General features: G+C 74.4%; 30 protein-coding genes and 1 tRNA gene (2 of these 31 running past the window's edge). 17 read left to right on the top strand and 14 right to left on the bottom strand.

Annotation, left to right across the window (positions count from 1 at the left end; genetic code table 11):
• From Aeryth_RS16000 to Aeryth_RS15975, 6 genes are all read left to right on the top strand, one after another.
• On the top strand, positions 1 to 1,394 hold the 3' portion of the coding sequence (locus Aeryth_RS16000; RefSeq protein WP_067861945.1) for a cryptochrome/photolyase family protein. 67 nt of this gene lie to the left of the window's left edge; 1,394 of the gene's 1,461 nt are visible here — the last part of the coding sequence; the start codon falls outside the window, past its left edge; it ends in the stop codon at positions 1,392 to 1,394.
• A 90-nt stretch (positions 1,395 to 1,484) separates the two neighbouring features.
• The gene (locus Aeryth_RS15995; RefSeq protein WP_067860709.1) at positions 1,485 to 2,279 is read left to right on the top strand and encodes a carbon-nitrogen hydrolase family protein; all 795 of its coding nucleotides are present in this window, start codon (positions 1,485 to 1,487) and stop codon (positions 2,277 to 2,279) included.
• On the top strand, positions 2,276 to 3,340 hold the full coding sequence (locus tag Aeryth_RS18020; protein WP_067860707.1) for a hypothetical protein: 1,065 nt from the start codon (positions 2,276 to 2,278) through the stop codon (positions 3,338 to 3,340). Before Aeryth_RS15995 ends, Aeryth_RS18020 begins: the two co-directional genes overlap by 4 nt.
• A gap of 50 nt (positions 3,341 to 3,390) precedes the next feature.
• Positions 3,391 to 3,478, top strand: a tRNA-Ser gene (locus Aeryth_RS15985).
• 506 nt (positions 3,479 to 3,984) lie between these two features.
• Positions 3,985 to 4,389 carry a hypothetical protein gene (locus Aeryth_RS15980; RefSeq protein ID WP_067860705.1) on the top strand — a complete coding sequence of 135 codons (405 nt, stop codon included), beginning with the start codon at positions 3,985 to 3,987 and terminating at the stop codon, positions 4,387 to 4,389.
• 38 nt (positions 4,390 to 4,427) lie between these two features.
• Entirely contained in the window at positions 4,428 to 5,039 is a 612-nt protein-coding gene (locus Aeryth_RS15975) for a TetR/AcrR family transcriptional regulator (RefSeq protein ID WP_067860703.1), read from the top strand.
• A gap of 4 nt (positions 5,040 to 5,043) precedes the next feature.
• On the opposite strand, the gene trhA is transcribed toward Aeryth_RS15975, so the two are convergent.
• Both trhA and Aeryth_RS15965 read right to left on the bottom strand, forming a co-directional pair.
• On the bottom strand, positions 5,044 to 5,697 hold the full coding sequence (trhA, locus tag Aeryth_RS15970) for a PAQR family membrane homeostasis protein TrhA (protein ID WP_067860701.1): 654 nt from the start codon (positions 5,695 to 5,697) through the stop codon (positions 5,044 to 5,046).
• 37 nt (positions 5,698 to 5,734) lie between these two features.
• Positions 5,735 to 6,667: an alpha/beta hydrolase gene (locus Aeryth_RS15965; RefSeq protein ID WP_067860699.1), complete on the bottom strand. Its 933-nt coding sequence runs from the start codon at positions 6,665 to 6,667 to the stop codon at positions 5,735 to 5,737.
• Positions 6,668 to 6,721: 54 nt separating this feature from the next.
• Between Aeryth_RS15965 and Aeryth_RS15960 the strand changes: the two genes are divergently transcribed.
• Positions 6,722 to 7,417 carry a TetR/AcrR family transcriptional regulator gene (locus tag Aeryth_RS15960; RefSeq protein ID WP_067860697.1) on the top strand — a complete coding sequence of 232 codons (696 nt, stop codon included), beginning with the start codon at positions 6,722 to 6,724 and terminating at the stop codon, positions 7,415 to 7,417.
• On the opposite strand, the gene Aeryth_RS15955 is transcribed toward Aeryth_RS15960, so the two are convergent.
• From Aeryth_RS15955 to Aeryth_RS18140, 5 genes are read right to left on the bottom strand one after another with little or no spacing between them, the layout of a single operon-like run.
• Positions 7,366 to 8,310, bottom strand: a complete 945-nt coding sequence (locus tag Aeryth_RS15955; RefSeq protein ID WP_067860695.1) for a carbohydrate kinase family protein — start codon at positions 8,308 to 8,310, stop codon at positions 7,366 to 7,368. The genes Aeryth_RS15960 and Aeryth_RS15955 overlap by 52 nt on opposite strands.
• Positions 8,307 to 8,978, bottom strand: a complete 672-nt coding sequence (locus Aeryth_RS15950; protein WP_067860693.1) for a class II aldolase/adducin family protein — start codon at positions 8,976 to 8,978, stop codon at positions 8,307 to 8,309. Before Aeryth_RS15950 ends, Aeryth_RS15955 begins: the two co-directional genes overlap by 4 nt.
• Complete coding sequence (locus tag Aeryth_RS15945; protein WP_067860691.1) at positions 8,975 to 9,457, bottom strand: SRPBCC family protein; 483 nt, start codon at positions 9,455 to 9,457, stop codon at positions 8,975 to 8,977. The genes Aeryth_RS15950 and Aeryth_RS15945 overlap by 4 nt, the downstream gene beginning before the upstream one ends.
• A complete protein-coding gene (locus Aeryth_RS15940; RefSeq protein WP_067860689.1) occupies positions 9,454 to 10,854 on the bottom strand; it encodes a flavin monoamine oxidase family protein in 1,401 nt (466 codons plus the stop codon). The genes Aeryth_RS15945 and Aeryth_RS15940 overlap by 4 nt, the downstream gene beginning before the upstream one ends.
• Positions 10,851 to 11,954: an alpha/beta hydrolase gene (locus tag Aeryth_RS18140; protein WP_067860687.1), complete on the bottom strand. Its 1,104-nt coding sequence runs from the start codon at positions 11,952 to 11,954 to the stop codon at positions 10,851 to 10,853. The genes Aeryth_RS15940 and Aeryth_RS18140 overlap by 4 nt, the downstream gene beginning before the upstream one ends.
• A 144-nt stretch (positions 11,955 to 12,098) precedes the next feature.
• Here Aeryth_RS18140 and Aeryth_RS15930 point away from each other — a divergent pair, with 144 nt between their 5' ends.
• Together Aeryth_RS15930 and Aeryth_RS15925 are read left to right on the top strand one after the other, a co-directional pair.
• Positions 12,099 to 13,340 (top strand): FAD-dependent monooxygenase, encoded by a 1,242-nt coding sequence (locus Aeryth_RS15930; protein WP_067860685.1) that lies wholly within the window; start codon positions 12,099 to 12,101, stop codon positions 13,338 to 13,340.
• A 27-nt stretch (positions 13,341 to 13,367) separates the two neighbouring features.
• A complete protein-coding gene (locus tag Aeryth_RS15925) occupies positions 13,368 to 13,811 on the top strand; it encodes a MarR family winged helix-turn-helix transcriptional regulator (protein WP_083516504.1) in 444 nt (147 codons plus the stop codon).
• A 41-nt stretch (positions 13,812 to 13,852) separates the two neighbouring features.
• Here Aeryth_RS15925 and Aeryth_RS15920 read toward each other — a convergent pair whose 3' ends face one another.
• From Aeryth_RS15920 to Aeryth_RS18015, 4 genes are all read right to left on the bottom strand, one after another.
• Positions 13,853 to 14,569 carry a class I SAM-dependent methyltransferase gene (locus tag Aeryth_RS15920; protein WP_067860683.1) on the bottom strand — a complete coding sequence of 239 codons (717 nt, stop codon included), beginning with the start codon at positions 14,567 to 14,569 and terminating at the stop codon, positions 13,853 to 13,855.
• A gap of 40 nt (positions 14,570 to 14,609) precedes the next feature.
• The gene (locus Aeryth_RS15915) at positions 14,610 to 15,848 is read right to left on the bottom strand and encodes an activator-dependent family glycosyltransferase (protein WP_067860681.1); all 1,239 of its coding nucleotides are present in this window, start codon (positions 15,846 to 15,848) and stop codon (positions 14,610 to 14,612) included.
• Between the two features lies 1 nt (position 15,849).
• The gene (locus tag Aeryth_RS15910) at positions 15,850 to 16,794 is read right to left on the bottom strand and encodes an NAD-dependent epimerase/dehydratase family protein (protein WP_067860679.1); all 945 of its coding nucleotides are present in this window, start codon (positions 16,792 to 16,794) and stop codon (positions 15,850 to 15,852) included.
• 184 nt (positions 16,795 to 16,978) lie between these two features.
• Entirely contained in the window at positions 16,979 to 17,275 is a 297-nt protein-coding gene (locus tag Aeryth_RS18015; RefSeq protein WP_158509222.1) for a hypothetical protein, read from the bottom strand.
• Positions 17,276 to 17,314: 39 nt separating this feature from the next.
• Between Aeryth_RS18015 and Aeryth_RS17725 the strand changes: the two genes are divergently transcribed.
• The 7 genes from Aeryth_RS17725 to Aeryth_RS15875 all read left to right on the top strand — a co-directional run bounded on the left by Aeryth_RS17725 (position 17,315) and on the right by Aeryth_RS15875 (position 52,441).
• Positions 17,315 to 27,709, top strand: a complete 10,395-nt coding sequence (locus Aeryth_RS17725; protein WP_158509221.1) for a type I polyketide synthase — start codon at positions 17,315 to 17,317, stop codon at positions 27,707 to 27,709.
• A 49-nt stretch (positions 27,710 to 27,758) separates the two neighbouring features.
• Positions 27,759 to 38,483, top strand: coding sequence for a type I polyketide synthase (locus Aeryth_RS15900; RefSeq protein ID WP_144433826.1), 10,725 nt, complete (start codon positions 27,759 to 27,761; stop codon positions 38,481 to 38,483).
• Entirely contained in the window at positions 38,480 to 48,118 is a 9,639-nt protein-coding gene (locus Aeryth_RS18490) for a type I polyketide synthase (protein WP_083516503.1), read from the top strand. The genes Aeryth_RS15900 and Aeryth_RS18490 overlap by 4 nt, the downstream gene beginning before the upstream one ends.
• A 304-nt stretch (positions 48,119 to 48,422) precedes the next feature.
• A complete protein-coding gene (locus Aeryth_RS15890) occupies positions 48,423 to 49,199 on the top strand; it encodes a cytochrome P450 (RefSeq protein ID WP_067860671.1) in 777 nt (258 codons plus the stop codon).
• 1 nt (position 49,200) lies between these two features.
• Complete coding sequence (locus tag Aeryth_RS15885) at positions 49,201 to 50,472, top strand: activator-dependent family glycosyltransferase (protein ID WP_067860669.1); 1,272 nt, start codon at positions 49,201 to 49,203, stop codon at positions 50,470 to 50,472.
• Positions 50,469 to 51,464 carry an aldo/keto reductase gene (locus tag Aeryth_RS15880; RefSeq protein WP_067860667.1) on the top strand — a complete coding sequence of 332 codons (996 nt, stop codon included), beginning with the start codon at positions 50,469 to 50,471 and terminating at the stop codon, positions 51,462 to 51,464. Before Aeryth_RS15885 ends, Aeryth_RS15880 begins: the two co-directional genes overlap by 4 nt.
• 62 nt (positions 51,465 to 51,526) lie before the next feature.
• Positions 51,527 to 52,441 carry an SAM-dependent methyltransferase gene (locus tag Aeryth_RS15875; protein ID WP_067860665.1) on the top strand — a complete coding sequence of 305 codons (915 nt, stop codon included), beginning with the start codon at positions 51,527 to 51,529 and terminating at the stop codon, positions 52,439 to 52,441.
• Here the strand turns inward: Aeryth_RS15875 and Aeryth_RS15870 are convergent.
• The 3 genes from Aeryth_RS15870 to Aeryth_RS15860 are packed head-to-tail and all read right to left on the bottom strand — an operon-like array spanning position 52,438 to position 55,628.
• Positions 52,438 to 53,172 carry a thioesterase II family protein gene (locus Aeryth_RS15870; protein WP_067860663.1) on the bottom strand — a complete coding sequence of 245 codons (735 nt, stop codon included), beginning with the start codon at positions 53,170 to 53,172 and terminating at the stop codon, positions 52,438 to 52,440. The two genes, Aeryth_RS15875 and Aeryth_RS15870, sit on opposite strands and share 4 nt — an antisense overlap.
• A 3-nt stretch (positions 53,173 to 53,175) precedes the next feature.
• Positions 53,176 to 54,396 (bottom strand): cytochrome P450 family protein, encoded by a 1,221-nt coding sequence (locus tag Aeryth_RS15865; RefSeq protein ID WP_067860662.1) that lies wholly within the window; start codon positions 54,394 to 54,396, stop codon positions 53,176 to 53,178.
• Positions 54,393 to 55,628, bottom strand: a complete 1,236-nt coding sequence (locus tag Aeryth_RS15860) for a class I SAM-dependent methyltransferase (RefSeq protein ID WP_067860659.1) — start codon at positions 55,626 to 55,628, stop codon at positions 54,393 to 54,395. The genes Aeryth_RS15865 and Aeryth_RS15860 overlap by 4 nt, the downstream gene beginning before the upstream one ends.
• A 257-nt stretch (positions 55,629 to 55,885) precedes the next feature.
• On the opposite strand from Aeryth_RS15860, the gene Aeryth_RS15855 reads away from it, so the two are divergent.
• Positions 55,886 to 57,671: the 5' portion of a beta-glucosidase family protein gene (locus Aeryth_RS15855; protein ID WP_236749891.1), read on the top strand. The gene runs 527 nt beyond the window's last position; the window shows 1,786 of its 2,313 coding nt (coding positions 1-1,786); its start codon is at positions 55,886 to 55,888; its stop codon lies beyond the right edge, outside the window.

Below are 57,671 nucleotides of genomic sequence, written 5' to 3'. Positions count from 1 at the left end.
GCACGACGTTCGTGCTGGTCGAGCACGACCTGCTCTTCCGGCAGTACGCGTTCCACGCGCAGAAGCTGGTGCTGCACCGGGCGTCGATGGAGCGGTTCGGGGAGCGGCTCGCCGATGCCGGTCACGAGGTCGTGCGGGTGCGGACCGACGGGCGGACGACGAGCCGGGCGGCGCTGGCGCGTGAGCTGCGGTCGGGCGACGAGGTGAGCGTGTACGACGTCGTCGACGACTGGCTCGAGCGCGACCTCGAGGCGTGCGCCGACGACGTGGGCGTCGAGCTGGAGTGGCTGGAGACGCCCTGCTTCCTCACCACGCGCGAGCAGGTGCGCGAACAGCTCGGTGGCAAGCGTCCACGCATGCAGCACTTCTACGCGTGGCAGCGGCAGCGTCTCGACGTCCTCGTCGACGGCGACCAGCCCGTCGGCGGGAAGTGGTCGTTCGACGAGGACAACCGCAAGAAGCTGCCGAAGAGCGTCGACGTGCCCGACGTGACACGCCCGGAGCGGACGGACGTGGTCGACGACGCGATCGCCTGGGTCAAGCAGGCCTTCCCCGACGCGCCCGGCGACATCGACGCGTTTGCGTGGCCCACCGACCACGACGAGGCCGCCGCGATGCTCGAGCAGTTCGTCGAGGAGCGGCTCCAGACCTTCGGCCCCTACGAGGACGCGATCACGACCCGGTCGGCGACCGTGTTCCACTCGGTCCTCACCCCGGCACTCAACATCGGCCTGCTCACCCCGGCGCAGGTGCTGGACCGGGTGCTCGCGCACGCCGACGACCACGACGTGCCGCTGGCCTCGCTCGAAGGCTTCGTCCGCCAGGTGATCGGGTGGCGCGAGTACATGCGCGGCGTCTACGTCACGCACGGACGGCGGATGCGCAGCACCAACCACCTCGGCCACACGCGGTCGCTCGCGAGCGGCTGGTGGGATGCGACGACGGGCCTGGCGCCGGTCGACGTCGTGCTCGAGCGTGTCCTGGAGAGCGGCTACGCGCACCACATCGAGCGGCTCATGGTCGTCGGCAACGCGATGTGCCTGATGCGCATCGACCCCGACGACGCCTACGAGTGGTTCATGGCGCTGTTCGTCGACGCCTACGACTGGGTGATGGTGCCCAACGTGTACGCGATGAGCCAGTTCGCGGCGGGTCCGCTCGTCACCACGAAGCCGTACGTGTCCGGGTCGGCGTACCTGCGCCGCATGTCCGACCTGCCGAAGGGCGACTGGTGCGAGGCGTGGGACGGCCTCTACTGGACGTTCGTCCGCGACCACCTCGACGTCTTCGCGACCAACCCGCGCTCGCGCATGATGGCCCGCTCCTACGAGGGCATGGAGCCTGCGACGAAGGCCGCGCACACCCGGGCCGCCGCGCCGTTCCTGCGCGACTGACGCCCGGCTTTGCAGGGCTCACCGGCACCCGAAGGTGGTCGGGAACCGGTCTCATCCCGCTCTCAGTCCGCCCCTGTCACACTGGACGGCATGCGTGTGGCGGCTGTGCAGGTGGCGTCGACGATCGACTCCACCGCGAACCGGGACCTCGTCGAGGCCCGCCTGGCCGCGCTCCCCGCCGGCCTCGACCTCGTCGTCCTTCCCGAGGCGACCATGCACGACTTCGGTCCAGTCGACCACGACCTCGCCGCGGTCGCCGAGCCGCTCGACGGACCCTTCGTCGCGACGCTGGCCGCGCAGGCCCGTCGTCTGGGCGCGACCGTCGTGGCCGGCATGTTCGAGCAGACCGACGACCTGCCCTACAACACGCTCGTGGCGCTGGGCGCCGACGGCGACCTGCGCGCCACGTACCGCAAGATCCACCTCTACGACTCCTTCGGCTACACGGAGTCCTCGCGGCTGCGCGGCGGCGACGTCGAGCCGGTGGTGGTCGACGTCCCGTCGGCCGACGGCTCGTCGACGTCGGTCGGGCTAATGACCTGCTACGACCTGCGGTTCCCCGAGCTGGGTCGCGCCCTCGTCGACGCCGGTGCCGAGCTGCTCGCCGTGCCCGCCGCGTGGGTGGCGGGCGAGCACAAGCTGCACCACTGGCGCACGCTGCTCACCGCCCGAGCGGTGGAGGACGTCGTACCCGTCGTCGCGGCCGCGCAGGGCGGCGAGCGGTACACCGGGCACTCCCTCGTCCTCGACGCGTGGGGCACTACCCTCGCCGAGGGGGATGCAGGAGAGGACGCCGTGGTGACCGCCGAGATCGACCCCGCCGACGTCGCGCGAGCGCGCGAGGTCAATCCGTCACTCGCCAACCGACGGATGGGTCAGCGGTGAGTCGCACGCACGCCACGAGCAGCGGCGGACGCCGTCGGCTCGACGCCTCGGTACCCGTCGACTACGACGTCCCGGTCCGTCAGCCGCGTCTGGAGTCGCCGACCGCCACCCGGTACGCGTTCGCGGCCACGATCGTCGCGTGGGTCGTGGGCGTGCTGGCCGCGGGCTCGTCGCTCGTGGCGGTCGCGCACCCGCAGTGGATCGAGCGGGTGGGTGCGGCGCTGCTGCTCGTCGTGTTCAGCATCGGCCTGACGCACCGCGGCGGTGGCCACATGCGCATCTGGACGGTCGCGTCGTCGGTGCTGGCCGTGGCGGCGGTGGCGACGGGCGTGAACCTGCTCGTGGCCTCGGCGGCGGCGGTGTCGGCGATCCTCGCGAGCGTGTGGGCGGTGGTCGCGACGAGGCCGGCACGCACCGCCGTGGGTGCGGTCAAGGAGTTCGCGATCGCGCTGGTGGTGGCGTTGAGCGGCACGGTGGCGGTGGCGGCGTGGAACGCGCCGGTGGCCTACCAGCGGTTCAACCTCGTGGTGCTGGCTGCGTCGCTGACGGTGGCGATCGCGTTCGTCTGGAACCTCGGCGCCGGTCTGCACGGGCTCGGCAAGCAGAACCTGGCGATCATCTCGGGCGTCGCGATGGTGCTGGTGGTGCTGCTGGCGTACTCCAGCGTGGTGCGCACGCACGGTTCGGAGTCGTTGGTGGAGGGCATCTCGAACGCTGTCACGTGGATGCGGGAGACGGTCGGCGGGGTGCCCCGGCCGGTCGAGGTCTTCATCGGCTTCCCGGCCCTGATCGTCGGGGTGTCGTTGCGGTCGAAGCGGCGCGACGGCTGGTGGGTGCTGGTGTTCGCGGTGCTGGGCACGGGCGTGCTGACGACGTCGCTGGTGTCGCCGGGCGCGTACCCGTCGTACATCGCGCTGTCGACGGCGTACTCGGTGGTGCTGGGCGTGCTGGTGGGCCTGGTGGCGCGGTTCCTGCTGGTGCGCGAGCGCGGGTCGCGGTCGTCGCGGGTGCTGATGCCGACGCTGCGCTCGGAGCCTGGCCGGATCGCGCCGCTGAAGTAGTGCGAGAATCGGCGGTGGCGCCGCCCCGGTCCTGACCTGGCGGCTGCCGTGGAGGGGTGCCGGAGTGGCCGATCGGAACCGCCTTGAAAGCGGTCGTAGCGAGAGCTACCGCGGGTTCGAATCCCGCCCCCTCTGCCACCGGCGCGCAGCGCCCCCTCGCAGAGGGCTCCGGATTCGAGGAGGAGCCGCTGGGGGCACCTCCCGCTTGCGGGGGCGGAACGAGCGGCGACGGAGTCCCGCCCCCTCTGCCACCGGCGCGCAGCGCCCCCTCGTAGAGGGCTCCGGATTCGAGGAGGAGCCGCTGGGGGCACCTCCCGCTTGCGGGGGCGGAACGAGCGGTGACGGAGTCCCGCCCCCTCTGCCACCGGCGCGCAGCGCCCCCTCGTAGAGGGCTCCGGATTCGAGGAGGAGCCGCTGGGGGCACCTCCCGCTTGCGGGGGCGGAACGAGCGGCGACGGAGTTCCGCTCCCTCTGCCACCGGCGCGCAACGGGCCCACGCTGAGCCGTTGCCGAGTGGTCTCGATACGCGGCCAGCGGGAACTGCCGGAGGCTCTATCTCTTGAGTGTGACGTTTCGGGCCCCGAACACCACGAATCGGGCCCCAAACGTCACACTCAGCGGGGTAGGGCAGACTGAAGGACCTCATGACCACCTACCGCCTCGACCGCGCCCCCGCTCTCGCCGTGGTGGGGGTCGTCGTGGTCGTCGCGGCGGTCACGGGCTTCGTCGCGTTCGTGGCGACGTCGGCGCTCGCGGGGGTGGTCACGGTGCTGCTGCTCCTCGCGGCGGTGGTGCTCGTGGCGCGTCCGCCCGTGGTGGCGAGGCTCGACGCGCACGGCATCCGCACGCGCCGGGCGCGGGAGCGCTGGGTCGACGTCGCCGACGTGTCCGTGCGCGACGGCATGCTGCTGCTCGCGCTGGGCGAGGAGGGGGCGGACCAGAAGGCGCTGCGGCTCTCGCTCGCGACGGTGGGCGCGCGGGCGCCGGAGCTCGTGCGCGAGGTGTACGACCGGCTGAACACCGCGCACGGCTACCGTCGCTTCGAGTGACACCGGTCGCCCCGTCCGTCGAACGGTAGGTTCGTCCCGTGCCCTCGACGTCGAAGCCACGCTCCCACTACGCACGCGGCCACCAGCGGCGCGCGGAGGTCGTCGCGGCCACGGTCGAGGTGATCGAGCGGCAGGGCATCGAGGGCGTCACCCACCGGTCCGTGGCTGCTGCCGCGGGGGTGCCGCTGTCGACGACGTCGTACTTCTTCGACTCCCTGGACCACCTGATCGGCGAGGCCGTCACCAAGATCGCCGAGGACGTCGTTGCCGGTGCCGACGCGCTCATCGTGCAGCTGCGGGACGCCGAGGGCGGTTCTCGACGCGAGGTCGTGGAGCGGCTCATCGAGCTGATGTCGGTGCAGCGTCCCGGTCCGCTGGTCGCCCAGTTCGAGGCCTACCTCGCCACCACGCGCCGACCGGAGCTGCGGGCGGCGGTGCAGCGCATCGTCGGCGTGTACGAGGACACCGCCGTCGCCGTGTTCGAGGCGCTGGAGGTCGACGAGCCGCGGCTGGCCGCGCGTCAGCTCGTGGCACTGCTCGACGGACTCGCCCTGCTCTCGGTCGCGGCGCCGCGGCCCGACGACACCGAGGTGCGCCGCGACGCGTTGCGGCGGCTCGCGGCCGTGCATCTCGGCCCCGACTGGGAGTGAGCGGTCAGCCCAGCACGAGCAGGCTGATCGCCACGTACTGGCACGTCCAGGCGGCGATCGTGAACGCGTGGAAGACCTCGTGGAAGCCGAACCACGCCGGCGCGGGGTCGGGCCGCTTCGTCGCGTAGACCACGGCGCCGAGGGTGTAGAGCACGCCGCCGGTGGCGATGAGCACGCCCGCGGCGACGTCGACGCCGAACACGCTGCCGATGAACGGCGCGATGCTCCACCCGAGCACCACGTAGAGCAGGGTCGACAGCCACCGCGGCGCGTCGATCCACAGCAGCCGGAAGCCGACGCCGAGCGCGGCGCCCACCCACACGACGGTGAGCACGGTGGCGCGCTGCCAGTCGTCGAGGGCGGTCACCGCGATAGGGGTGTAGCTGCCGGCGATGATCAGGTAGATGTTCGCGTGGTCGGCCCGCTTCAGGCGACGTTCGACGACGGGCGACCACCGGCCGAGGTGGTAGGTGGCGCTGGTCGCGAACAGCACGAGGCCGGTGAGCCCGTACACGGCGCTCGCCCAGCCGGTGTCGGCCGCGGGGGCGAGGGCCACGAGCACGATGCCGGCTGCGAGCACGAGCGGGGTGGCCGTGGCGTGCAGCCAGCCGCGCAGCCGAGGCTTCGCCACCCGCGCGACGACCTCGGCCACTGGCACCCCGCCGCCTGCGGCACGAGGAGTGCTGGACGACCGGTCAGCCACGAGGGTTCTCGGCCAGGCGTGCGGAGACGTGCCGCCGAGCGGCCTTCGACTCGGGCAGGAACGTCACGGCCGGGAACACGTGGAACCCGCCCGCGGCCTCCACCAGCGAGACGTCGACACCGGCACGACCCGCACGCTCAGCCAGGTCGCGGCAGTCCTGCAGGAACAGGTCCCGGTCACCGACGACGAGGGTGGTCGGGGGCAGCTCGTCGAGGTCCGCGAACCCGGGGCTCACGAGAGGGTCGCGCGGGTCGGTGCCGCCGGCCCAGAGCCGCCCGGCGTGCTGCAGGCCAGGCACGGCGAGGGACGGGTCGCGCGGCTCCACCTGGCCGACCCCGGGGTTGGACATCGTCACGTCGAGCCAGGGCGCGACGAGCACGAGGTGGTCGGGGACGGTCCTGCCCTGGTCGCGCAGGGCGAGCGCGGTGGCGAGCGCGAGGCCACCGCCGGCGGAGTCGCCCGCCCACACGACCCGTGGCCCGTACCTGGCGCGCACCGCGGCGTCGACGTCGAGCATCAGCGGTACGACGGTGGCGGCGGTGCCTGCCGGGGCGAGCGGGTACAGCGGCGCGACGACGCGCGCGTCGTTCTCGGTCGCCAGCGCGGCGATGAGGTCCCAGTGCTGCACGACTGGCGGGTTCACGTACGCGCCGCCGTGCACGTAGACGATGGTGCGGCGGGGGTCGGGACGTCGGGAGTCGACCACCTCCAGGCACCGCACGTCGGCGAGGGTCGTCTCGCGGAACCCGTACCGAGCCGAGTGGCGCCGGCGTGGCGCCGGCACGCCACGCGCGCCGTTGCGCCGACGGTCGTGCTCCGTCTGCTCGGCCGACCCCAGCACGCGCTTGGTGCCGCGCGCGGCCAGGACCTGGCAGACGAGGCGCATCCGCCATGACGGGGAGGAGCGCAGGAGGATGGTGTCCATGGACTCATCCTAGCGAACATCGGACACTTGTCCGATGTTCGCTAGGATCGACTCATGGACGAGTCCTCCCTGCACGAGCGGCTGCTGGAGTCCGCCGTCGCCACCGTCGCCGAGCTGGGTTGGCGCGACGCGGCCGTGGAGCCGCTGTGCGCTCGCGCCGGGACCACGCCGGCGGCCTTCTACGCCGAGTTCGCCACGCTCGACGACCTCTTCGTCGCCCTCTACCGCCGCGAGGCCCGCGACCGGGTCGCGGCGATCGACCGCAGCCTGCGACGGCTCGTGTCGCGGCGTGGGCGGCAGGCCGGTGCTGGTGTGCCGGTGGAGCCCGCCTCCGCGGTGGCCGCCGTGGCCGACGCGGTGGGCGCGGAGCTCTCGGACCGTCGCTGGTGGCTCGTCAGCACCGAGTACATGCTCCGCGCCGTGCGCCACCCCGACGTCGGGGGTGAGTACCTGCGGGTGCGACGCGAGGTCCACGAGCAGGTTGTGGACGTCGTGGGACGGGCCGTGGCCGACCTCGGCCTCGTGCTGCAGGTCGAGGTCGACCGGCTCGTCGGGCTCGGCATCGTGCTGCACCGCGGCGTCGTCGGGCAGAGCCTGCTCGACCCTGGGGCGACGTCGGCGACCGACCTCGACCGGCTCGTCTGGGAGGCGCTGGTGCTCCCGGCGGCTGCCGCCGACGGGCCTCGGCCGACGTGGGCTCAGCGGGTGGGCGTGGAGGTGGCGAACGCGTCGACGAACGCGAGGTCGTAGGAGCCGGCGTCGGTGCCGAGACCCTGTGCCACCTGCGCCGCGACGGCGCAGCCCAGTCGAGCCGACTCCTCCGCGGAGCGACCCGCGGCGCGCCCGAGGACGAAACCGGCGGAGAACGCGTCGCCGCAGCCCGTGGTGTCGACGACGTCGATCGCGAACGCCGGCACCTCGACCACCTCGTCGGCCGTCACCACCACGGCCCCGCGTTCGCCGGCTGTCGCCGCGACGCAGCCGACACCCTTCTGCAGAAGGGCGCGTGCACCCTCGACCAGGTCGGTGGTACCGGTGAAGCCGAGCACCTGCTCGTCGTTCGGGAGCAGCACGTCGCAGTGCGGGAGCGCGTCCTGGATCCACTCGAGCATGCCCGGGTCGCCGGGTGCGAGCACGTCGATCGACGTCGTGATGCCCGCGGCGCGAGCGGCGGCCAGCAGCTCGCCGGCGGCGGGACCGCCGACGAACTCGGGTCCGCCCAGGTGGAGGTGGTCGACGCCCGCGAGGTCGGCGACGTCGGGCAGGGTGAACCCGCCGTTCGCGCCGATGACGTGCCACGCCGGTCGGTCGCCGTTCGGTCGCACGGGGATGACGGAGGCCGACGTCTGCTCCGTGGGGTGGGTCGCGAGGCCGGCGACGTCGACGCCCTCCTCCTCCAGCAGCGCGCGCAGGGTGCGGCCCGCCGCGTCGTCGCCGACCGCGCCGTAGGACCGCACGTGCGCGCCGAGGCGGCTCAGCACCAGGGCGGCGCCGCCGGCGGTGCCGGCGGCCGACAGCCGGATCGACTCCACGAGCTGGCCCTCGGAGCCCTCCGGCACGGACTCGATGCCGACGGCGTGGGCGTCGAGCACGTGCACGCCGACGGCGGCGACGGTGACGGGGGTGGGGGACGAGGTGCTCATGGGTTCTCCTGGACGGTTCCGTAGTGGCGCTCCAGCGCCTGGGTGATGACCGCGAGTTGCTGCTCCTCGGTCAGGGGCACGGGCTCGGACACCTGGCTCACGCGCAGCAGCAGCTCGGCGAGCCACTCGACGAGCAGGGCGTGGTCGACGGCCGACCGCAGGTCCTGCCCGAGGGCGACGGCGCCGTGGTGCGCCATGAGTGCCGCCTGGCGTCCGTCGAGCGCGGCGAGCACGTGCTCGGCGAGCTCGGGCGTGCCGAACGTGGCGTACGGGGCGACGCGGATCTCGCCGCCGAGCAGGATCTGCTGGTAGTGCAGCACCGGCATCGACCCGAAGCGCGCGGGGGCGCACGCCACGGCGGTGGCGGCGGGGGAGTGCGTGTGGACGCAGGCCCGGGCGAACGTGCGGCGGTACACGTCGAGGTGCAGCGTCAGCTCCGACGTCGGCTTCAGCCGCCCCGACACGACCGTGCCCGCCAGGTCGGTCTCGACGACGTCGTCGGCGGTGCAGCGCCCGAGCACCACGCCGGTGGCGGTCACGAGCACGCGGTCGTCGCCGAGGCGGGTCGACACGTTGCCGGCGGTGCCGACGAGCAGGCCGGCGTCGGCCAGCTCGCGGGCGGCGGCGGCGAGCGCCTCGCGGGGGTCGTCGGTCTCGGGGTTGGTCATCGGGCCTCCCGCGGCAGGGGTCGCTCCGAGCGCAGCAGGGTGTCGAGGTTCTGCATCGACCGCTGGAACTCCTGCGGCAACGACCGGCCGAGGACGGCCGCCAGCACGCGACCGAGCGGTCCGAGCGCGAGGCCGAAGGTGACCTCGTACGTCATCAGGGTGCCCCGCCCGTCCGACGTCGGCGTGAAGGTGAAGACGTTCCGGAAGTCCCGCAAGGGGGCCAGGCCCTCCCCTGCGTCGACCCGCCGCAGGTGCGGCTCGACCTCGAGCACGGTCCACGTCGTCGTGGCGATGAGCGGTCCGAGGGTGCTGTTGCGCTCGCCGTACGTGTCGCCGACGGTGGCGCTGCCGTGGTGGCGGGTCACCTCCAGGCAGCCGTCGACCCACTCGGCGTAGCGGGACGTGTCGTCGACGACGGCCCAGACGTCCTCGACGGGGGCGTCGATGCGGCGCTCGGCGCGCACGCGGTGCTGGCTCATGCGGTCTCCTCGTGGCGGGTGGTGCGAGTGATGAGGTCGGCGACGTCCTCGCCGGTACGGACGGCGCCGTCCATGTAGCCGTTCCAGTGGTTCGCGTGCTCGGCCCCCGCCCAGTGGACGCGGCCGTGGGGCACGTCGCGCCACGGCCCGAGCTCGGTGAGCACGCCGGGCGCGAGCACGGCGGTCGGCCCGCCGCGGGTCCACGGCTCAGTGGTCCAGTCCTGCTCCCAGTAGTCGGTCGGCTCGAGCGCGCGCGGCCCGACGACGCGGGCGAAGCTGCGCAGCACCGCCCCTCGCCGTTGCGCGGCCGGCCGGTCGGCCCACGTCTTCCAGGCGTGCGCGCCGAGGAATCCCATGAGCACCCCCGGGGCGCCGGACGGCGGGGTGTTGTCGAACATCGAGCACACCGGCTCCGCGTCGCCACGGAACAGCCCCTGTCCGGACAGCCCGTCCGCACGCCAGAACGGCTCGTCGTACACGGCCTCGCACTTCATGAGCGTCCCGAACGTCATGCGGCGGAACAGCTCGGCCTGCGGGGCGGGGAGCGCGGGCTCGAGGTCGATGCCGGCCACGAGGTGCGGCGGCACCGCGACCACGACGTGCTGCGCGTCGACGTCGAGGTGGTCGGTCGACACCCGCGCGCCGCTCGCGTCCTGCTCGATGCGTCGTACCGGCGCGTCGAGCACCACCGCGTCGCCGAGGTCGGCGGCCAGCAGGGCGGAGAGGCGGTGGGAGCCGCCGACGAACCGCGACTCCTGTGCCCCGCCGTCGACGCCGATCATGCGGTCGAGGGTGCCGCGGTGCGTCTCGTCGCCCGCGCCGGCCACGTACCAGAGGGTGAACAGCGCCGACGTCTCCGCGGCCGTCGTGCCGTACGCCGAGCCGAGCAGGATCTCCAGCACCTCCACGGCGCCGCCGCCGAGGGAGAGGGACCGCGCCCACGACGCGGTGGTCATGGCGTCGAGCCGGTGCGCGTCGGGCGAGCGCCACGGGGCGTCGAGGTCGATGCGCCGCACCGCACGGTCGAGCCGGGCCATGAGGAGACCGAGGTCGGGGAGGGTGGTCCAGGCCGGGGGGATGTCGCCGCTGAACCGGCGCACCGCCTTCCCGTGCACGTACACGGTGTCGCCGTCGTCGTGGGCGCGGAACGTGTCGACGCCCAGCTCGGTGGCCAGGGCGAGCACGCGGTCCTGCGTCGGCCCGACGAACTGCCCGCCGGACTCGACCACCTGCCCGTCGCCGAGGTCGTGGTTGAGGGTGCGGCCGCCCACGCGGTCACGGGCCTCCAGCACAAGCACCGAGCGGCCGCGCTCCTGCAGACGTCGGGCCGCGGTGAGGCCGGCGAGCCCGGCCCCGACCACGACGACGTCGACGCTGCGCCGCTCCCGTGCCGTCATCGGACGGTCTCCCCGGAGGCGAGCGGCACGAGACGCTTGCGCAGCTGGCCGGCGGCCTCGTCGAGGACGCGTCGGGCGACGGTGCCGACGCCGGTGGCGTTCACGAGCCCGTGGACGATGCCCTCCTGGCGGGTGAGCGTGGTGGGCACGCCGGCCTCGAGCAGTCGGGTGGCGTAGGCCTCGCCCTCGTCGCGCAGCACGTCGAAGCCGGCGACGACGACGTGGGCGGGCGGCTGTCCCTCGAGGTCGGGGGCGAGCAGCGGCGAGACGCGCGGGTCGTGGGCTTGGGCCGGGTCGGTCAGATAGTGCGCCTTGTACCAGTCCATCTGGGCGTCGCTGAGGAAGAAGCCGTCGCTGAACAGCTCGTAGGAGCGGTGCTTGGTGGTCAGGTCGGTGACCGGCATGAACATCAGCTGGAAGGCGGGCACCGGGACGGACGGGTCCGTGCGGGCCTCCAGCGTGCTGACGAGGGAGGCGACGGCGGTCAGGTTGCCGCCCGCGCTCTCGCCGCCCACGGCCACGGCCGACGGGTCGATGCCGAGCTCGCTCGCGTGGGCGACCACGTGCCGGAAGGCCGCGACCGCGTCGTCGACCCCGGCCGGGAAGGGGTGCTCGGGGGCGAGGCGGTAGTCGACGGAGACCACGGTGATGCCTGCTGTGTCGGCGAGGTAGCGGCAGACGGAGTCGGCGGAGCCCAGGTTGCCGAGCACCCATCCGCCGCCGTGGAAGTAGACGAGGCCGGCGGACAGGGCGGGCAGCCCGGCGGGCCGGTAGATGCGAGCGGGCAGGTCCCCGCCGGGACCGGGGAGGACGAGGTCGCGCACGTCGTGCACGGGGTGCTCGTAGCCGAACACCCACGCCTCGCCGTCGATCTGGCGGCGGCCCTCCTCGACGGGCAGCGTCTCGAACGTCTCGCCGACCGCGAGGTTCAGCAGCCGCACCCCCACCTGGGCCTCGACGTCGAGCGTCTGCCCGTCGATCGAGATCGGCTTTCCGGCGATGGCGCGCTTGAGCGGCTGCGGCAGGCGACCGAGCGTGCGCACCACGCGGCGCGCGACCCGGTCGGACAGGGGTCGGTGGGTGGTCTGCTTCTCGGTCATGCGGGCTCCCTCGCTGTGCGTGTGAGCCAGGGTACACCGAACATCGGACATCTGTCCGATGTTCGGTGTTGTTCTCTCGTTGGACGTGCGGGGCAGAGCAGAAGACTTCACAGTGAAGTGAACGTCCATGACGAAGGAGACCCGATGTCCACCACCCGACCCACCGTGCTCGTCACCGGCACGAGCATCGCCGGACCCGCGTCGGCGTGGGGCCTGTCGCGCGCCGGCTTCGACGTCACCCTGCTCGAACGTTCGCCCGAGCCACGCACCACCGGCCAGAACATCGACGTCCGCGGGCTCGGCCGACAGGTCCTGCGCCGGATGGGCGTCGAGGAGGAGGTGCTCGCGCACCTGACCGGGGAGGACGGCACCCGCTTCATCGGCCCGGACGGGACCCCGGTCTCCGTCCTGCCGAAGCAGGAGGGCGCCGACGTCGACGGGCCCACCGCCGAGATCGAGATCCTCCGCGGACGTCTGTCGCAGATCGTGCTCGGCACCGTGTCGGCCGAGGTCGAGCAGCGGTGGGGCACCTACGTGACGGCCGTGGCGCAGGATGCCGACGGCGTCGACGTCGAGCTCGCCGACGGCACGCGCGAGCGGTACGACCTCCTCGTCGTCGCCGAGGGGCGCGGGTCGCGCACCCGCCGCCTCGTCATGGGCGACCGCACCGAGATCCGCGACGCCGGCGTCTCGATGGCGTACGGCACGATCGACCGTCGCCCCGACGACACCGACTTCTGGGACTGGTACACCGCTCCGCGCGGCCGGTCCGTCACCCTGCGACCCGACGACGTCGGCACGATCCGCGCCACGCTCACCTTCGCGTGCGAGCCGTTCGGCTTCGAGCGGCTCGACACGGACGCCCAGCTCACGGTGCTGCGCGAGCGCTTCGCGGACGCCGGCTGGCAGACCGAGCGCGTCCTCGACGGGTTCGAGCAGCACCCGGAGGAGCTCTACGCGCAGCGGTTCGCGCAGGTCGTGCTCCCGTCGTGGAGCGAGGGTCGGGTCGCGTTTCTCGGCGACGCCGCGTGGGGGTCGGGCCCGACCGGGATGGGCACCACGCTCGCACTGGTCGGGGCGTACGTCCTCGCCGGGGAGCTCGAGCGCACGCTGCACGAGGAGCGCACCCACGGCGACGCCTTCGCGGCGTACGAGTCGATGCTGCGCGCGTACGTCGACCGGCACCAGTCGCTGCCGCCCGGCGGTGCCCGCGTGATGCACCCGTCGTCGCGGCTCGGCGTGCGGGTGGTCAACACGATGTTCCGGCTGGCGGGGACGAAGCCGTTGAGCTCCCTGCTCGATCGCGTGTTCCTGCCCGACCGCAAGGGTGAGCCGATCCTCCCGGACTACGCGTTCTCCCGGCGCGAGGGGCGTCCGGCGGCGTAGAGTCCTGCTCCGACCAGGAGGTGCTGGATGACCGAGTCGGCGGCGAGGATGCTCGAGGCGCTGCGTGGCTACGTGGTCGCGTACCAGGAGTCGGTCCACGACCTCGCGCGCTGGATGGGCCTGCCGCCGTCGGACGGTGCCGCGTTCGGCGAGGTCCTGTGGGCGGAGGCGACGGGGCGGCCGATGTCGCCGGCGCGCCTGTCGGAGCGGGTCGGGCTGACGTCAGGCGCCACGAACGCCCTGGTCAACCGGCTCGAGCGCGACGGGATGGTGGCCCGCAGCCGCGAGAGCTCCGACCGTCGGTTGGTCACGCTGCGCGCCACGCCCGGGGCAAGGCGTCGGGCCGAGGAGTTCACCACCCAAGCCACCCTCGCCCTCCAGGCCCTGCTCGCCCAGCAGGACGACGCCCATCTCGACGCCGTCCGCGCCACGCTCGACCGGTTCGCCGCGGTCCTGCCGCGCCACCGCTGAGGTGTCGGGGCAGGGAGCAGCCGACGGCCGACTTGGTGGCGTCAGCCTGCGTGCAGGCCGACGAACAGCCCGCGCCCGGACGGGCCGCCCTCCAGGTACTCCACGTCGAGGCCGGCCTGGCGGAAGGCCGTCTCGTACTCCTCGCGCTCGAACAGCGTGATCTCGTAGTGCTCGGTCTCGTGCCGCACCCCGTCCGTCGGGTCCGCGACCAACCAGTGGATCTCGAGCCGGGAGACCCGACCGTCACGCAGGGAGTGCGACGTCCGCGAGATCGCACGGTCCCCCACGCGGACGACGTCGGCCGCGACGTACCCGGGCAGGAAGGTCTCCGGGAACCACCACGGCTCGACCACCACGACACCCTGCGGCGCGAGATGGCGGGCGAAGGAGTCGAGGGCAGCGTCCAGCTCGTCGACGTCGACCATGTGCCCGATGGAGCTGAACATGCACGTCACGGCGTCGAACTGCCGAGGTAGGTCGATGGCCCGCATGTCGCCCTGGGTGACGGTGAGCTGCGGGTAGCGCCGTTCGGCGACCTCGATCATGGCGGGGGAGAGCTCGAGCCCCTCCACCCGGCCGAACGACCGCGAGAGGGGCTCGAGATGGCTCCCCGTGCCGCACGCGACGTCGAGCACCGAGTCGGCGTGAGGGTATCGCGAGCGCACCAGGTCGGTCACGGCCGATGCCTCGGCGGCGTAGTCCTTGCCCCGCGCCTCGTAGAACTGGTCGTAGAGCTCAGCGAACTCACCTTCGTACACGGTCTCCTCCTGGACGGGTCGGGCTGGACGGGATCGTCGGTCACGTGCGGGCGGCGACGGTGCGCCGCTCGATCTCCTGCGCCACGGCCGTCGGCGTCGGCTCGGCGCGCAGCTCCTCGCGGAGCGCGCGGGCCTGCGCGCGGTAGGTGGGCTGGTCCAGGACCGAGCGCACGGCGTCCGCCAGGGTCGCGGCATCGGTCTGCTGCGGGTCGAGGGAGAGGCCGGCGCCGGCGTCGGCGACCTGCTGACCTCGCAGCAGGCAGTCCCACTCGTGCGCGACCGCCACCTGCGGCACCGCCTGGTGCAGCGCCGATGCCCACGTGCCCGCCCCGCCGTGGTGCACCACGACGTCGCACGACTCCATGAGGGCGTTCATGGGGACGAAGTCGACCAGGCGAACGTTGGACTGCACCTGGTCGGGGGCGAGGCCGGAGCGGGTGACCACGACCTCGTGGTCGAGGTCGGCCAGACGTGCGAGCAGCTCGGGCAGGTCCGCGCCGTCGCCGAGGCCCGAGAAGCCGCCGGTGACGGCGATCCGTCGCCGACCGTCGTCGAGCCAGGATGGCGTCCGCGAGGGGCCGTTGTACGGGGCCGACGTCGTCCCGGGAGTGATGTCCAAGCCGGAAGGAAGCCGGAAGCGGGCCGGGATCTGCTCGACGGTCCACTGCCCGAGCGCGAGGTCGGGCGTCGCTTCGACACCGTGCTCGCTCGCCACGTCCCGGAGCCAGTCGGCCAGGGGGTCGGGGCGGCGGCGGTTCTCCTCTTGGTCGGCCCGCAGCGCGAGGAAGTGTGAGCGGAAGTAGCCGGTCAGGTCGGTCCCCCAAGCCACGCGCGCGTGCGCCGCGCCGCTGGCTCGCGCTGCGACGGCACCGGCGAAGGTGAACGGTTCCCACAGGACGAGGTCCGGCTGCCACCGGCGCGCGTGGTCGACGAGGCCGGCGACGAACTCGGGGTTGTTCACCCGCGGGAAGACCGAGCGTGCGTTCGCCGTCTCCAGTCCGAGCAGAAAGTCCCAGGAGTGCAGCTCGTCGTGGCGACGAGCGAAGTCAAGACCCGTGGAGTACCGGTGGACCTCGGTGGCCTCCGCGGGGTCGATCTCGAAGAGTCGGTGGTCGACACCGACCGGGACCGCCACCAGGCCGGCCGAGACGATGTCGTCGACGAGGTCGGGCTGGCTCGCCACCCGGACCTGGTGGCCCGCGAGCGTGAGCGCCCACGCCAGCGGCACGAGGCCCTGGAAGTGGGTCCGGTGGGCGAAGGAGGTGAACAGGACCTTCACGTCAGTGGCTCGCTGCCTTCTCGTGCAGGGTCTCGGCGACCTCGCGGACGCCGTCGCCGAAGGCGACCTGCGGGATCCAGCCGGTGGCCTCGGAGAACCGGCCGTCCCCGACGTCGTCGCTGCGGGAGTCGTTCTCGGCGGCGTGGTCCGGCGGGGCGACGCTCGTGACGGGCACGGGCGGTCGCCCCGTGGCGACGGCGACCGCGCGGGCCACGGTCGTGAAGACGTCGAGCAGCGACTCGGTGCGCCCGGCGGACAGCTGCCAGACCTGGCCGGCGACGGCGGCGCCGTGGTCGAACGCGGCCGTGACGGCCCGTGCCGTGTCGTGGACGTGCAGCAGGTCTCGGCGCACGGTGCCGTCGTTCCAGAGGGTCAGCTCGCCGCCCTCGAGGGCGCGATGCGCCATCGCCGCCACGATGCCCCGGCCGGTCTGCCCCGTCGGTCGAGCCACTCCGTACACGGTGGGCAGTCGCAGGATCAGCGGGCGGAGGACCCGCTCCTCGCCGGCCTGCTGCACGAGGCGTTCCGCCTCGATCTTCTGCTCGGCGTATCGGCTGACGGGACCGGCGGCGGCCTGCGCCGAGCTGAGGAAGAGCAGGAGGGGTGGCTCCCGCCGGCGGCTCGCAGCGTCCACCAGCTCCCGCACGAGGTCGACGTTGACGCGATCCGAGGCCGGGTCCTCGGCGTCTCGCCACGTGGAGCCCAGGGTGCCGTAGGCGGCGGCGTGCACGATCACGGAGGCTTCGGCGACGACCGTGCCGATCGTCCCCGGTGTCGCCAGGTCGAGTCGGCGGTCGGTCACACGCTCGGTCGCTGGTACTCCTGACCGCGACACGGCGAGGACCTGCGAGGCGCGCGGGACCAGCTCGGGGAGCAGGGCGCCGCCGACGTAGCCCGACGCCCCGAGCAGGGCGACCACGGGCGCCTGCCCGGCGTCCTCCGACATGCCTGCCCCCTCTGCTGCGCAGCCGCAAACGAGAGGATCGTACCGGAGTTGTCGTCGGACCGGTACGGCGATCCGCCGGCCTGGAACAAAGTGCCACTTCAGTTTGTCCAGCCGCGCCCGTTCTGGTTTGCTGGCCGAGCACGGGCGGTCGTGCCGAGCCCGGGGGAAGCTTGAAGTCGAGGAGTCAGTCGTGGACCGTCACGCCGCCGATCACCACGCACCCAACGACGTCGGGGAGCATGCGGCGGCCCTGCCGCTCGGTGGTGCCGACCGTGACGCGGTGCGCGCGCTCGCGCAGGCCTTGCGGCAGGAGGTCGTCGCTGGCCGGGTGCACGACGTCCGCGCCCTCGGGTCGGCTCTCGCCGCCGACGCCGCCACGTCGAGGACCGACGGCCACCGGTCCGTCGTCGTCCTCGACGACGCCGCCTCGGCGTCGGACCTGGTCGAGGTCCTCGACGCCGTCGTCGCCGGGCGTCCGCACGCACGCCTCGTCGAGGGAGCGCCGCGACGCGATCCGGGCATGACCGCCTTCGTGTTCCCTGGCCAAGGCGCGCAGTGGCCCGGCATGGGTGCGCGCCTCCGCGAGGAGTCGTCCATCTTCGACGAAGCCATGACCCGCTGCCTCGCGGTCCTGGGGGAGGAGCTCCCGGGATGGTCGGAGGATGCGCTGCACTCGGAGGCCGCCCTGCGTGCGGTCGAGGTCGTGCAGCCCGCGCTCTACGCGGTGCAGACGTCGCTCGCAGCGTTGTGGCAGGCTCACGGCGTCCGCGCGGACGTCGTCGTCGGGCACAGCATCGGCGAGCTCGCGGCGGCGCGTGTCGCGGGCGCCTTCTCGCACGACGACGGTGCCAGGGGAGCGTCCCGGTGGAGCCGCGCGATGATGCCGCTGGTGGGCGTCGGGGACATGGCGTCCGTCGGGCTCAGTCTCGACGAGGTACTCGCGCTGCTCGAGCGGTGGCAGGACCCCGATGTCGAGCTCGCCGGGGTCAACGGCCCGGGCTCGGTGCTGCTCGCTGGCGCCCCCGACGCCGTCCGACGTCGCGTCGCCGAGCTGCAGGCCGAGGGCGTCCGAGCCCAGGTGATCGCGGTCGAGATGGCGGCCCACTCCCGTCAGGTCGACGCCGTGGCTGCGGACCTCGCGGGCGCGTTCGACGGACTGGCTCCGGCGTCGCTGGCCCTGCCGTTCGTCTCCAGCGTGGCGGCGGGGCACGTGGACGGACCGGACCTCGTGGGCGCGCACTGGGCCCGGTGCTTCCGCGAGCCCGTGCGGTACGACCAAGCCGTCGCCGTCGCGCTCGCGGACGGCGTGCGGACCTTCGTCGAGGTCAGCCCGCATCCGGTGCTCACCGCGGTGACCCGGCAGACGATCGAGGGCGAGGGCGTCGAGGCCCAGGTCGTCTCGACGCTGCGCCGCGACGTCGGCGGGTGGGCGACGTTCCTACAGTCGCTCGCGCAGGTCTGGGTCGCCGGGACCGACGTCGATTGGTCGGCGGCCTACCTCGGCGTGGAGCCCGCCGGTCTCCCGGTAGCCGTCCCCGTCGGACCGCTGTCGCCCGCCGGTGCTGGTCCGGCCGGTCAAGAGGCCGCCCCGTCGGTGGCGGAGTTCGTGGCGGCGGTCCGCGCACATGCCGCGACGGTGAGCGGCCGCGAGGTCCGTGCGGACGAGACCTTCCTCGACATGGGCCTCGACTCGGTGCTCGTCGCGCAGCTGCGCACCCAGCTGCAGGAGGAGCTGGGGCGTGCGGTCCCGATCACGTCGTTCTACGACTTCCCCACCCCGCAGGCGCTCGCCGAGGCCTTGACCGGTGGGTCCGACCGGCGACCGGCCCGACCGGCGCCCCCGGTGGCGCGCGTGGACGACGAGCCGATCGCCATCGTCTCGATGGCCTGCCGGCTGCCGGGCGACGTCGACACCCCCGAGCGCTTCTGGTCGATCCTGTCCGAGGGCCGCGACCTCGTCGACGGGCTCCCCGCGGACCGCGACTGGGACGTTGACGCGCTGCTGCACCAGGACACCTCCCGGTCCGGGACGACGGTCCAGCGCGCCGGGGGCTTCCTGCGCGCCGTGGCCGACTTCGACCCCGCGTTCTTCGGGCTCTCTCCCCGGGAGGCGCTGGCCATGGACCCGCAGCAGCGCGTGCTGCTGGAGCTGTCCTGGGAGGCGCTCGAGCGGGCGGGGATCGCGCCGTACTCGTTGCGTCGGACGCGGACCGGCGTGTTCGTCGGGTTGATCCCGCAGGAGTACGGACCGCGGCTCGCCGAAGGCGGCGCCGGGGTCGAGGGCTACCTGATGACCGGCACCACCTCCAGCGTGGCGTCGGGGCGCATCGCCTACACGCTCGGTCTCGAGGGGCCCGCGCTGACGGTCGACACGGCCTGCTCGTCCTCCCTCGCCGCCCTGCATCTCGCGTGCGCCTCGCTGCGGCGCGGCGAGACCCCGCTGGCCCTTGTCGGAGGGGCCACGATCATGCCGACGCCGGGCATGCTCGTCGACTTCAGCCGGATGGGCTCGCTCGCTGCCGACGGTCGCTCGAAGGCGTTCTCCGCGGACGCGGACGGCTTCGGCATGGCCGAGGGTGCCGGCATGGTGGTGCTCGAGCGGTTGAGCGACGCCCGGCGCCACGGCCACCCCGTGCTCGCGGTGGTGCGCGGCAGTGCCATGAACTCTGACGGTGCGAGCAACGGGCTGTCGGCCCCGAACGGCCGTGCGCAGGTCAGGGTGGTGCACGACGCGCTCGTCGACGCCGGGCTGTCGGCCGCCGACGTGGACCTCGTCGAGGCGCACGGCACCGGCACGCGGCTGGGCGACCCGATCGAGGCCTCCGCCCTGCGCGACGCGTACGGGGAGGATCGCGAGCGACCGCTGCTCCTCGGATCGGTGAAGTCGAACGTCGGCCACACGCAGGCGGCCGCGGGCGTGGTGGGACTGATGAAGCTCGTGCTGGCCCTGCGGCACGAGCTGGTGCCGCCGACGCTGCACGCGGCCGAGCCGTCGACGGAGATCGACTGGTCCGACGGCACGCTCGAGCTGGTGCAGGAGCCGACGCCGTGGCACCGCGGCGAACGCCCCCGCCGGGCGGGGGTCTCGTCGTTCGGCATCAGCGGCACCAACGTCCACGCCGTGCTGGAGGAGGCGCCAGACACCGCCGCCGCCCCGGCTCCGCCAACCACCCCCGTCGTCCCCTGGGTGCTGTCGGGTGCCTCGGAGTCGGCCGTCGCGACCCAGGCGGCGCGGCTCGCCGACCACCTGGAGGCGCGCCCCGACCTCGACCCGCTCGACGTCGCCCACGCGCTCGCGACCGGACGCTCACCCCTCGGGCACCGGGTCGGGCTGGTGCCGTCGCGCGACGACGCGGTTGCCGAGCTGAGGAGGGTGGCCGACGGCACGTCGCAGGCGGCACGCGGTGTCGTCGAGGCACCGCTGCGCCCGGTGTTCGTGTTCCCCGGCCAGGGCTGGCAGTGGGCCGGCATGGCCGTCGAGCTGCTCGACTCCTCGCCCGTCTTCGCCCGCACGATGCGTGAGTGCGCCCGCGCGCTCCGGCCGCACCTCGACCTCGACGTCGTCGCGTTCCTGCGCGAGGAGGCGGCGCGGGCGACGCCGGGTGGCGCCCTGAGCACGGAGCGGGTCGACCACGTGCAGCCGGTGATGTTCGCCGTCATGGTGTCGCTGGCGGCCACCTGGCGTGCCCAGGGCGTGGAGCCGTCCGCCGTCGTGGGTCACTCGCAGGGCGAGATCGCGGCGGCCTGCGTGGCCGGCCTGCTCACCCTGGAGGACGCCGCCCGCATCGTCGCGCGGCGCAGCGTGGCGATCGCGGGGATGACGCGCCGGGGTGCGATGGTCTCGGTCGCGGCTCCGGTGGAGCAGGTTCGTGAGCGGATCGGCGACGGGCTCGACGTCGCCTCGGTGAACAGCCCGACGTCCGTGGTCGTCGCGGGCGACGCCGACGCCCTGGAGCGGCTGGTCGCGGAGTGCGCGGCCGACGGCGTCCGTGCGACGCGGCTCCCCGTCGACTACGCCTCGCACTCGCGGCACGTGGACGACGTCGAGAGGGCGGTCCTCGAGGGACTGTCCCCGGCACCGCGCCCGCTGCCCGGTGCGGTCCCCATGCTGTCCACCGTCACCGGTCGGTGGGTGGGTCCGGGCGAGCTGGGCCCGCAGTACTGGTTCGACAACCTGCGCAGCACCGTGCGCTTCTCCGACGCCGTCGAGACGCTCGTCGAGAGCGGCCGGACGGCCTTCGTCGAGGTCAGCGCGCACCCGATCCTCCTGGCGCCGGTGGAGCAGACCGCCGAGGCGGTCGGCGTCGACGTCGTCACCGTCGGCACGCTGCGCCGTGCGAGCGGCGGTCCGGACGAGCTGGCCGCGTCGCTCGCACGGGCGTTCGTCGGCGGCGTCCCCGTCGACTGGCAGGAGACCTTCCGCGGCTCCGGCGCGACCCCCGTCGAGCTGCCCACCTACCCGTTCGAGCGGCGCCGGATCTGGTGGTCGCCGCCGGACCGGCGGGTCTCCGTCGGCGGCGAGCCCGACCCGCGGGCGTACCGGATCAGCTGGCGCCCCGTCGCCGCCGACCCCGGCGCGCGCCTGACCGGCACCTGGTGGGTGCTCCACCGCCCCGACCACGACGCCGGGCTGCTGGCCGGCGTCGAGCAGGAGCTGTCGCGCCGCGGAGCCCAGGTGGAGCGCCTCTGCGTCGCGCCGGGAGGCGCCGCGCACGACGTGGCCACAAGGCTCGACCAGGGCCTCGACGTCGCTGGCGTCCTGAGCCTGCTCGCCGTCGACGCGCCCGAGGACACGTCGGCGCCGCTCGACTCCGACGCCGTGCGGGACCTGCTCGGCGTGGTGCAGTCGGTGGTGGCCGCCGGTGCGACGACGCGGGTGTGGTGCGTCACGAGCGGTGCGGTCGCCACCGGTCCGCACGAGGCTGTGCGCACGCTGGGCGGCGGCGCCCTCTGGGGTCTCGGCCGGGTGGTCGGGCTCGAGAACCCCGCCGTGTGGGGCGGTCTCGTGGACCTTCCGGCGGACGTGGGCGACGACGTCGTGTCCCAGCTGGGGGCCGTGCTCGCCACCGACGACGGGGAGGACCAAGTTGCGCTGCGCGGCACCGGCCCCTGGGCGCGGCGGTGGGTCCGGGTCGCGGCACCCGCGACACAGCAGTGGCGCCCGCAGGGCACGGTCCTCGTCACCGGTGCGACCGGTGGCGTCGGTCGGCACGTCGCACGCTGGCTCGCCGGTCGCGGTGCCCGGCGCCTGGTGCTGCTGAGCCGGCGTGGCCCGCAGGCCCCCGATGCCGCGGCCCTGGTGCGCGACCTGGAGGAGGCCGGGGCCGAGGTCGACCTGCGCGCCTGCGACGTCACCGATCGTGACGCCCTCGCGGCGGTGCTGTCCTACATCGGCGACGACATGCCGCTGACGTCGGTCTTCCACGCGGCGGCCACGCTCGACGACGCCGTCGTGACCGAGCTGACGGCGGAGCGGATCGAGCGCTCGAGCCGCGCGAAGGTGCAGGGTGCCCTCCACCTCGACGCGCTGACGCGTGCCGGTGACCTGGACGACTTCGTCCTGTTCTCCTCGTTCGCGTCGGCGTTCGGGGCACCGGGGCTCGGCGGCTACGCCCCGGGCAACGCGGTGCTCGACGCGATCGCGCACGAACGTCGTCGCGCCGGCCTCCCGGCCACGTCGGTGTCGTGGGGCACGTGGGCCGGCGGAGGCATGGCCGAGGGGCCCGTGGCCGAGCGGTTCCGTCGCCACGGGGTGCTGCTGATGGACCCCGACGCGGCCACCGCGTCGCTGGTGTCGGCGCTCGACCGCGCCGACCCCGCGCCGATCGTGATGGACGTGCAGTGGCGACGCTTCCTCGCCGCCTACACGGCCCTGCGTCCGACCCGGCTCTTCGACGAGCTGTCGGACGCGGCCGAGCCTCCCGCGCACCCCGTGCGCGGGTCGGAGCCGGCGGGACCCGGACGCCCGCAGGACGTGGGCGCCCTGGCTGCGCTGGTGCGGGACCGGGTGGCGACCGTGCTCGGGCACGAGTCGTCGGACGCGGTCGACGTGGACCAGCCCTTCTCGCGGCTGGGCGTGGACTCCCTGTCGGCGCTGGAGCTGCGCAACGTGCTGGGCACGGCCCTGGGGCTGCGCCTGCCCACCACCATCGTCTTCGACCACCCGACCACGCGGCGGCTGACGGCGCACCTCGCCGAGGAGACGGGGCTGTCCGAGCAGGCGGTCGAGGCGGGACGCCGCCCCGTTGACGACCGTGACGACGACCGCGACGACGACCCGATCGTCATCGTCGGCATGGGCTGCCGGCTGCCCGGCGGGGTCGACGGACCGCAGGCCCTGTGGGACCTCGTGGCCGCCGGCGCGACCACCGCGACGGACGCCCCCGACGACCGCAGCTGGAGCGTGGGCGAGCTGGCGCGCGGCGGCGTGGCGCGAGGCAGCTTCATCGACGGAGCGGGCGACTTCGACGCGGCGTTCTTCGGCATCTCGCCGCGGGAGGCGTTGGCGATGGACCCGCAGCAGCGCCACGCGCTGCAGTCGGTCTGGGAGACGCTCGAGCACGCCGGCATCGCGCCGGACTCGCTGCGCGGCAGCCGCACCGGCGTCTTCGTGGGCCACTCGAACCAGGGCTACGGCACGGGGGCCGTGGAGCAGGACGTCGACCTCGAGGGCTACCGGCTGACGGGCTCCACCGCCAGCGTGGTCTCGGGTCGGGTGGCGTACGTGCTGGGTCTGGAGGGGCCGGCGATCACGGTGGACACGGCGTGCTCGTCGTCGTTGGTGGCGTTGCATCTGGCGGTGGGGGCGTTGCGTTCGGGTGAGTGTGAGCTGGCGGTGGCTGGTGGTGTGTCGGTGATGGCGGGTCCTGAGGTGTTCGTGGAGTTCTCGCGTCAGGGTGCGTTGGCGGCGGATGGTCGGTGCAAGCCGTTCTCGTCGGCTGCTGACGGGTTCGGCCTCGGCGAGGGTGCGGCGTTCGTGGCGGTGCAGCGGTTGTCGGTGGCGCGGCGTGAGGGTCGTCGGGTGTGGGGTGTGGTGGCTGGTTCTGCGGTGAATCAGGATGGTGCGAGCAACGGGTTGGCTGCGCCGAGTGGGGTGGCGCAGCAGCGGGTGATTCGTGAGGCGTGGGCGCGTGCTGGTGTGGGTGCTGGTGACGTGGGTGTGGTGGAGGCGCATGGGACGGGGACCCGGTTGGGTGATCCGGTGGAGGCGTCGGCGGTGTTGGCGACGTATGGGCGTGGTCGTGGTGGTGCTGGGCCGGTGTTGTTGGGTTCGGTGAAGTCGAACGTGGGTCATGCTCAGGCTGCTGCGGGGGTGGCGGGGTTGATCAAGGTGGTGATGGGTCTGTCGCGTGGTGTGGTGGGTCCGTCGGTGGTGGTGGGGTCTCGTTCGGAGCTGGTGGACTGGTCGGCTGGTGAGGTGGAGCTGGCTGAGGGGTTGCGGGCGTGGCCGGTGGGTCCTGACGGGGTGCGTCGGGCGGGGGTCTCGGCGTTCGGGATCAGTGGGACGAACGCGCACGTGGTGGTCGAGCAGGCCCCGGCGTCCGAGCCGGTGCCGGCACCCGCCCCGGGCGGGCTCGGCGGCGACCTGGTGCCGCTGGTGCTGTCGGCGCGCACGCCGCAGGCCCTCGCGCGCCTGGCCAAGGCCACCGTCGACCGGCTCGCCGGCGACGACGCCCCCGACCTGGCCGACGCCGCCTGGACCCTCGCGACGGGCCGCGCGCGCCTGCCGCACCGCGCCGTCGTCACGGCCGACCGCGCGAGCGCGGTCACGCGGCTGGGCGCGGTGGCGGAGGGTCTGCCGTCCGTGCACGTCGCGACGACCGACCCGTCCCGGCCGGCTGCCGGCGTCACGGGCCCGGTGATGGTGTTCCCGGGTCAGGGGGCGCAGTGGGTGGGGATGGCGTCGGGTCTGTTGGGGGTGGAGGTGTTCGCGTCGGCGTTGGCCGAGGTGGATGTGGCGTTGGGGGAGGTGTTGGGCTTTTCGGTGCGTGAGGTGTTGGAGGGTCGTGAGGGTGCGCCGTCGTTGGATCGGGTGGAGGTGGTCCAGCCGGCGTTGTTCGCGGTGATGGTGTCCTTGGCGCGGTGGTGGGAGTCGGTGGGGGTGCGGCCGGCTGCGGTGGTGGGTCATTCCCAGGGGGAGATCGCTGCGGCGGTGGTGGCTGGGGTGTTGAGCGTGGCTGATGGTGCGCGGGTGGTGGCGCGGCGTGCGTTGGCGTTGCGGGCGTTGTCCGGTGGTGGGGCGATGGCGTCGGTGGCGTTGCCGGTGGAGCGGGTGCGTGCGTGGGTCGAGCAGGTGGGTGGTCTGGAGGTCGCGGCGGTGAATGCTCCGGCGCAGGTCGTGGTGGCTGGTGACGTGGCTGCGGTGGAGGCGTTGGTCGAGCAGGGTCGGCGTGAGGGTGTGCGGGTGCGGCGGTTGGCGGTGGACTACGCGTCGCACTCGGTGCACGTGGAGCGGGTGCGTGAGGCGTTGGTGGGCGAGCTGGGTGTGGTGCAGGGTCGTGCGGGTCGGGTGCCGGTGTTCTCGAGCCTGCGGGGTGCGCGGGTGGAGGGGCCGGAGCTGGACGGGGCGTACTGGTACGAGAACCTGCGGGGCACGGTGCGGTTCGACGCGGCGGTGCGGGCTGCGATGGACGAGGGGCACGAGGTGTTCCTGGAGGTCAGTCCGCATCCGGTGCTCGCCGCCGCCGTGCAGGAGACCGCGGCCGAGACCGGCGTCGACGTGGCGGTCCTCGACACGCTCGAGCGCGACGTCGAGGAGGTCGGCCGGCTGGTCCGCGCGGCCGGCGCCGCCTTCGCCGCGGGCCTCGACGTCGACTGGCGGGCGCTGCTGGCTCCCGCGCAGGTCGTGCCCCTCGCGACCTATCCCTTCGAGCAGCGTCGGTACTGGCTCACGCCGCGACGCGCGCAGGTCCAGGACCCGCTTGCCGGCTGGTTCCTCACCGAGACGTGGACGAGCGTCACTCCCCGCCCCGAGCAGCAGGTCCCGGAGCAGCGCACCCCGCAGCAGCCCGTCCCCGGGCGCTGGTGGGTCGTCGTCCCCGACGACGGTCCGCCGCCGCCGTGGGCGGGCCCGCTGGGCGACGCCCTCCGGGCGGACGGGGCGGACGCGAGGGTCGTCGCTCCCGCTGAGCTCGGACACGAGCTGCGGCCCGGCGACGGCGTCCTCTCGCTGCTGGCGGTCGACTCCGGCGACGCCTCGGCCACGCTGGCGCTCCTGGCTCGGCTGCAGGACCACCGGGGCCCGGTCTGGGTGGCGACGACGTCGGCCGTGGTCGTGAGCGACGACGACGCAGCCCGGGTGCGGCCCGACCAGGCGTCCGTCCGCGCGCTCGCCCAGGTCGCCGGGCTCGAGCGCGGCGCTGCCTGGACGGGTCTGGTGGACCTGCCGGCCGCGTCGGCGTCCGAGGCACCGCCGGCCCTCGACGTCGACGCGGTCGTCTCGGCGCTGCGCGGTGCCGAGGACCAGGTGGCCGTGCGCGACGGACGGGTGCGCGCGCGACGGCTCGTCCCGCACGAGGTGGCGGCGAGCGGCCCGTACGTCCCGCCCACCGGCACCGTCGTGGTGACCGGCGGGACCTCCGGGCTCGGCGCCGTGACGGCGCGCTGGCTGATCGGGCGCGGGGCGCGCAGCCTGGCCCTCCTGAGCCGCCGCGGACCGGGCACGCCGGGCGTCGAGCAGCTGGTCGCGGAGCTGCGGGACGCCGGGGCCGAGGTCACGGTGCAGGCGTGCGACGTCACCGACCGCGCGAGCCTGCGTGCCGCGCTGTCGGTCCACGACGACGTGACCGGCGTCGTCCACGCCGCCGGTCTGCCGCAGCACCAGGCGCTGGCCGACATGGACGAGGCGTCCCTGCGTCGGGTCCTCGACGTGAAGGCGACGGGCGCCGCGCTGCTCGACGAGCTCGTGCCCGACGCCGGACTCTTCCTCCTCTTCTCCTCCGGCGCGGCGGTCTGGGGCAGCAACGGCCAGGCCGCCTACGCCGCCGGCAACGCCGCGCTCGACGCCCTGGCCCGCCGCCGTCACGCCGCGGGTCGGGCGGCGACGTCGGTGGCGTGGGGCCTGTGGGAGACCGGCGGCATGACGCAGGACCAGGCCGCGGTCGACTACCTGCGCGACCGCGGGGTGACGCCCATGGCGAGCGAGGCCGCGCTCTCAGCGCTCGAGCGCGTGCTGGCCGTGGGCGTCCCGAACGCGGTCGTGGCCCACATCGACTGGCCCACCTTCGCCGCCGCCTACTGCGCTGCGCGTCCTCGTCCGCTGCTCGACCTGCTGCGCGGCGGGACCCCGACCGAGGGTGCGCAGCACGAACCCGAGCCTGCCGAGGAGACGGGTGCGGAGGCCGCGCCCGGGCTGGGCGACGAGCTGGCCGGGCTGCCGGCCGTCGAGCGTCGGGCCCGGCTGCTCCGCCTGGTCCGCGTCCACGCCGCCGCCGTCCTAGGCCACGACGACCCGGCCACGATCCGACCGCGCGACTCCTTCAAGGACCTCGGCTTCGACTCCCTCGCGGCACTGCGCCTGCGCGACGGCCTGCAGAAGGCGTCCGGCCTGACGCTGAGCAGCACGCTCGTCTACGACCACGCCGACGCCACCGAGGTCGCCGCCTACCTCGACACCCGCCTGGACGTCGACGTCCCGGCGGCGCCGTCGGGGACGCAGGGTGACGGTCTCGACCGGCTGGAGCAGGAGCTCGTCGCGCTCGACGACGCCGGGCGGGCGGCGGCCGTCGACCGGCTCCTGGCCGTGGTGGCGCGGCTCCGGACGACCCCGGCCGAGCCGGGGCCGGACGAGGTCGCCGACCTGGCACCGGACGAGGTCGAGGACGACGTCGAGGTGGACGACGACCTGCTGGACGCCGACCTCGACGAGCTCGTCGCCGCGCTCGGCCGGGAGCTGGGGGACGACGGTGGCACCTGACGACCGCACGACCCAGGGGCCCGGCACCACGCACGACCACGGAGGAACGATGAACGAGCAGGACCCGCAGGACCGGACCGCAGCCCTGCTGCGCCGGGCGACCACCGAGCTGCGCGCGGCACGGCGGCGGGTGCAGCAGCTCGAGTCCGACCCCGTGGCCGTCGTCTCGATGGCGTGCCGCCTACCCGCCGGGATCGACACCCCCGAGAAGCTGTGGGACCTGCTCGACGCGGGGCGCGAGACGCTGTCGGACTTCCCCGACGACCGCGGGTGGGACCTGACCGGCCTCTTCGACCCCGACCCCGACCACCCCGGGACGAGCTACGTCGACCAGGCGGGCTTCCTCGACGACGCGACGGGCTTCGACCCGGAGCTGTTCGGCATCGCTCCCCGCGAGGCCGAGGCCATGGACCCGCAGCACCGCATCCTGCTGGAGTCGTGCTGGGAGCTCTTCGAGCGCGCCGGCATGGACCCGCTGGGGCTGCGCGGCTCGGCGACCGGCGTGTTCGTCGGTGCGGCGAAGTTCGGCTACGGCGAGGGCGACGTGGGCGACCCCGACGGGTACGCGGTGACGGGGACGGCGCCCTCGGTCGCGTCCGGCCGGCTGTCGTACACGTTCGGCCTCGAGGGTCCGTCCCTGACGGTCGACACGGCCTGCTCGTCCTCGCTCGTCGCCCTGCACCTCGCCGTCGACTCGCTGCGCAAGGGCGAGTCGAGCCTGGCCGTGGTCGGCGGTGCGGCGGTCATGGGCTCGCCCGACGTCTTCGTTGACTTCAGCCGTCAGCGCGCTCTCGCGGCCGACGGGCGGTCGAAGGCGTTCGGCGCCGGCGCCGACGGGTTCGGCTTCTCCGAGGGCGTGTCCCTGGTCCTCCTCGAGCGGCTCTCCGACGCCCAGCGGCTCGGCCACCCGGTCCTCGCGGTCGTGCGCGGCAGCGCCGTGAACCAGGACGGCGCGAGCAACGGCCTGTCCGCGCCGAGCGGTCGTGCCCAGCGGCGCGTCCTGAGGGCCGCCCTCGAACGGTGCGGTCTCGAGCCGGCCGACGTCGACGTGGTGGAGGCGCACGGCACCGGCACGGCCCTCGGCGACCCGATCGAGGCGGGGGCGCTGCTCGAGGTCTACGGACAGGACCGGTCGGAGCCGCTGGCCCTCGGGTCGGTGAAGTCGAACCTCGGGCACACGCAGGCCGCGGCCGGCACAACCGGGCTGCTCAAGGTCGTGCTGGCGCTGCAGCACGAGTGTCTCCCGCGCACGCTGCACGTCGAGGAGCCCAGCACCCACGTCGACTGGACGTCGGGCGCGGTGCGTCTGCTCGACCAGGCGCGACCCTGGCCGAGGTCGGACCGTCCGCGGCGGGCGGGCCTGTCCGCGATCGGCATCAGCGGCACGAACGCGCACGTCATCGTCGAGGAGGCGCCCGCGACCGAGGAGGAGTCGGGCCCCGTCGACCGGGAACCGGTCTCCGGACCGGTCCTGCTGCCGATGTCGGCGCGGACGCCCGAGGCGCTGGTGGAGCAGGCCCACCGCGTCGCGGGGCTCCTGCGCGCGGAGTCGGTCGACCTGGCCGACCTGGCCGTGAGCCTGGGCACCACCCGGGCCCACCTCGAGCACCGCGCGGTCGTGGTGGCCTCGACCCCCGCGGCCGCCCTCGACGCGCTCGCGACGGTGGGTCGCGACCAGCCGGACGGCGACGTCGTCCGGGGCACGGCGGACGCCGGCGGACGGACCACGGCGTTCGTGTTCCCGGGACAGGGCTCCCAGTGGCCCGAGATGGGCCGCGAGCTGATGGCGACCAGCGCGCTGTTCGCCGAGGCGGTCGACGCGTGCGACGCGGCGATGCGACCGTGGCAGGACTGGTCCGTCGCCGACGTCCTGCGCCAGGAGCCCGGCGCGCCGGGCCTCGAGCGCGTCGACGTGGTGCAGCCGGTGCTGTTCACCGTCATGGTGGCGCTCGCCCGCCTCTGGCGGAGCCGCGGGGTCGAGCCCGCGGCCGTCGTCGGTCACTCCCAGGGCGAGATCGCCGCCGCCCACGTCGCGGGGATCCTCACGCTCGACGGCGCCGCGCGACTCGTGGTGCTGCGCAGCCAGGCGCTGCGTCGACTGTCGTCGCAGGGTGGCATGGTCGCCGTCGCGTGCGACGAGGACGCGGCACGCGAGCGGATCTCCGCCTGGGGTTCGGCGCTGTCGGTCGCCGCGGTGAACGGTCCCCGGTCCGTCGTGGTCTCCGGCGACCGCGACGCGCTGGCCGACCTCGTCGCGACGTGCGAGCGCGACGGCCTCGCCGCGCGGACCGTCGACGTCGACTACGCGTCGCACTCCGCCCACGTCGACGCCGTGCGCGAGGAGGTGCTCCGGCACGCACGCGAGGTGCGCCCGCGTGACGGCGAGATCGCGTTCTACTCGACCGTGACGGCCGGCCCGCTCGCCGGCTCCCGGCTCGACGCGGAGTACTGGTTCCGCAACCTGCGTGAGCGCGTGCGGCTGCACGAGACGGTCGACCTGATGGTGGACCAGGGCTACGACGCCTTCGTCGAGGTGGGTCCGCACCCGGTCCTCCTGCCGGCGCTCACGGCGACGGTCGAGTCCGGCAGCGGCGGCGACGGGGCGGTCGTGCTGGCCACCCTGCGCCGCGGGGAAGGCGGTCCCACGGGGTTCGCGCGCGCCGTGGCGGCGGCCTACGTCGCCGGGGTCGAGATCGCGTGGAGCACGGTCGCCCCCGGTGGCCGGGGCCGCGCCCTGCCCGTCACCTACCCGTTCCAGCACCGTCGCTTCTGGCGGTCCGAGAGACGCGGCGGCGCCCGTCCGGCGGGCCTGGTGCACCACGTCGAGTGGTCGACGCTCGACCGGTCGGACAGCACCGCCGCACCTGCCGGGACGTGGCTCGTCGTGACACCGGACGATGCCGCCGAGGGTTGGTCCGACGTCGTCCTCGACGCGGTCGGGCGCGCGGGCGGCACCGCCCAGGTCGTCTCGACCGCCGTTGTCGACGCCTGGGCGGACGGCACCGCCGAGGTGCCCGACGGGCTGGCCGGCACCGTGGTGCTGCCCCCGTCGCCGGGCCAGGACGCGGTCGCCGTGGCGGAGTGGGGACGCAGCACCGTCCAGGCGCTGGCCCGCACGACGTCCGGTGCGCCGCTCTGGCTGCTCACGGCCGGGGCGGTCGCCGCCGCACCGGGAGAGGTGCCCGCCCACCCCGAGCAGGCGACGCTGCACGGTATCGGCCACGTGGCCCGGCTGGAGCTGGGCGACGCCTGGGGCGGTGTGGTCGACCTGCCCGCCTCCGCGAGCGAGGAGGTCGCTGCGTCCCTCGCCGACGCCTGGGGTCGGCGACGCGAGAGCGTCATGGCGGTCCGGGGCGGCCGGCTGCTCGGCCGCCGACTCCGCGACGGCGGAGCCCGCACGTCGGACCGGTGGCGTCCGCGGGGCACCGTCCTCGTCTCCGGTGCGGCAACGCCCGTGGGGGCGGTCCTCGCACGCTGGGTCGCCCAGCACGGGGCCGACCGCCTCGTGCTCGTCGGCCGTGCGCCCGATCCGCAGCTGGTCCGGGAGCTGGAGGAGGGCGGGGTCCGGGTCTCGACCAGCCCGGTCGACCTCGCCGACCTGCGCGCCGCGATCGGCGAGGACGAGCCGACCGCCGTCGTGCACGCGGAGTCCGACCCGGTCTTCGCCCCCGTCGTCGAGGCCGACGCGGACGGCTTCCGACGCACCGTGTCCGCCCGCTCGTCCCTGCCCGACCTGCTCGATGAGCTGCTCGACGGTGCCCGGCTGGAGCGTGAGGTCCTCTGCTCCTCGGTGGCCGCCACGTGGGGTGGCGCAGGCATGGCCGCCTACGCGGCCGGTGCCGCCTACCTCGAGGCCACCGCCGCGCGGCGGAGGTCGCAGGGGCACGCCACCAGCGTCGTGACGTGGACGCCGTGGGACCTGCCTGCGGGCCACCACGCCGCCCCCGACCTGAGCGGGAGCGCGCTGCGGGCGCTGGCCGTACCGCGCGCGCTCGAGGCGTGGGAGTCGATCCTCGCCGCCGCCCCGTCGGACGTCGTCGTCGCCGACGCGGACTGGCCGGCCCTGGCCGACGAGTTCTCCGCCGCCCGACCCACCGCGCTGTTCGACGGTCTCGCGCAGCCGGCTGCACCGGCCGCCGCCGGCCCTACACCGAGCGGTCCGACGCACGACGCGGGCAGCGAGGAGCTGCGCGCCGTCGCCGCCCTCGGGGGAGAGGAGCGCCGTGAGGCAGCGCGCGTCCTGGTCGCCGACGTCGCCGCCGACGTCCTGGGGCAGGACCAGGCCTCGCGGGTCAGCCGGACCCGGGCGCTGCGCGAGCAGGGGCTCGACTCGCTGGGCACCCTCGCCCTGCGCAAGAGCCTCGTCGCCCGCACCGGGCTGACCTTGCCCGCCTCCCTGGTCTACGACCACCCCAGCGTGAACGCGATCGCCGACCACCTGCTGGCCCTCGTCGACCCGGAGGCCGGCGCGCAGGACGAGCGCCCCGTGGCACGCGGGGCCGCCGAGGAGCCGATCGCGATCATCGGCGTCGGCTGCCGCTTCCCCGGGGGGATCCGCAGCCCCGAGGGCCTGTGGGACCTGCTGCGGACCGGTGCCGACGTCACGGGGAGCTTCCCCGACGACCGCGGCTGGGACGTCGAGGGCCTGTACGACCCGGAGGGCCTGCGTCCTGGCACCACGTACGTCGACCGCGGCGGGTTCCTCGACGACGTCGCCTCCTTCGATCCCGGCTTCTTCGGCATCACCCCGCGCGAGGCGCTCGCCATGGACCCCCAGCAGCGGCTCGTGCTGGAGACGTCGTGGGAGGCCATGGAGCGCGCGGGCATCGACCCCGAAGCGGTGCGCGGCAGCGACGTGGGTGTCTACCTCGGCATGAACGGACAGTCCTACGCGAGCCTGCTCGACGGCGAGGGTGACCGGGTCGACGGCTACAAGGGCCTGGGCAACGCGGCGAGCGTGCTCTCGGGACGCGTCGCCTACACCTTCGGGTGGGAGGGGCCGGCGCTCACCGTCGACACCGCCTGCTCCGCCTCGCTGGTGGCGGTCCACCTCGCCGTCCGTGCGTTGCGCAGCGGCGAGTGCTCGATGGCGCTCGCCGGCGGTGTCACGGTGATGACCGACCCGTACACGTTCGTCGACTTCAGCTCCCAGCAGGGACTGGCGCGCGACGGCCGTTGCAAGGCGTTCTCCGCCGACGCCGACGGCTTCGCCCTGGCCGACGGCGTCGCGACCATGCTGCTGGTGCCGCTGTCGCGCGCCGCGGAGCTCGGCTACCCGGTGCTCGGCGTCGTGCGCGGGACCGCGGTCAACCAGGACGGGGCGAGCAACGGCCTCGCCGCGCCCAACGGGCCCTCGCAAGAGCGGGTGGTGCGGGCCGCGCTCGCCGACGCGGGCCTCGGCCCGCAGGACGTCGACGTCGTCGAGGCGCACGGAACGGGGACCCAGCTCGGAGACCCGATCGAGGCCGGCGCGCTGCTCTCCACCTACGGCCGCGACCCCGGCCGCCCGGTGCACGTCGGGTCGGTCAAGTCCAACCTGGGGCACACGCAGGCGGCCGCCGGCGCGGCCGGCATGCTCAAGGTGCTGCTCGCGCTGCGGCACGGGGTCGTGCCACGGACCCTCCACGCCGACGAGCCGACGCCGCACGTGGACTGGGCGTCCGGCGGGCTGCGGCTCGCGCAGGACGACGTGCCGTGGCCGCGGGGAGAGCGCCCCCGCCGCGCCGGCGTCTCGTCCTTCGGCGTGAGCGGGACCAACGCGCACGTGGTGCTCGAGGAGGCGCCGGACGCGGGGACCGTCGAGCGACCCGGCGCAGACGCGGCCCGCGCCGTTCCCCTGGTGCTCTCCGGGCGCAGCGAGGGGGCGGTGCGCGGCGCCGCCCGCCAGCTCGCCTCTCGGCTGGCCGACGGCACGCACGACGTCCGCGACGTCGCCTGGACGTTGAGCCGCGGACGCAGCGCGATGGAGTGGCGCGCGGCGGTGCCGGCCGACGACGTGCCGGCCGCCGTCGCCGCCCTGGAGGCGCTCGCCGACGGCTCGCCGACGGCCGACGGGGTCGGCCCGACGCTCTCGCGACCCCGGCGGGCCGTGCTGGTCTTCCCGGGCCAGGGCTCCCAGTGGGACGGCATGGCGCGGGACCTGCTGGCGACCTCGACGGTCTTCCGGCAGTCCATGCAGGAGTGCGCGCAGGCGCTCTCCGCCCACGTCACGTGGGACCTGTTCGACGTCGTGGAGGGACGGGCTGACGTGGACCCCGAGCGGGTCGACGTGCTGCAGCCCGTCCTGTTCTCGATGATGGTGTCCCTGGCGCGCACCTGGCGTGGGCACGGACTCGTCCCGGCGGCCGTCGTCGGCCACTCACAGGGCGAGATCGCCGCCGCCTGCGTGGCCGGCGCGCTGTCTCTGGACGAGGCCGCCCGCGTCGTGGCCCTGCGCAGCCGGGCGCTGCGCGAGATCGACGGCGACGGTGGCATGGTCTCGGTCGCCGTCGCGGCGGACGAGGCGGAGCGTCTGCTGGCCCCCTGGGCCGACCAGCTCGCCGTGGCCGCGGTCAACGGTCCGCGCATGGTGGTCGTGGCCGGACCCGTGGAGCAGCTCGACGCGTTCTGCGCCGCCGTGGAGCAGGCCGGGCACGAGCCCCGACGCGTCGCGGTGGGCTACGGCTCCCACTCCGGCGAGGTCGAGCGGGTGCGTGCGCAGGTCGTCGACGCGCTCGGCGACGTGCGGGTGCGCACGAGCGAGGTCCCCGTGTACTCGACGGTGACCGCCGAACGGATCGACTCCGCGTCGATGGACGCCGGCTACTGGTACGACAACCTGCGCGGACGCGTGCGCTTCACCGAGACGGTCGAGGCACTCGTCCGCGACGGTCACGACCTCTTCGTGGAGGCCAGCCCGCACCCCGTGCTGCTCGGGGGCGTGCAGGACGTGGCCGACGACCTCGGCGCCGACGTCGACGTGGTGGCGACCCTGCGGCGCGACCGCCCCGGTGCGCGCGAGCTCGCTCGCGCGACGGGCGAGGCGTTCGCCCACGGCGCGAGCGTCGAGCCGGCGACGACCGTGCCCGACGGCCGGCTCGTCGACCTGCCCACCTACCCCTTCCAGCGGGAGCGCTTCTGGCCCCGCCGCCACCGCCCTGCCCCGGTGACGGACAGCGGACTGCCCGGTGTCGAGCACCCGGTGCTGAGCACCGTCGTCGAGGTCCCGGGCAGCGGGGAGCGGGTGCTCGTGGGGCGCCTCGACCCGCACGCCCACCCCTGGCTCGCCGAGCACGTGGTCGAGGGTCGGCGCCTGGTGCCGGGCAGCGTCCTGGTCGAGCTGGCCCTGGCCACGGGCGAGCTCGTCGGGCTGCCGGTCCTGGAGGAGCTGCTCCTGCAGGAGCCGCTCGAGCTGCCGGCCGCCGGTGGTCTGCGCCTGCGCCTCGTGGTCGGCCCCGACGACGGCGGCCGCTGCGACCTCCAGGTGCACGCCGCGCCCGACGGCATGCAGGACCCCACGTGGACGCTCCAGGCCAGCGGCGTGCTGGGCGCCGACGCGTCGACCAGCAGACCGACATCCGGCGGGTCGGCGTGGCCGCCCGCAGATGCCGACGCGATCGAGCTTGCCGGGCACTACGACACCCTCGCCGGCCTCGGCTTCGAGTACGGCCCGGCCTTCCGGGGCCTGCGCCGTGCCTGGCGTGCCGGCGAGCGGGTGCTGGCCGAGGTCGAGGTCCCGGCGGCGCGGCACGGGTTCGTCGTCGACCCGGTGCTGCTCGACGTGGTGGCGCAGACCCTCGGGGTGGCCGCCGCGGAGTCTGGCCGGCTGCCCTTCGCGTGGAACGGCGTCCGGGTGCACGGTCCGGTCGTCGGGGCGCTGCGCGTGGTGCTCGGCGGCGACCCCCGCTCGGACGCATCGCTCGAGGTGGTCACGCCCGCCGGCGTGCCGGTGCTCACCGTCGACGGCATCGTCGTCCGTGACGCCTCGGCCGGCACCGACCTGCGCAGCGGGACGCTCCAGTCGCTCACCTGGGTCCCGGCGCAGCCGGACGGGCCGGCGCCGACCGTCACCACGGTCGAGGTCACGACCCTCGACGAGCTGGACGCACCCGGACGTCCCGACGCGGACCTCGTCGTGCTGCGGCACGTCGATGACGACCCGGACCCGATCACGGCCACGCGGCGCGCCGTGGCCTGGGCGGCCGAGGTGGTCCGACGCTGGGGTGCGACCGACCGTCGCCGTGCTCGTCTGGTCGTGGTCACCGACGGCGCTGCGCGGGTCGGGGCCGACGACCCGCCCGCGCGGCCGGGCCCCGCGGCCGTGTGGGGAGTCCTGCGGGCGGCGCAGGCGGAGTCGCCCAACCGGTTCCTGCTGGTCGACGGCGCACTCGACGTCCCCGCGCGACCGGACCTTCCGCAGGTCGCGGTGCGCGACGGGCTCACGCTGGTGCCCCGCCTGCAGGACCGGCCGACCTCATGGGTGCCGGGTGCGGGCCAGCGGGTCGCGCCGGGCTCGGGGTCGATCGACGGGCTGGTGCTCGAGAAGGTCCCCGCCTCGCAGCTGCAGCCCGGTCCGGGCGAGGTCCGGGTCGCGGTTTGCGCCACCGGCCTGAACTTCCGCGACGTCATGCTGGCGCTGCAGGTGTATCCCGACGCCGCCCTCATGGGCACGGAGGCCGCGGGGGTCGTCGAGGCCGTCGGCGAGGGGGTCACCTCCGTCGAGGTCGGCGACCGGGTGCTGGGCCTGTTCGCCGGTGCGTACGCCGAGCGCGCCGTCACCGACGCGCGGCTCGTGGCCCCGCTGCCCCCGGGCTGGTCGTTCGCCGAGGGTGCGGCGGTCCCCATCGCCTTCACCACGGCCTACTACGCGCTGCACGACCTGGCCGGCGTGCAGCGGGGGCAGACCGTCCTGGTGCACGCGGCTGCCGGCGGTGTCGGCATGGCCGCCGTGTCGCTCGCCCTGCACGCCGGCGCCGACGTCCTGGCGACCGCGTCGCCGGCCAAGCACGATGCGGTCCAGGCCCGCGGTCTCCCCGCGGACCAGGTGCGCTCGTCGAGGACCTCCGGGTTCGCCGAGGCCTTCCTCGGCCACACCCGTGGCCGGGGCGTCGACGTCGTCCTCAACTCCCTCACCGGGCCGCTGCTGGACGAGACGATCCGGTTGGTGGCCCCGGACGGTGTGGTCGTCGAGCTCGGGAAGGCCGACCTGCGCGACCCGGCCGACGTCGCGGCGCGCTACCTGCCGTTCGACCTCGGCGAGGTCGGGCCCGACCGGCTGGGCGAGATCCTGCGCACGGTCGTCGACCTCCTGGCCGGCGGACGGGTCCCGCCCGTGCCGGTCAGTGCGCGACCCCTGGCCGACCTGCGCGCGGCCCTCACGGAGATGAGCCGCGGCGGACACGTCGGCAAGCTCGTCGTCGAGCAGTCCCGTCCGGCTCCGCTCGAGGGGACCGTGCTGGTGGTGGGCGGCACCGGGACGCTGGGATCGCTGGTGGCGCGCCACCTGGTGTCCACCCGCGGCGTCCGGCACTTGCTGCTGGTCAGCCGTCGCGGCCCGGACGCTCCGGGCGCGGCTGACCTGGTCGCCGAGCTCGAGGCCGAGGGGGCTCGTGTCGACGTCGTCGCGTGCGAGGCCACTGACCGCGCCCGCCTGGCCGAGGTCGTGCGAGGCGTCCCCGCGGAGCACCCGCTCGTGGGCGTCGTTCACGCCGCCGGCGTGCTCGCCGACTCGTTCGTGGTGTCCATCGACGCCGACGCGGTGGAGACCGTGGTGGCTCCCAAGGTCGACGTCGTGCAGCACCTCGACGAGCTCACGGCGGATCTCGACCTCGGCCTCTTCGCGGTGTTCTCCTCGGCGGCCTCGGTGCTCGCCGGACCCGGACAGGGGGTGTACGCCGCGGCGAACGCGGTGGTCGAGGCGTGCGTGGCGCGACGTGCGTCGCGCGGCGCGCGGGCGACCGCGCTCGGATGGGGACTCTGGCAGGACTCTAGCGACCTGACGCGTGGCCTGGAGGACCAGATCGCCCGCACCGGGGTCGCCCCGCTGTCGCGCGCTCGGGCGCTCGAGCTGCTCGACGAGGCGCTCGGCTCGGACGAGCCGGTCCTGTACCCGATGGCGCTCGACGTCGACGCGCTCGCCGAGGCCGACGTGGTCCCCGAGGTGCTGAGGGCCCGCGTGGCGCCGAGAGACCGCGTGGTGCCGACGCGCGGGCGGCGCGGGACCGGGCCCGACCGCGACGAGCGGGGCGCCGACTGGGCGTCGAGGCTGCGCGGTCTGGACGCCGACGCGCGACGGACGGAGGTGCTGGACCTGGTCCGCGCGCACGCCGCTGCCGTGGCCGGTTTCTCCAGCGCGGCACAGCTGCCCGAGCAGCGTGCCTTCCGCGACCTGGGCTTTGACTCGTTGGCCGCGGTCGAGCTGCGCAACCGCCTGCGCGACGCGACGTCGGTGCGGCTGCCGAGCACCCTCGTGTTCGACTACCCGACGGCCGAGGCGGTCGCCGAACGGCTGCTGGAGGACCTGGAGCCGGTGGTGGAGCACGACGCCTCCTCGCTGGAGGAGCAGCTGGCCGCGCTCGAGCGGGCGGTGCGCGACGCCACGCCGGACCAGCTGCCCGCGGACCTTGGGTCGCGGGTGCGGGGACTGCTCGACGTCCTGCCCGCGGGCGAGGTCGAGGGACGTGCATGGGACGGTGGTGCCGCGGCCGCGGCGCTCGTCGACGACGACACGAGCGACGACGAGCTGTTCTCGTTGCTCGACGCCCGGTTGGGCGCTGAGGGGGACCAGGACCGATGAACGTAGGACGTGACGACGATCGTGGGGGCCAGGCGGCCGGGTCGACGGTGGAGGCGCGGCTGAGGCAGTACCTCAAGCGCACGTTGGGCGAGCTGGAGTCCGTGACGGCCGAGCTCGACGAGGTGACGGCGCAGTCCCGCGAGCCCGTGGCGGTCGTCGGCGTCGCGTGCAGGCTGCCGGGCGGCATCGACACGCCCGAGCAGCTGTGGCAGGTGCTGGTCTCCGACGGCGAGGCCGTGTCGGTCGCGCCGGCCGACCGGGGCTGGCCGACTGGTCCGGGCGAGCGCCGGGGCGGCTTCCTCGACGACGTCGCCGGCTTCGACGCCTCCTTCTTCGGCATCTCGCCGCGCGAGGCGCTCGCGATGGACCCGCAGCAGCGGATCCTGCTCGAGGTCGCGTGGGAGGCCGTGGAGCGGGCCGGGCTCGACCCGCGCTCGCTGCGGGGCAGCGCCACCGGCGTGTTCGCGGGGGTCGGGGCGTCGGACTACGGACCGCGACCCGACGAGGCTCCCGACGAGCTGCTCGGGTACGTCGGCATCGGCAACGCCTCGAGCGTCGTGTCCGGGCGGGTCGCGTACACGCTCGGCCTCGAGGGGCCCGCCCTGTCGGTCGACACGGCGTGCTCCTCCGGCCTGACCGCGACCCACCTGGCCGTGCAGTCGCTGCGCCGGGGCGAGTGCTCGCTGGCGCTCGCCGGGGGTGTCACGGTGATGAGCAGCGCCGGTGCCTTCACGGAGTTCGAGAGCCAGGGAGGCCTGGCTGCGGACGGCCGCTGCAAGCCCTTCGCCGACGACGCGGACGGCTTCGGTCTGGCCGAGGGGGCCGGCGTCCTCGTGCTGCAACGGCTGGGCGACGCGCAGCGCGACGGGCGTCGGGTGCTGGCGGTGCTGCGCGGCACCGCCGCGAACCAGGACGGCGCGAGCAACGGGCTCACCGCGCCGAGCGGTCCCGCCCAGCGTCGCGTCATCACCGAGGCACTGGACCAGGCCGGTCTGCGCGGCGTCGACGTCGACTACGTGGAGGCGCACGGGACGGGCACCCGTCTCGGTGACCCGATCGAGGCCCACGCCCTCATGGACACCTACGGTCCCGGCCGCACGGCGCCGCTCGCGGTGGGCTCGGTGAAGTCGAACGTCGGCCACACGCAGGCCGCGGCCGGCATCGTCGGGGTCATCAAGACGGTGCTCGCGCTGCAGCACGACTGGTTGCCGGCGTCGCTGCACGCCGAGAACCCGTCGTCGCAGATCGACTGGGACGATCGCCTCGAGGTCGTGACGCGAGGCCGGGCGTGGGAGCGGGGTGCGCGGGTCCGCCGCGCGGGCGTCTCGGCCTTCGGCATCAGCGGCACCAACGCGCACGTCGTCCTCGAGGAGGGGCCCGTCGCGGTCGAGCCGGAGGTGGACGCAGCGACCACCAGACCAGCGACGCCCGCACCGACGACCACCGCACCCGTCACCGCCGCTCGTCGCTCCGTCCCGCTGATGTTGTCGGCCAGGACGCCGCAGGCCCTGCGCGCCCAGGCGCGCCGGCTGCTCGACGCCGACGTCCTGGCAGCGGACGCCCCCGTCGTGCCCGTGGCCGCCTCCCTGCTGCACCGTCGCAGTCGGCTGGAGCACCGCGCCGTCGTCGTCGCCGACGACGCAGGCAGCGCGCGGGTTGCGCTCGGGCGCCTCGCGGACGGCCAGCCGTCGCGGGACGTGCTGCTCGGGCGGGGTCGTGACCGCCGCCGGCCAGCGTTCGTCTTCCCTGGCCAGGGGGCGCAGTGGGTGGGCATGGGTGCCGACCTCCTCGAGCACTCGACCGTGTTCGCCGAGGTGATGCGGGAGTGCGACCGGGCTCTCGCGGGCCACCTCGACGTCTCGGTGCTGGAGACCCTGCGGTCGGGGTCGCCCCTGGACCGCGTCGACCTGGTGCAGCCGGCCTTGTTCGCCGTGATGGTCTCGCTCGCCGAGGTGTGGCGCGACAGCGGCGTGCAGCCGTCCGCGGTGGTGGGGCACTCCCAGGGCGAGATCGCCGCGGCCCACGTGGCCGGGGCGCTCGACCTGGAGACCGCGGCGCGGGTCGTCGCGCTGCGCAGCAGGGTCCTGCGCGGCATCGCGGGACGCGGCGGCATGGTGTCGCTCGCGACCACGCCCGACGACGCGTCCCGCAGGATCGCCCCGTTCGGCGACGCGCTCGCCGTCGCGTCGGTCAACAGCCCTCGCGCTGTGGTGGTCGCGGGCGACCCGTCCGCGCTGGACGACCTGCTCGCGCAGTGCGAGGCCGACGGGCTGCGCGCCCGCCGGATCCCGGTCGACTACGCGTCGCACACCGCGCACGTGGAGTCGCTGCGGGACGACGTGCTGCGCGAGCTGCGCGGCGTCGGCGCGACGACGGGCCGGGTCCCGCTGCACTCCTCGCTGACCGGTGCGCCCATCGACACCAGCACGATGGACGCCGACTACTGGTTCAGGAACCTGCGCGGCCAGGTGCGGTTCGCCGAGGCGGCGCGGAGCCTGCTCGCCGAGGGCACCGACGCGCTCGTCGAGGTCAGCCCGCACCCGGTGCTGACGATGGCGCTGGAGCAGGTCGTCGAGGACGCCGACGCCGACGCCGCCGTGCTCGGGACGCTGCGGCGCGGCGAGGGCGGCGCCCCCGACCTCGTCCGGGCCCTCGCGGAGGCCCACGTCGCGGGACTGCCCGTCGACTGGTCGCGCGAGCTCCCCCGCGAGGCCGCCACGGTCGAGCTGCCGACCTACCCGTTCCAGCACGAACGCTTCTGGTTGGAGACGCCGCTCGCGGGTGCGCGTACCGGGGGACCCGCCGACGACTGGCGCTACACGGTGCAGTGGGAGCGGACCGAGGTCGCCGACGTCCCGGTCGCGGGTCGCGTGCTGCTGGTCGCGTCCGACTCCGCGGCCCACGAGGTCGACGCCGTCCAACGCGCCGTGGAGCAGCGCGGTGGGCTGGTCGAGGTCGTGCGTCCCGACGACGTCGAGGCGTCGTGGGGACGCTCGGGAGTCGACGGCTCGCCGACGCTGGGCGTCGTGGCCCTCCCGCACGACGGCGACGAGCGCGACCCGCTCGCGGCCACGGAGGCGCTGGGCGCCCTCGTGCGCTCGTGGTCCGGCGCGCAGGACCCTGCGCCCCTGTGGGTCGTGACCCGCCGCGCCTCCGACGCCGGTGGCAGCACCGTCGACCCCGCGCAGTCGGCCGTCGCCGGGCTCGCCCGCGTGGTGGGCCTGGAGCACCCGCAGGGGTGGGGCGGCCACGTCGACGTCGACGACCTCGACGACGACGCCGCCGGGGTCGTGGCGGCCGCGGTCGCCGCAGCTGGCCCGGAGGACGTCCTCGCGGTGCGCGGCACCGACGTGTGGGCGGGTCGTCTCACGGCCGACCCCGTCCCGCAGGAGCCCCGGCCCTGGACCCCGTCGGGCACCGTGCTGGTCACGGGCGGCCTCGGTGCGGTCGGACGGCACGTGGCGCGCTGGCTCGCGCGTTCGGGCGCCGAGCACCTGGTGCTGCTCGGCCGTGGGGGCGAGCGTGGCGAGGCGGCCGCCGAGCTCCGCGCGGAGCTCGGGGCCCTCGGGGTCGGGGTCAGCGTGCACGCGTGCGACGTCGCCGACCACGACGCGCTCGCCGCGGTGGTCGCCGCCGAGCGGGCCGAGGGTCGCACGGTCGCAGCGGTGTTCCACGCCGCGGGCACGTCCACCACGACACCCGTGGTCGCGCTCGAGCCGGCCGAGCTGCGCCGCGTCGCGGCCGCCAAGGTGCAGGGGACCCTGAACCTGGCCGACCTGTGCGACGAGGCGAGCACCCTGGTGCTCTTCTCCTCCAACGCCGGCGTCTGGGGCAGCCCGGGCCTGGGGGCCTATGCCGCCGCGAACGCCTTCCTCGACGGGTTCGCCCGCAGCCGGCGCGGCACCGGCGTCACCTCCGTGGCCTGGGGCCTGTGGGCCGGCGAGACCATGGCCGGCGTCGAGGGCAACACCTACCTGAAGGGCCAGGGGGTGCGGGCCATGCGGCCCGAGCACGCGATCGCCGGGCTGGAGACCGCCCTCACCCGAGGGGACACCTGCGTCTCCGTCGTCGACCTCGACCTCGACCGCTTCGTCGACGTGTTCTCCGCCGCGCGACGCCGTCCCTTCCTCGACCGGCTCGCGCCCGCGGCGCCGAAGGCGCCGCAGGCCGCGGACGCACCGGCGGCCGACCTGCTGGTCGGTGCCACGACGCCGGAGGAGCGGCGTCGTCGTCTCGAGGTCGTCGTCCACCGCGAGGTGGTCGGTGTCCTCGGGCTCGACGAGCACGCCGCCGTGGACCGGCACGTCGCCTTCCGCGACCTCGGGTTCGACTCCATGACGGCGGTGGAGCTGCGCAACCGTCTCGCGGAGGTCACCGGGCTCCGCGAGGGCGTGACCGTGGTGTTCGACCACCCCACGGTCCACCGACTCGCGCAGCACTACCTCGACCGGCTCCGGGAGGGCTCGGCCGACGAGGTCGCGCAGACACCCGGACCTCTGGGGGTGCCGTCGGCGCCGTCGACGGAGGAGGACCCGATCGTCATCGTCGGCATGGCCTGCCGGCTCGCCGGCGGCGTCCGGACGCCGGAGGACCTCTGGGACCTGGTCGCGCGAGGCGGGGACGCCGTCACCGACATCCCGACCGACCGCGGCTGGGATCCCGACCTGCTCGCCGGCATCGCCGAGACGAGCGAGGCCGAGACCATGCGGGGGGCGTTCCTCGACGGAGCCGCCGACTTCGACGCGGCGTTCTTCGGCATCTCGCCGCGGGAGGCGTTGGCGATGGACCCGCAGCAGCGCCAGGTCCTCGAGACGACGTGGGAGCTGTTCGAGAACAGCGGCATCGACCCGCGGTCGCTGCGCGGCACGCGGACGGGGATCTTCCTGGGTGCCGCCTACCAGGGCTACGGCCGCGACGCGGACGTGCCGCAGGAGGCGGAGGGCTACCTCCTGACCGGTGGTTCGTCGGCCGTGGTGTCGGGTCGGGTGGCGTACGTGCTGGGTCTGGAGGGGCCGGCGATCACGGTGGACACGGCGTGCTCGTCGTCGTTGGTGGCGTTGCATCTGGCGGTGGGGGCGTTGCGTTCGGGTGAGTGTGAGCTGGCGGTGGCTGGTGGTGTGTCGGTGATGGCGGGTCCTGAGGTGTTCGTGGAGTTCTCGCGTCAGGGTGCGTTGGCGGCGGATGGTCGGTGCAAGCCGTTCTCGTCGGCTGCTGACGGGTTCGGCTTCGCCGAGGGTGCGGCGTTCGTGGCGGTGCAGCGGTTGTCGGTGGCGCGGCGTGAGGGTCGTCGGGTGTGGGGTGTGGTGGCTGGTTCTGCGGTGAATCAGGATGGTGCGAGCAACGGGTTGGCTGCGCCGAGTGGGGTGGCGCAGCAGCGGGTGATTCGTGAGGCGTGGGCGCGTGCTGGTGTGGGTGCTGGTGACGTGGGTGTGGTGGAGGCGCATGGGACGGGGACCCGGTTGGGTGATCCGGTGGAGGCGTCGGCGGTGTTGGCGACGTATGGGCGTGGTCGTGGTGGTGCTGGGCCGGTGTTGTTGGGTTCGGTGAAGTCGAACGTGGGTCATGCTCAGGCTGCTGCGGGGGTGGCGGGGTTGATCAAGGTGGTGATGGGTCTGTCGCGTGGTGTGGTGGGTCCGTCGGTGGTGGTGGGGTCTCGTTCGGAGCTGGTGGACTGGTCGGCTGGTGAGGTGGAGCTGGCTGAGGGGTTGCGGGCGTGGCCGGTGGGTCCTGACGGGGTGCGTCGGGCGGGGGTCTCGGCGTTCGGGATCAGTGGGACGAACGCGCACGTGGTGGTCGAGCAGGCCCCGGCGCAGGAGACGTCGGACGACGAGCCGGTCGGTGCGCCGGTCGACGAGGACGGCGTGGGCTCGGCAGCCACGTCCGGCTCCGGGGCCGGGGTGCTGGCCGGCGGGGTGGTGCCGCTGGTGCTGTCGGCGCGCACGCCCCGGGCCCTCGCCCGTCAGGCCGCGCGGCTGCGCGACGCCCTGGCCGGCACGGACGCCCTGACGCTGCCCGAGGTGGCCTGGACGTTGGCCACCGGACGGGCGCACCTGCAGCGGCGCGCGGTGCTGCTGCCGCGCGACGTCGTGCACGCGCGCGCACTCCTGGACGACCTGGCCGAGGGACGCACGTCCTCGGAGGTCGTCGTCGCGGACGCCCGGACCGCCGAGCCGGTGATGGTGTTCCCGGGTCAGGGGGCGCAGTGGGTGGGGATGGCGTCGGGTCTGTTGGGGGTGGAGGTGTTCGCGTCGGCGTTGGCCGAGGTGGATGTGGCGTTGGGGGAGGTGTTGGGCTTTTCGGTGCGTGAGGTGTTGGAGGGTCGTGAGGGTGCGCCGTCGTTGGATCGGGTGGAGGTGGTCCAGCCGGCGTTGTTCGCGGTGATGGTGTCCTTGGCGCGGTGGTGGGAGTCGGTGGGGGTGCGGCCGGCTGCGGTGGTGGGTCATTCCCAGGGGGAGATCGCTGCGGCGGTGGTGGCTGGGGTGTTGAGCGTGGCTGATGGTGCGCGGGTGGTGGCGCGGCGTGCGTTGGCGTTGCGGGCGTTGTCCGGTGGTGGGGCGATGGCGTCGGTGGCGTTGCCGGTGGAGCGGGTGCGTGCGTGGGTCGAGCAGGTGGGTGGTCTGGAGGTCGCGGCGGTGAATGCTCCGGCGCAGGTCGTGGTGGCTGGTGACGTGGCTGCGGTGGAGGCGTTGGTCGAGCAGGGTCGGCGTGAGGGTGTGCGGGTGCGGCGGTTGGCGGTGGACTACGCGTCGCACTCGGTGCACGTGGAGCGGGTGCGTGAGGCGTTGGTGGGCGAGCTGGGTGTGGTACAGGGTCGTGCGGGTCGGGTGCCGGTGTTCTCGAGCCTGCGGGGTGCGCGGGTGGAGGGGCCGGAGCTGGACGGGGCGTACTGGTACGAGAACCTGCGGGGCACGGTGCGGTTCGACGCGGCGGTGCGGGCTGCGATGGACGAGGGGCACGAGGTGTTCCTGGAGGTCAGTCCGCATCCGGTGCTCGCCGCCGCCGTGCAGGAGACCGCTCCGGACGGACTCGTGCTCGGTTCGCTGCACCGCGAGCGCGACGAGCACCTGCTCCACGAGCTGGCGCGGGCGCACGTGCACGGCGTCGAGGTCGACTGGACGGCCTTGCTGGACCGCACCCTGCCCGCCCGGCTGCCCACGACGGCCTTCGAGCCGGTGCGGTACTGGCTCGCCCCGGAGCCGGCCGACCGGTCCGTCGGCGACCGCTACGGCATCGTGTGGCGGACGGTTGCCGAACCGTCGGTTCCCGACCCCGGAGCGGCGACCCTCCTGACGCTCGGCGAGCCGCCGGCCGACCTGGAGAAGGTCCTGCAGGGCGTGGGCACGAGGTTCGTGCCGCTGGACCTCGCGGACCCGCAGGACGTCGCCGGCGCGGCGGGGGTGCTGTCCTTCGGCGGCGGGGCTGCCGAGCAGCTCGACCGGGTGCAGCGGTTCCTGGCCTGCGACGTCGACGTCCCGCTGTGGTGCGTCACGCGCGGCGCCGTCGCGGCTGCGGAGGACGACCTGGTCGACCCGGACGCGGCGATGGTCTGGGGGCTCGGCCGGGTGGTCGGGCTCGAGCGCCCGGAGCGCTGGGGCGGGCTGCTCGACCTCCCCGCCGAGGTCACCGCCGACGACACTGGCGCGCTCCTGGCCGCCCTGCTGGGCGACGACCTGGAGGACCAGGTCGCCGTGCGCCAGGGCCGGCGGCTCTGCCGTCGGCTCATGGCCGCCCCGGCCGACCGGAGCCGACGGCGCTGGTGGCCGGGCGACGGCACGGCCCTCGTCACCGGGGGCACCGGAGCGCTCGGGGCGCACGTCGCCCGGTTCCTCGTCGCACAGGGTGTCCGCGACCTGGTCCTGCTGAGCCGTCGGGGTCCGCACGCCGACGGTGCGCAGGAGCTGGTCGAGGAGCTGCGTGCCGCAGGGGCGGACGCCACCGTCGTGGCGTGCGACGTCGCCGACCGCGGCCAGCTGACGTCGGTGCTCGACCGGCTGCGGTCCGAGGGCCGCCGGGTCGAGGTCGTGGTCCACGCCGCCGGGGCGCCGGACGCCCGCCGGCTCGAGGACGTCGACCGCCCGGAGGAGGTCTGGCGCGCGAAGGTGGAGGGTGCGCGGCTTCTCGACGAGCTGCTGCCCGACGTGTCGTCGTTCGTCCTCTTCTCCTCCGGGGCCGCCACCTGGGGCAGCGCCGGGCTCGGCGCCTACGCCGCGGGCAACGCGTTCCTCGACGGGCTCGCGCAGCGCCGCCGGTCCGAGGGGCGGGCCGGCACGTCCGTCGCCTGGGGCGCCTGGGCGGGCGGCGGCATGGCCGGGGCCGACCTGGACGGCCTGCGCCGTCGCGGCATCCGTCCGATGCGCCCCGAGCGGGCGCTCGAGGGTCTGCGCCGTGCCCTGGAGCAGGACGACGTCTGCGTGAGCGTCGCGGACGTCGACTGGGCGCGGTTCGCCGTCGGCTTCACCGCGGCCAGGCCGCGGCCCCTCGTGGCGGACCTGGTGCCCGACGACCCGGAGCTCCCGACGTCGCGCACCGCGGCGCCGGCCGCGCAGGCGGCGCCGACGACGGCCGAGGAGGCCGTGCACCTGGTCCGGGCGCAGATGGCGCGGGTGCTGGGCCACGCCCGGGCCGACGACGTCCCGGCGGACCAGCCGATCGGCGAGCTCGGCTTCGACTCCCTGTCGGCCGTGGGTCTGCGCAACGAGCTGCAGCGCGCCACGGGCGTCGAGCTGCCGGCGACCGTCGTCTTCCAGCACCCGACGCCCCGGGCGCTCGCGGAACGGGTCCTGGAGCTCGGCCGCGCGGCCGGCTCCCCGACCCCGTCGGCCGCCGGTGGATCCCTGGTCGAGGGGTACCGGCGTGCGGCGGAGTCCTCGCGCGTGCGTCCGTTCCTGTCGCTGATGGCCGACCTCGCCGAGTTCCGCGAGCGGTCCGCCGACCCCGACGTCCTCGCCGAGAACGTCGTCCCCGTCGCGCTCGGCACGTCGGGCGACGGGCCCGTGCTGGTCTGCTGCGCCGGCACGGCCGCGCCCTCGGGGCCGCACGAGTTCGCACGGCTCGCGGCGGCGCTGGACGGGTCGTGGTCGGTGCTGGGGCTGCCCCAGCCCGGATACCTGGCGGGCGAGCCGCTGCCCGCGTCGATGGAGGCCCTGGCCGCGGCGCAGGCCGCGACCGTCCTCCGCGCGGTGGCGGCACGGCCGGTCGTGCTTGTCGGCCACTCGGCCGGCGGGCTGATGAGCCACGCGCTCGCGACCGCGCTGACGCAGCAGGGGCACCGGCCCGACGGTGTCGTCCTGCTCGACTCCTACCCGCCCGGTCGCCAGGACGCCGTGGAGGGGTGGATCGACGTCCTGACCCGCCGCCTGCTGGACCTGGAGACCGTCCCCCTGGACGACACGCGGCTCACGGCGATGGGGGCGTACGACCGGATGCTCGGGGGCTGGGTGCCCGACGACCAGCAGGTCGCCACGCTGCTCGTGCGGGCCGTCGACCCCATCGCGGCGTGGCCCGACGACGACTGGCGGGCCTCGTGGCCCTTCGCCCACGCGACGGCCGACGTGCCGGGGGACCACTTCACGATGATGCAGGAGCACGCCGGGCAGGTCGCTGCCCGGATCACCGACTGGTGGGAGGCACGATGACCGAGACCGACAGCACCGCGACCCACGCGACCCTGGACGGGCGCGCGCAGCTGGGGCGGCGGCTCCAGATGGTCCGCGGCCTGCTCTGGGGCTGGGGCAGCAACGGCGACGTCCTCGCGTCGGTGCTCAGCGGGTCGCGGACCGACCTGCTCGACGCCGGCCCCCTGCTGCGCGGGGAGCCGGTGGCGCGCAGCCGCACGGAGACCTGGGTGGTGGGCGACCACGCGACCGCGCGCGCCGTCCTCGAGGACGCCGCGTTCGGGCGGGCCCGGCCCGGGTCCCGGAGTGGGCGCGCGCCGCCGACGTGGCCGACGCGACCTGGTGCCAGCCGTTCCAGGAGGCGGAGCGTCAGGACGTCGCGCCCGACGTCGATCCCGACGGGGTGGTGGACCGGGTCCGCGACGCCGTCGGCGCGCGAGGGGGCCGGCTCGACCTCGTCGCCGACCTCGCGTGGCCCGCTGCCCTGGCGGCGTGCGACGTCCGCGACGCGGAGGCGGCGCGTGCCTGGCGCGTGGCCCCCGACGCGACGCTCGTGCCCCAACGGCTCGCCCAGACCGTGGCCGCGCTCGAGGTGCTCGACGCCGGGCACGACGTGGCGCGCCTGACGGTGGCGACGCTGCTGAGCGGGGTCCTCGTCGACGCCGTGCTGCTCCTGGACGGCCGCCGGGTGGCAGGTCTCGACGACGAGCCCGGGACCCGTGCCGTCGTGCGCGAGACGCTCCGGCTCGCGCCGACCCGCGCCCTGGTCCGCCGCACCGCGACCGCGGCCACGACACTCGGTGCGGCCGCGCTGGGCGAGGGCGACGAGGTCATCGTCGTGACGGCGGTCGCCGACCGCGACCACGCCCTCCTCGAGGATCCCGACGCGTTCCGGCCGGACCGGGAGCCGACCACCCCGTCGCTGTCGGACCTGCTCGCCGAGCGCGACCCGCTCGAGCGGCTCGTGCGCGAGCTCGCCGTGCTCGTGCTGCCCGTCCTGCTCGAGCGCCCCCTCGAGCTCGTGGGCCCGGTGACCCGTGACCCGCGGTCGGCGGTCGTGCGGTCCTGCCTGAGCTTCCCCGTCGTCCGTGAGGAGTCCTGAGATGCGTGTCGTGTTCTCGTCCATGGCGAGCAAGAGCCACCTGTTCGGGCTCGTGCCGCTCGCGTGGGCCTTCCGTGCCGCCGGCCACGAGGTCCGTGTCGTGGCGTCCCCGGCGCTCGTCGAGGACATCACCGCCGCCGGCCTCACCGCCGTCCCCGTCGGGGACGACGTCGACCTGGTCGACTTCATGACCCACGCGGGCTACGACATCATCGACTACGTCCGCAGCCTCGACTTCAGCGAGGAGGACCCGAGCACGCTGACCTGGCAGCACCAGCTGGGCATGCAGACGGTGCTCACGCCGACGTTCTACGCCCTCATGAGCTCGGACTCCCTGGCCGACGGGCTGCTCGAGTTCTGCCGGTCGTGGAAGCCCGACCTGATCGTCTGGGAGCCGCTCACCTTCGCCGCCTCCGTGGTCGCCGAGGTGCTGGACGTCCCGCACGCACGGCTGCTCTGGGGCCCGGACATCGCGGTCCGCGCGCGCCAGCGCTTCCTGGCCCTGCGCGAGGAGCAGCCCGAGGGGTTGCGCGAGGACCCCCTCGGGGAGTGGCTGACGTGGACCATGCAGCGTCTCGCCGGCGACCGACCGGTGCACTTCAGCGAGCGCGCGGTGGTCGGGCACTGGACCATCGATCCGGCGCCGGCCCCGATGCGCCTCGACACGGGGCTCGACACGGTGGGCATGCGGTACGTGGACTACAACGGGCCGTCCACCGTTCCGTCCTGGCTGTTCCGCGACCGGCCGTCGCGGCCGCGCGTCTGCCTGACGCTCGGGATCTCCAGTCGCGAGAACGACATCGGCCAGGTGCCGGTCGCTGACCTGCTCCAGGCGCTGGGCGACGTCGACGCCGAGGTCGTCGCCACCTTCGACGAGGACCAGCTCGCCGGCGTGGAGCGCCTGCCCGACAACGTGCGGCCCGTCGGATTCGTCCCCATGCACGCGCTGCTGCCGACCTGCGCGGCGACGGTGCACCACGGCGGGCCGGGAAGCTGGCACACCGCAGCGATCAACGGCCTGCCGCAGGTGGTCCTGCCCGACGGCTGGGACACCGGCGTGCGTGCCGCCCGTACCGAGCAGGTCGGTGCCGGCATCGCCCTGCCGGTCCCGGAGCTCACCGTCGAGGGACTGCGCGACGCGATCGTCGCCGTGCTCGAGCAGCCTTCGTACGCGGAGGGCGCGCGGCGTCTGCGCGAGGCCATGCTGTCCGAGCCGACCCCTGCCGCCGTGGTCGAGGAGTGCGTCCGTCGCGTCGAGGAGCACGCCCCGTGAGCGCCGACGTGCCCTACGTGCGGGTGGGCCGCTCGGCACTCGTGACCAGCTCCCTGTGGCTGGGCACGGTGAACTTCAGCGGCCGGGTCGACGACGACGACGCGCTGGCGCTGCTCGACCACGCCCGCGACCGCGGGGTGAACTGCGTCGACACCGCCGACATCTACGGGTGGCGGCTCTACAAGGGGCACACCGAGGAGCTGCTGGGCCGCTGGCTGGCGCAGGGTGGCGGGCGGCGCGAGGACACCGTCGTCGCCACGAAGGTCGGCAGCCCCATGGGCGACGGCGTGCTGGAGCGGGGGCTGTCCGCCCGGCACGTCGTGGCGGGCTGCGAGGCGTCGCTGCGCCGGCTGGGCGTCGACCACGTCGACCTGCTGCAGATGCACGAGTACGACCCGACGGCGCCGTGGGACGAGGTGTGGCAGGCGATGGAGACCCTCGTCGCCAGCGGGAAGGTCCGGTACGTGGGATCCAGCAACTTCGCCGGCTGGCAGATCGCCGCGGGCGAGGAGGCGGCGCGGCGCCGCCAGGGCGTCGGCACCATCAGCCATCAGTGCCTCTACAACCTCGCCCGGCGCGACGTGGAGCTCGAGGTGCTCCCGGCCGCCGAGGCCTACGGGGTCGGGGTGTTCGCCTGGTCGCCGCTGCACGGGGGCCTGCTGAGCGGTGCGCTCGACAAGCTGCGCCGCGGCGTCGCGGTGAAGTCGGCCCAGGGCAGGGCGCAGGAGCTGCTGCCCGCCGTGCGCCCGTCGCTGGAGTCGTTCGAGGCGACGTGCCGCGAGCACGGCCTCGACCCCGCCGAGGCGGCCCTGGCCTGGCTCTTGGACCGGCCGGGGGTCACGGGCGCCGTCATCGGTCCCCGCACACCGGAGCAGCTGGACTCCGCCCTCCGGGCGGCATCGACCACGCTCGACGCGTCGCTGGTGGCGGCGCTCGAGACGATCTTCCCGCCCCCGGCTCCCGTCGCGGCGCCGTGGGCGTGGATGGGGTGATCCCACCCCGACCCGTCGTCCGCACGGACGGCGGTCGTCATGAAGAGAGGACATCGAGGGGCATGGCAGCACGACAGAGCATCGTGAAGGACGTTCGTGACGTGGTCCGGTGGCACGTGTGGACGCGGGTGCGTCCGTCCACCCGGACCCGCGTCGCGTACGAGCTGTTCGCCGACGACCACGACGCCACGACCGAGGGCGCCTACATCAACCTGGGGTACTGGGAGCCGGGCTGCAGCAGTCTGGAGGAGGCCAACGAGGCCCTCGCCGACCAGCTGGCGCAGGCCTCCGGCATGGGCCCGGGCGACCACCTGCTCGACGTGGGCTTCGGCCTCGGCGCGCAGGACTTCTTCTGGTGGGAGAGCCGTCGCCCGGCCAGCATCACCGGCATCGACCTGACGCCGAGCCACGTCGCGGCCGCGCAGGAGCGGGCCGTCGCGGAGGGACTGACCGAGTCACTGTCGTTCTCGGAGGGGTCCGCGACGGACCTGCCGTTCGAGGCCGAGCGCTTCGACCGGGTGACGTCGCTGGAGTCCGCGCTGCACTACGACCCGCGAACGACGTTCTTCGCCGAGGCGTTCCGCGTGCTGAAGCCGGGAGGGACGCTCGCCATCGGCGACATCATCCCGCTGGACCTCGACGGGGAGCGCTCGAGCACGCCCCGACTGGCGCCCCAGCGCAAGGGCTCGCTGTCCGGCGGCATGCCGGCGGCGAACTGGGTCCCGCGCGCGGTGTACGCCGAGCAGCTCGAGGCGGCCGGGTTCGTCGACGTCGAGGTGCGCAGCATCCGCGACCGCGTCATGGAGCCGTGGCTGGAGTACTGGCAGCACAAGCTCGCCGAGGACAGCTTCAAGTCGAGCGTCAGCCGGCTCTTCTACTCCCAGGTGAAGCGGTCGTTGACCAGCGACGCCGGCATGAAGGGTGAGCTCCCCGCGCTGGACTTCGTGATCGCCTCGGCCCGGAAGCCGACCGCCTAGTCCAGGAGGTCCTCACGCACGAGGGCGGCCACGGTGTCGACGTGGTCGCGCAGGAAGAAGTGGCCGCCCTCGAGCGTACGGACGCGCCCCGGGACGATGGAGAGCGCGAGCCAGCGCTCGGCGTCGGCGACGGGCGTCAGCGGGTCGGCGTCGCCGCACAGGACGGTCAGCGGGGTGCGCAGCAGCGGCCGCGGGTCCCAGGTGTAGTCGCGCAGGACGCGGTAGTCGGCCCGCAGGGTCGGCAGCGCGTGCTCGCGCAGGTCCTCGTCGTCGAGCACGGTGCCGGGGTCCAGGCGCCGGACCTCCGCCAGCAGGCCGTCGTCGTCCGGCAGGTCCGTGCGGCCCGCGTGCTGCTCCGGTGCCGTCTGGCCGGAGACCACGAGACGCACCGGGGCGTCGACGGCGGCCGGCTCGAGGAGTCGCGTCGCCTCGTAGGCGACGAGGGCGCCCATGCTGTGCCCGAGCACGGCGAACGGTCGGGTCCGCGCCCGCGAGCGCCAGGCGTCGGCCACGACCTCGGCGATCGCCTGGGCCGTGGGCAGCTGCTCCTGCGTGCTGCGGTCCTGACGTCCGGGGTACTGCACGGCCCACAGCTCGACGTCCGGGGCGAGGGCAGCGGCCAGCGCCACGAACGAGTCCGCGGCCGCGCCGGCGTGCGGCAGGCACAGCAGGTCCGCGGACGCCCCAGCCTCGCGGCGGAGGCAGCGTAACCAGCCGTCGGCGTCAGTCACGGCTCACCCGCCGAGACGGACTGGCAGGCTGTCGATGCCGCGCAGCAGCAGCGAGCGACGGAACGCGACCGCGTCGAGATCGGTGGCGTGCACGTCGGGGAACCGCTCGAACAGCGACCGGAGGGCCACCTCGCCCTCCAGCATCGCCAGCGGACGGCCCAGGCAGTGGTGGATGCCGTGGCCGAACGTCAGGTGTCCCTTGGTGTCGCGGCGCACGTCGAAGCGGTCGGGGTCCGGGAAGCGCGCGGGGTCGCGGTTCGCGGCCGCCCCAGCCACGAGAACCATGCTGTAGGCGGGGATGCTCACGCCGTCGATCTCGACGTCCTGCGCGGCGAACCGCGTGGTGGTCTCCGGCGGGGCGTAGAGGCGCAGGACCTCCTCCACCGCGTTCGGCCACAACGTCGGGTCGGCCTTCAGGACGTCCAGCTGCTCGCGGTGGCGCAGCATCAGGTAGCTGCCGATGCCGATTAGGCTCACCGACGCCTCGTACCCGGCCAGCAGCAGCACCAGGGCGACGGAGACGAGCTCGTCCTGGCTCAGGCGGGCCTCGTCGACGTCCCGGGCCTGGATGAGCGCCGACAGCAGGTCGTCGCCCGGCGCGGCCCGGCGCCGCTCGACGAGGTCGAGCATGAAGTCGACCACCTCCTCGGCGGCCGCCCCGCGCGCCTCGGCCCGCTCGGGGTCCATGATGAGGATCTCGGCGCTCCATCGACCGAAGTCGCTGCGCCGGCCCTCCTCGACGCCGAGCAGCTCGCAGATCACCTGGATCGGGAGCGGGTGCGCGAACGAGGCCACCACGTCGGCGTCGGGGGTCTCGGCCATCGTGTCGAGCAGACCGTCGACGATCTGCTGCACGCGGGGCCGCATCGCCATGACCCGGCGCGCCGTGAACTCCCGCGCGACGAGCTTGCGCAGCCGGGTGTGGCTGGGCGGGTCGCTGGTGCCCATGTTGTTCACGAAGTAGTGCTTGGCGCGGTCGCTGAAGCCGAGGTAGGCCGGGAAGTCGACGTCGACGTCGGGGTACTGGGCCTTCGGGTCGCTGCTCAGGCGCAGGTCCGTGAGGGCGGTCCGGGCCTGCTCGTACCCGGTCACGAGCCACGCGTCCTGGCCGAAGAACCGGACGGGCGTGACGGGCCGACGCTCGCGCAGCTGGGCGTACGTGTCGTACCAGTCGACGTGGAAGGCGTCGGAGTCCAGGTCCGGCACCTCCGGCAGCGCCGTCATGACACGACCTCGAACCGCGGCAGGGGGAACACGAGTGATCCGCCCCCTGCCAGGAACTCGGCCTCGCGCTCCACGAAGCCGTCGCGGTAGATCCACGGCAGGACCAGCAGCTGGTCGGGCCGGCGCGCCTTCGCGTCCTCCTCCGAGACGATCGGGATGCCAGTCCCCGGCGTGAACGTCCCCGCCTTCTCCGGGCTGACCTCGCCGATGCACGGCAGGTCCTCCGCGGTCAGGCCGCAGTACTGCAGGATCACGTTCCCCTTGGTGGACGCGCCGTACCCGAGGGTGGTCCGGCCCTGCGCGCGCGACCGGTCGAGGAAGTCCACGAGCCGGTCGCGGTGCTCCTCGGTCTGCCGGGCGAACGTCTCGTACGGAGCCGGTGTCGCGAGCCCGGCAGCGCGTTCCGCAGCCCGGATCCGGTCGAGAGCCTCCGTGTTCGGCGCGTGCGGACCGCCGCGGTGCCCGAGCGTCACCCGGAGGCTGCCGCCGTACACGTCGGTGACCTCGGCGTCGATCACGACGAGGTCGCTCCTCTCAGCCATCCAGTCGAACTGGGCGAGCGCGTAGTACTCCAGGTGCTCGTGGCAGACGACGTCGTACGCGCCGGCGTCGAGCATGGAGGCAAGGTAGCTCTGCTCGGCCACCCAGAGGCCGTCTGGGGCGAGGACGTCGCGCACGTCGCGCATGAAGGCCACCGGGTCCGGCAGGTCGTAGTACATGGCCACGGAGGTCACGATCCGCGCCCGGCGCTCGCCGTACCGCTCCTGGAAGGCTTCGGCGGAGAACGGCCCGGCGACCAGGTCGGCGCCGTCGGGGTACAGGTGCCGGAACTTCTCGCCGACGAGGTCGAAGCCGACCAACGTGGGCGCGTCGGGCAGGTAGGAGCGCAGAAGCGTCGAGTCGTTGCTGCCGATGTCGACCACGAGGTCGGAGGGGCCGACGTCGACCTTGGCGCGCACGGACGCGACGAGCGAGCCGAGGTGGTTGATCATGAAGGGTCGGATGCCCGAGCGGTATCCGTAGCCGTCGTTGAACATCAGCCCGAAGTCTGCGGTGTGGCGGAGCTGGACGAGACCGCAGCCAGGCGGTGTGCACCGGACGAGGTCGAGCGGGACGGACGGCACGGCAGCGTCCGGGCGGTCCGGGAAGACGCTCGTGAGTGCCTGGTCGCCCAGGGACAGGATCGGTTCGAGGTCGGTGTGTCCGCAGATGCGGCAGGCCGAGATGCTCACGTCGACGACCCTACTCGACGCCCGCGCCGCCGGAGAAGCGCGGATTTCGTCCGTGGAGGTGCTCGCGCACGGGTCGGGGCGTCCTTCGGTTGCGTCGCGCGCCGGGCCTGTGGGCACAATGGCACATGCGCATCCTTGGGGGATTGTTCGGGATCATGATGGTGCTGTCAGCCGGTTCGACTGCTGCGGTCGAGGCGAGGCCCGCCGGGCCGGAGGAGTCCTGGGACGACCGGAAGGTCCATCGTCTGGTGACGCAGATGACGGTCGAGGAGAAGCTGTCCTTCGTCTACTGGAACTACAACCTGGACGACCCCTTGGAAAAGCTCTGGCTCCCTGGTGTCCCTCGGCTGGGGATCCCTCAGCTGAGCGGGACGGACGGCCCCGCCGGTGTGACGATCAGTCGTCCGGCCGTCGCCATGCCGGCGCCGGTGGCGCTCGCGTCGACCTTCGACGAGGACCTGGCGCGAAAGTACGGCGAGGTGCTCGGACGAGAGGGGCGTGCCGCGCGACAGGACGTGATCCTCGGTCCTATGGTCAACAACATCCGGGTGCCACAGGCCGGCCGGAACTTCGAGACGTTCAGCGAGGACCCGCTGCTCACGGGCCGCATCGCGGCCTCGCAGGTCCGCGGGGTGCAGAGCCAGGGGCTGATGACCTCGGTCAAGCACTACGCGGCCAACACGCAGGAGACCGACCGCTACACGACCGACGTCGACATCGACGAGCGGACCCTGAGGGAGATCGAGCTGCCCGGCTTCGAGGCGCCGATCCGCGCCGGGGCGTCCTCGGTCATGTGTGCCTACCCGAAGGTCAACGGCACCTTCGCCTGCAGCAACGAGACCCTGTTGACCTCGATCCTGCGTGAGCAGTGGGACTTCGAGGGCTGGGTCATGTCGGACTGGGGCGCGGCGCACGCCACCGAGGACATCGAGGCGGGCCTGGACCAGGAGATGGGGGTCGACGTCAACCCCGACGGCTCGCTCGCGCCCGGAAAGTTCTTCGGCGACGCGCTGGGCAGGGCGATCGAGGAGGGTCGCATCCCTGAGTCGCGGCTCGACACGTCGGTGACGCGCATCCTCACCCAGATGGAGCGGTTCGGGCTGCTCGACGCCGACCCGCCCGCCCGCCCCGAGCGCGACGTCGCGGGTGGCGTCGCGGTCGCGCAGCGGGTGGCCGAGGACGGCGCCGTGCTGCTGCGGAACGAGGACGACGTGCTGCCGCTCGACCCGGACGCGCAGCAGGACCTGGCCGTGATCGGGCCGACGGCGAAGGAACCCAAGGTCACCGGCCTCGGCAGCTCTTACGTCGAGCCCGACTACGCCAACGCCCCGGTCGATACCATCCGCGAGCGGGCCCAGGGCGCCGACGTCACCTACGAGGTCGGGGAGGAGCTGCGGGGGACGCCGATCGGGCCCGACGCGCTCCAGCCCGCGTTCGAGGGCGGGCGCCTGACCCCCGATGCCGGCGGCGTGCTGTACGAGGGGACGCTCACCGTGCCCGAGACCGGCGTGTACCGGCTCGCGGTCCGGATGGACGGCGGCAACGGCGGCCTGGTGGTCGACGGCGCCGCGCCGATCGGTGTCGGCGACGTGTTCGGCCCCCTGACCAGCGTCCCGATCCGCCTGGAGGCCGGAGAGCATGATCTGCAGCTGACGGGGACCGCGCCGCCCGGAGGCGACCCGACCGTCGACGTCGACCTCACGTGGGTCACGCCCGACGCCGCGCAGCAGGCGCAGGACGCCGCCGTCGAGGCAGCGCGCGACGCCGACGTCGCGGTGGTCTTCGGCTACGACGACGGCGCCGAGACGGCCGACCGCACGTCGTTGGGCCTCCCCGGACGCCAGGACGAGCTCATCGCGGCGGTGGCGGCCGCGAACCCGAGGACGGTCGTGGTGCTCAACACCGGGTCGTCGATCACCATGCCGTGGCTCGACTCCACGCAGGCCGTGCTCGACATGTGGTACCCGGGACAGGCCGGTGCCGAGGCGACGACCGCGCTGCTCTTCGGCGACGCGGAGCCGGGGGGACGGCTGACCCAGACGT

The sequence above is a fragment of the Aeromicrobium erythreum genome (assembly GCF_001509405.1).
Classification (GTDB): domain Bacteria; phylum Actinomycetota; class Actinomycetes; order Propionibacteriales; family Nocardioidaceae; genus Aeromicrobium; species Aeromicrobium erythreum.
Note: the sequence above shows the minus strand (reverse complement) of the source record. Positions and strands in the feature narration are given on the sequence as shown.

Bases quoted from the DNA above. Each gene is read 5' to 3' on its own strand.
- Aeryth_RS15995 (WP_067860709.1), top strand. From the start codon at position 1,485: ATGCGTGTGGCGGCTGTGCAGGTGGCGTCGACGATCGACTCCACCGCG.
- Aeryth_RS15980 (WP_067860705.1), top strand. From the start codon at position 3,985: ATGACCACCTACCGCCTCGACCGCGCCCCCGCTCTCGCCGTGGTGGGG.
- Aeryth_RS15965 (WP_067860699.1), bottom strand. From the start codon at position 6,667: ATGGACACCATCCTCCTGCGCTCCTCCCCGTCATGGCGGATGCGCCTC.
- Aeryth_RS15960 (WP_067860697.1), top strand. From the start codon at position 6,722: ATGGACGAGTCCTCCCTGCACGAGCGGCTGCTGGAGTCCGCCGTCGCC.
- Aeryth_RS15955 (WP_067860695.1), bottom strand. From the start codon at position 8,310: ATGAGCACCTCGTCCCCCACCCCCGTCACCGTCGCCGCCGTCGGCGTG.
- Aeryth_RS15950 (WP_067860693.1), bottom strand. From the start codon at position 8,978: ATGACCAACCCCGAGACCGACGACCCCCGCGAGGCGCTCGCCGCCGCC.
- Aeryth_RS15945 (WP_067860691.1), bottom strand. From the start codon at position 9,457: ATGAGCCAGCACCGCGTGCGCGCCGAGCGCCGCATCGACGCCCCCGTC.
- Aeryth_RS15940 (WP_067860689.1), bottom strand. From the start codon at position 10,854: ATGACGGCACGGGAGCGGCGCAGCGTCGACGTCGTCGTGGTCGGGGCC.
- Aeryth_RS18140 (WP_067860687.1), bottom strand. From the start codon at position 11,954: ATGACCGAGAAGCAGACCACCCACCGACCCCTGTCCGACCGGGTCGCG.
- Aeryth_RS15930 (WP_067860685.1), top strand. From the start codon at position 12,099: ATGTCCACCACCCGACCCACCGTGCTCGTCACCGGCACGAGCATCGCC.
- Aeryth_RS15925 (WP_083516504.1), top strand. From the start codon at position 13,368: ATGACCGAGTCGGCGGCGAGGATGCTCGAGGCGCTGCGTGGCTACGTG.
- Aeryth_RS15910 (WP_067860679.1), bottom strand. From the start codon at position 16,794: ATGTCGGAGGACGCCGGGCAGGCGCCCGTGGTCGCCCTGCTCGGGGCG.
- Aeryth_RS17725 (WP_158509221.1), top strand. From the start codon at position 17,315: ATGACCGCCTTCGTGTTCCCTGGCCAAGGCGCGCAGTGGCCCGGCATG.
- Aeryth_RS15900 (WP_144433826.1), top strand. From the start codon at position 27,759: ATGAACGAGCAGGACCCGCAGGACCGGACCGCAGCCCTGCTGCGCCGG.
- Aeryth_RS18490 (WP_083516503.1), top strand. From the start codon at position 38,480: ATGAACGTAGGACGTGACGACGATCGTGGGGGCCAGGCGGCCGGGTCG.
- Aeryth_RS15885 (WP_067860669.1), top strand. From the start codon at position 49,201: ATGCGTGTCGTGTTCTCGTCCATGGCGAGCAAGAGCCACCTGTTCGGG.
- Aeryth_RS15875 (WP_067860665.1), top strand. From the start codon at position 51,527: ATGGCAGCACGACAGAGCATCGTGAAGGACGTTCGTGACGTGGTCCGG.
- Aeryth_RS15865 (WP_067860662.1), bottom strand. From the start codon at position 54,396: ATGACGGCGCTGCCGGAGGTGCCGGACCTGGACTCCGACGCCTTCCAC.